Source organism: Synechococcus sp. MIT S9507 (genome assembly GCF_047304715.1).
In the GTDB taxonomy this organism is placed as follows: domain Bacteria; phylum Cyanobacteriota; class Cyanobacteriia; order PCC-6307; family Cyanobiaceae; genus Synechococcus_C.
The window spans coordinates 1,638,718-1,694,121 of the sequence record NZ_CP138970.1 but is presented as its reverse complement, the minus strand read 5'-3'; the positions used below and the strand labels follow the sequence as shown (position 1 = coordinate 1,694,121).

61 protein-coding genes (2 of these 61 cut by a window edge) are annotated in these 55,404 nt (G+C 59.5%); 29 read left to right on the top strand and 32 right to left on the bottom strand.

What is annotated here, in order from left to right:
- Window positions 1–1,289, bottom strand: partial view of a 15-cis-phytoene desaturase gene (pds, locus tag SIB83_RS08865; RefSeq protein ID WP_413745598.1) — the 5' portion only. Its footprint begins 130 nt before the window's first position; 1,289 of the gene's 1,419 nt are visible here — the first part of the coding sequence; the start codon lies at window positions 1,287–1,289; the stop codon falls past the left edge of the window.
- A 107-nt stretch (window positions 1,290–1,396) separates the two neighbouring features.
- On the opposite strand from pds, the gene ndhM reads away from it, so the two are divergent.
- Both ndhM and SIB83_RS08855 read left to right on the top strand, forming a co-directional pair.
- Window positions 1,397–1,744, top strand: a complete 348-nt coding sequence (ndhM, locus tag SIB83_RS08860) for an NAD(P)H-quinone oxidoreductase subunit M (protein WP_413405142.1) — start codon at window positions 1,397–1,399, stop codon at window positions 1,742–1,744.
- Window positions 1,741–2,373, top strand: coding sequence for a DUF3172 domain-containing protein (locus tag SIB83_RS08855; RefSeq protein ID WP_413405140.1), 633 nt, complete (start codon window positions 1,741–1,743; stop codon window positions 2,371–2,373). Before ndhM ends, SIB83_RS08855 begins: the two co-directional genes overlap by 4 nt.
- On the opposite strand, the gene SIB83_RS08850 is transcribed toward SIB83_RS08855, so the two are convergent.
- Window positions 2,364–3,371: a LysR family transcriptional regulator gene (locus tag SIB83_RS08850; protein WP_413405138.1), complete on the bottom strand. Its 1,008-nt coding sequence runs from the start codon at window positions 3,369–3,371 to the stop codon at window positions 2,364–2,366. The genes SIB83_RS08855 and SIB83_RS08850 overlap by 10 nt on opposite strands.
- A 133-nt stretch (window positions 3,372–3,504) precedes the next feature.
- On the opposite strand from SIB83_RS08850, the gene SIB83_RS08845 reads away from it, so the two are divergent.
- The 5 genes from SIB83_RS08845 (at window position 3,505) to SIB83_RS08825 (ending at window position 10,448) form a co-directional block, all read left to right on the top strand.
- The gene (locus tag SIB83_RS08845; RefSeq protein WP_413747340.1) at window positions 3,505–4,206 is read left to right on the top strand and encodes an NnrU family protein; all 702 of its coding nucleotides are present in this window, start codon (window positions 3,505–3,507) and stop codon (window positions 4,204–4,206) included.
- 34 nt (window positions 4,207–4,240) lie between these two features.
- Complete coding sequence (locus tag SIB83_RS08840) at window positions 4,241–6,253, top strand: NAD(P)H-quinone oxidoreductase subunit 5 (RefSeq protein WP_413745597.1); 2,013 nt, start codon at window positions 4,241–4,243, stop codon at window positions 6,251–6,253.
- 328 nt (window positions 6,254–6,581) lie between these two features.
- Complete coding sequence (locus tag SIB83_RS08835) at window positions 6,582–8,252, top strand: NAD(P)H-quinone oxidoreductase subunit 4 (protein ID WP_413745596.1); 1,671 nt, start codon at window positions 6,582–6,584, stop codon at window positions 8,250–8,252.
- A gap of 73 nt (window positions 8,253–8,325) precedes the next feature.
- Window positions 8,326–9,225 (top strand): segregation/condensation protein A, encoded by a 900-nt coding sequence (locus tag SIB83_RS08830; protein WP_413745595.1) that lies wholly within the window; start codon window positions 8,326–8,328, stop codon window positions 9,223–9,225.
- Between the two features lie 44 nt (window positions 9,226–9,269).
- A complete protein-coding gene (locus tag SIB83_RS08825; protein WP_413405131.1) occupies window positions 9,270–10,448 on the top strand; it encodes a sugar phosphate nucleotidyltransferase in 1,179 nt (392 codons plus the stop codon).
- Here SIB83_RS08825 and SIB83_RS08820 read toward each other — a convergent pair.
- Window positions 10,429–11,322 carry a methylenetetrahydrofolate reductase gene (locus SIB83_RS08820; protein WP_413405129.1) on the bottom strand — a complete coding sequence of 298 codons (894 nt, stop codon included), beginning with the start codon at window positions 11,320–11,322 and terminating at the stop codon, window positions 10,429–10,431. The two genes, SIB83_RS08825 and SIB83_RS08820, sit on opposite strands and share 20 nt — an antisense overlap.
- A 91-nt stretch (window positions 11,323–11,413) precedes the next feature.
- On the opposite strand from SIB83_RS08820, the gene SIB83_RS08815 reads away from it, so the two are divergent.
- A complete protein-coding gene (locus SIB83_RS08815; protein WP_413406255.1) occupies window positions 11,414–11,692 on the top strand; it encodes a helix-turn-helix domain-containing protein in 279 nt (92 codons plus the stop codon).
- Window positions 11,693–11,908: 216 nt separating this feature from the next.
- On the opposite strand, the gene SIB83_RS08810 is transcribed toward SIB83_RS08815, so the two are convergent.
- From SIB83_RS08810 to SIB83_RS08770, 9 genes are all read right to left on the bottom strand, one after another.
- Window positions 11,909–12,415, bottom strand: coding sequence for a CYTH domain-containing protein (locus SIB83_RS08810; RefSeq protein WP_413745594.1), 507 nt, complete (start codon window positions 12,413–12,415; stop codon window positions 11,909–11,911).
- A gap of 10 nt (window positions 12,416–12,425) precedes the next feature.
- A complete protein-coding gene (locus tag SIB83_RS08805) occupies window positions 12,426–13,367 on the bottom strand; it encodes an NAD(+) kinase (protein ID WP_413745593.1) in 942 nt (313 codons plus the stop codon).
- Between the two features lie 16 nt (window positions 13,368–13,383).
- Window positions 13,384–13,716, bottom strand: coding sequence for an NADH-quinone oxidoreductase subunit NuoK (gene nuoK, locus SIB83_RS08800; protein WP_413405123.1), 333 nt, complete (start codon window positions 13,714–13,716; stop codon window positions 13,384–13,386).
- 19 nt (window positions 13,717–13,735) lie between these two features.
- Window positions 13,736–14,335, bottom strand: a complete 600-nt coding sequence (locus SIB83_RS08795; RefSeq protein ID WP_413405121.1) for an NADH-quinone oxidoreductase subunit J — start codon at window positions 14,333–14,335, stop codon at window positions 13,736–13,738.
- Window positions 14,332–14,988, bottom strand: a complete 657-nt coding sequence (gene ndhI / locus SIB83_RS08790; protein WP_413405119.1) for an NAD(P)H-quinone oxidoreductase subunit I — start codon at window positions 14,986–14,988, stop codon at window positions 14,332–14,334. The genes SIB83_RS08795 and ndhI overlap by 4 nt, the downstream gene beginning before the upstream one ends.
- Window positions 14,989–15,049: 61 nt before the next feature.
- Entirely contained in the window at window positions 15,050–16,204 is a 1,155-nt protein-coding gene (gene nuoH / locus SIB83_RS08785; protein ID WP_413745592.1) for an NADH-quinone oxidoreductase subunit NuoH, read from the bottom strand.
- Window positions 16,205–16,228: 24 nt separating this feature from the next.
- A complete protein-coding gene (locus tag SIB83_RS08780) occupies window positions 16,229–17,419 on the bottom strand; it encodes a citrate synthase (RefSeq protein WP_413405115.1) in 1,191 nt (396 codons plus the stop codon).
- Between the two features lie 27 nt (window positions 17,420–17,446).
- Window positions 17,447–17,947: a SixA phosphatase family protein gene (locus tag SIB83_RS08775; RefSeq protein ID WP_413405112.1), complete on the bottom strand. Its 501-nt coding sequence runs from the start codon at window positions 17,945–17,947 to the stop codon at window positions 17,447–17,449.
- Window positions 17,925–19,562 carry a DUF3352 domain-containing protein gene (locus SIB83_RS08770; protein WP_413745591.1) on the bottom strand — a complete coding sequence of 546 codons (1,638 nt, stop codon included), beginning with the start codon at window positions 19,560–19,562 and terminating at the stop codon, window positions 17,925–17,927. Before SIB83_RS08770 ends, SIB83_RS08775 begins: the two co-directional genes overlap by 23 nt.
- Before the next feature lie 77 nt (window positions 19,563–19,639).
- On the opposite strand from SIB83_RS08770, the gene SIB83_RS08765 reads away from it, so the two are divergent.
- Together SIB83_RS08765 and hrcA are read left to right on the top strand one after the other, a co-directional pair.
- On the top strand, window positions 19,640–19,990 hold the full coding sequence (locus SIB83_RS08765; protein ID WP_413745590.1) for a rhodanese-like domain-containing protein: 351 nt from the start codon (window positions 19,640–19,642) through the stop codon (window positions 19,988–19,990).
- Window positions 19,991–20,084: 94 nt separating this feature from the next.
- On the top strand, window positions 20,085–21,077 hold the full coding sequence (gene hrcA, locus SIB83_RS08760) for a heat-inducible transcriptional repressor HrcA (RefSeq protein WP_413405107.1): 993 nt from the start codon (window positions 20,085–20,087) through the stop codon (window positions 21,075–21,077).
- A 16-nt stretch (window positions 21,078–21,093) separates the two neighbouring features.
- Here hrcA and trpB read toward each other — a convergent pair whose 3' ends face one another.
- Complete coding sequence (gene trpB, locus SIB83_RS08755; protein WP_413405105.1) at window positions 21,094–22,344, bottom strand: tryptophan synthase subunit beta; 1,251 nt, start codon at window positions 22,342–22,344, stop codon at window positions 21,094–21,096.
- A 39-nt stretch (window positions 22,345–22,383) separates the two neighbouring features.
- The gene (locus SIB83_RS08750; protein ID WP_413745589.1) at window positions 22,384–23,343 is read right to left on the bottom strand and encodes a class I SAM-dependent methyltransferase; all 960 of its coding nucleotides are present in this window, start codon (window positions 23,341–23,343) and stop codon (window positions 22,384–22,386) included.
- Window positions 23,344–23,381: 38 nt separating this feature from the next.
- Here SIB83_RS08750 and SIB83_RS08745 point away from each other — a divergent pair, with 38 nt between their 5' ends.
- Window positions 23,382–23,708 carry a translation initiation factor gene (locus tag SIB83_RS08745; RefSeq protein WP_413745588.1) on the top strand — a complete coding sequence of 109 codons (327 nt, stop codon included), beginning with the start codon at window positions 23,382–23,384 and terminating at the stop codon, window positions 23,706–23,708.
- Between the two features lie 49 nt (window positions 23,709–23,757).
- On the top strand, window positions 23,758–24,405 hold the full coding sequence (cysC, locus tag SIB83_RS08740; RefSeq protein WP_413745587.1) for an adenylyl-sulfate kinase: 648 nt from the start codon (window positions 23,758–23,760) through the stop codon (window positions 24,403–24,405).
- On the opposite strand, the gene SIB83_RS08735 is transcribed toward cysC, so the two are convergent.
- Together SIB83_RS08735 and purE are read right to left on the bottom strand one after the other, a co-directional pair.
- Window positions 24,386–25,480, bottom strand: coding sequence for an AI-2E family transporter (locus SIB83_RS08735; RefSeq protein ID WP_413745586.1), 1,095 nt, complete (start codon window positions 25,478–25,480; stop codon window positions 24,386–24,388). The genes cysC and SIB83_RS08735 overlap by 20 nt on opposite strands.
- A gap of 110 nt (window positions 25,481–25,590) precedes the next feature.
- Entirely contained in the window at window positions 25,591–26,085 is a 495-nt protein-coding gene (gene purE, locus SIB83_RS08730; RefSeq protein WP_413747339.1) for a 5-(carboxyamino)imidazole ribonucleotide mutase, read from the bottom strand.
- Window positions 26,086–26,210: 125 nt separating this feature from the next.
- Here purE and SIB83_RS08725 point away from each other — a divergent pair, with 125 nt between their 5' ends.
- Both SIB83_RS08725 and bchM read left to right on the top strand, forming a co-directional pair.
- Window positions 26,211–27,365 carry an N-acetylglucosamine-6-phosphate deacetylase gene (locus tag SIB83_RS08725; protein ID WP_413405093.1) on the top strand — a complete coding sequence of 385 codons (1,155 nt, stop codon included), beginning with the start codon at window positions 26,211–26,213 and terminating at the stop codon, window positions 27,363–27,365.
- A 24-nt stretch (window positions 27,366–27,389) separates the two neighbouring features.
- Window positions 27,390–28,103 carry a magnesium protoporphyrin IX methyltransferase gene (bchM, locus tag SIB83_RS08720; protein WP_413745585.1) on the top strand — a complete coding sequence of 238 codons (714 nt, stop codon included), beginning with the start codon at window positions 27,390–27,392 and terminating at the stop codon, window positions 28,101–28,103.
- 22 nt (window positions 28,104–28,125) lie between these two features.
- On the opposite strand, the gene SIB83_RS08715 is transcribed toward bchM, so the two are convergent.
- The 3 genes from SIB83_RS08715 to SIB83_RS08705 form a co-directional block, all read right to left on the bottom strand.
- Window positions 28,126–29,115: a pseudouridine synthase family protein gene (locus SIB83_RS08715; protein WP_413745584.1), complete on the bottom strand. Its 990-nt coding sequence runs from the start codon at window positions 29,113–29,115 to the stop codon at window positions 28,126–28,128.
- Complete coding sequence (locus SIB83_RS08710; RefSeq protein ID WP_413406252.1) at window positions 29,112–29,786, bottom strand: response regulator transcription factor; 675 nt, start codon at window positions 29,784–29,786, stop codon at window positions 29,112–29,114. Before SIB83_RS08710 ends, SIB83_RS08715 begins: the two co-directional genes overlap by 4 nt.
- Window positions 29,787–29,912: 126 nt before the next feature.
- Window positions 29,913–30,428 (bottom strand): hypothetical protein, encoded by a 516-nt coding sequence (locus SIB83_RS08705; protein WP_413405086.1) that lies wholly within the window; start codon window positions 30,426–30,428, stop codon window positions 29,913–29,915.
- A 118-nt stretch (window positions 30,429–30,546) separates the two neighbouring features.
- On the opposite strand from SIB83_RS08705, the gene SIB83_RS08700 reads away from it, so the two are divergent.
- Both SIB83_RS08700 and SIB83_RS08695 read left to right on the top strand, forming a co-directional pair.
- The gene (locus tag SIB83_RS08700) at window positions 30,547–31,629 is read left to right on the top strand and encodes a cysteine desulfurase family protein (RefSeq protein WP_413406250.1); all 1,083 of its coding nucleotides are present in this window, start codon (window positions 30,547–30,549) and stop codon (window positions 31,627–31,629) included.
- Between the two features lie 77 nt (window positions 31,630–31,706).
- A complete protein-coding gene (locus tag SIB83_RS08695; protein WP_413745583.1) occupies window positions 31,707–32,477 on the top strand; it encodes a hypothetical protein in 771 nt (256 codons plus the stop codon).
- On the opposite strand, the gene SIB83_RS08690 is transcribed toward SIB83_RS08695, so the two are convergent.
- Together SIB83_RS08690 and rsmH are read right to left on the bottom strand one after the other, a co-directional pair.
- Window positions 32,464–33,012, bottom strand: coding sequence for a DUF456 family protein (locus SIB83_RS08690; protein WP_413405081.1), 549 nt, complete (start codon window positions 33,010–33,012; stop codon window positions 32,464–32,466). The two genes, SIB83_RS08695 and SIB83_RS08690, sit on opposite strands and share 14 nt — an antisense overlap.
- Entirely contained in the window at window positions 33,009–33,941 is a 933-nt protein-coding gene (rsmH, locus tag SIB83_RS08685) for a 16S rRNA (cytosine(1402)-N(4))-methyltransferase RsmH (protein WP_413745582.1), read from the bottom strand. Before rsmH ends, SIB83_RS08690 begins: the two co-directional genes overlap by 4 nt.
- Window positions 33,942–33,985: 44 nt before the next feature.
- On the opposite strand from rsmH, the gene SIB83_RS08680 reads away from it, so the two are divergent.
- The 4 genes from SIB83_RS08680 (at window position 33,986) to SIB83_RS08665 (ending at window position 36,554) form a co-directional block, all read left to right on the top strand.
- Window positions 33,986–35,170 carry an NAD(P)H-quinone oxidoreductase subunit H gene (locus SIB83_RS08680; protein ID WP_413405077.1) on the top strand — a complete coding sequence of 395 codons (1,185 nt, stop codon included), beginning with the start codon at window positions 33,986–33,988 and terminating at the stop codon, window positions 35,168–35,170.
- Window positions 35,171–35,250: 80 nt separating this feature from the next.
- Window positions 35,251–35,706, top strand: a complete 456-nt coding sequence (locus tag SIB83_RS08675; RefSeq protein WP_413405074.1) for an acyl-CoA thioesterase — start codon at window positions 35,251–35,253, stop codon at window positions 35,704–35,706.
- A gap of 195 nt (window positions 35,707–35,901) precedes the next feature.
- A complete protein-coding gene (locus SIB83_RS08670; RefSeq protein WP_413406248.1) occupies window positions 35,902–36,036 on the top strand; it encodes a photosystem II protein Y in 135 nt (44 codons plus the stop codon).
- A gap of 137 nt (window positions 36,037–36,173) precedes the next feature.
- On the top strand, window positions 36,174–36,554 hold the full coding sequence (locus SIB83_RS08665; protein ID WP_413405072.1) for a ferredoxin: 381 nt from the start codon (window positions 36,174–36,176) through the stop codon (window positions 36,552–36,554).
- Window positions 36,555–36,559: 5 nt separating this feature from the next.
- Here SIB83_RS08665 and SIB83_RS08660 read toward each other — a convergent pair whose 3' ends face one another.
- The 4 genes from SIB83_RS08660 to menA all read right to left on the bottom strand — a co-directional run bounded on the left by SIB83_RS08660 (window position 36,560) and on the right by menA (window position 40,930).
- Window positions 36,560–37,294, bottom strand: coding sequence for a phycobilisome rod-core linker polypeptide (locus SIB83_RS08660; protein WP_413405070.1), 735 nt, complete (start codon window positions 37,292–37,294; stop codon window positions 36,560–36,562).
- Between the two features lie 423 nt (window positions 37,295–37,717).
- Window positions 37,718–38,983: an AMP-binding protein gene (locus SIB83_RS08655; RefSeq protein WP_413405068.1), complete on the bottom strand. Its 1,266-nt coding sequence runs from the start codon at window positions 38,981–38,983 to the stop codon at window positions 37,718–37,720.
- The gene (locus SIB83_RS08650) at window positions 38,983–39,960 is read right to left on the bottom strand and encodes an o-succinylbenzoate synthase (RefSeq protein ID WP_413745581.1); all 978 of its coding nucleotides are present in this window, start codon (window positions 39,958–39,960) and stop codon (window positions 38,983–38,985) included. Before SIB83_RS08650 ends, SIB83_RS08655 begins: the two co-directional genes overlap by 1 nt.
- Window positions 39,961–39,964: 4 nt before the next feature.
- A complete protein-coding gene (gene menA / locus SIB83_RS08645; protein WP_413745580.1) occupies window positions 39,965–40,930 on the bottom strand; it encodes a 2-carboxy-1,4-naphthoquinone phytyltransferase in 966 nt (321 codons plus the stop codon).
- A 69-nt stretch (window positions 40,931–40,999) separates the two neighbouring features.
- Between menA and SIB83_RS08640 the strand changes: the two genes are divergently transcribed.
- Entirely contained in the window at window positions 41,000–42,406 is a 1,407-nt protein-coding gene (locus SIB83_RS08640) for an isochorismate synthase (protein ID WP_413745579.1), read from the top strand.
- Here the strand turns inward: SIB83_RS08640 and SIB83_RS08635 are convergent.
- Genes SIB83_RS08635 through grxC form a run of 3 tightly spaced genes read right to left on the bottom strand, consistent with a single transcriptional unit; the run spans window position 42,392 to window position 45,648 of the window.
- Window positions 42,392–44,407 (bottom strand): S9 family peptidase, encoded by a 2,016-nt coding sequence (locus SIB83_RS08635; protein ID WP_413745578.1) that lies wholly within the window; start codon window positions 44,405–44,407, stop codon window positions 42,392–42,394. The two genes, SIB83_RS08640 and SIB83_RS08635, sit on opposite strands and share 15 nt — an antisense overlap.
- A gap of 39 nt (window positions 44,408–44,446) precedes the next feature.
- Window positions 44,447–45,370, bottom strand: a complete 924-nt coding sequence (gene gshB / locus SIB83_RS08630; RefSeq protein ID WP_413745577.1) for a glutathione synthase — start codon at window positions 45,368–45,370, stop codon at window positions 44,447–44,449.
- Between the two features lie 23 nt (window positions 45,371–45,393).
- Window positions 45,394–45,648: a glutaredoxin 3 gene (gene grxC, locus SIB83_RS08625; RefSeq protein WP_413405057.1), complete on the bottom strand. Its 255-nt coding sequence runs from the start codon at window positions 45,646–45,648 to the stop codon at window positions 45,394–45,396.
- A 52-nt stretch (window positions 45,649–45,700) separates the two neighbouring features.
- Between grxC and SIB83_RS08620 the strand changes: the two genes are divergently transcribed.
- From SIB83_RS08620 to SIB83_RS08590, 7 genes are all read left to right on the top strand, one after another.
- The gene (locus SIB83_RS08620; RefSeq protein ID WP_413406588.1) at window positions 45,701–45,892 is read left to right on the top strand and encodes a hypothetical protein; all 192 of its coding nucleotides are present in this window, start codon (window positions 45,701–45,703) and stop codon (window positions 45,890–45,892) included.
- Window positions 45,815–46,943, top strand: a protein-coding gene (gene prfB / locus SIB83_RS08615; RefSeq protein ID WP_413406246.1) for a peptide chain release factor 2 whose coding sequence is annotated in 2 segments (ribosomal slippage) — window positions 45,815–45,889 and window positions 45,891–46,943 — 1,128 coding nt in all. Because the reading frame shifts where the segments join, the coding sequence is not laid out codon by codon here. The genes SIB83_RS08620 and prfB overlap by 78 nt, the downstream gene beginning before the upstream one ends.
- Before the next feature lie 2 nt (window positions 46,944–46,945).
- Window positions 46,946–47,146 carry a DUF3285 domain-containing protein gene (locus tag SIB83_RS08610; RefSeq protein ID WP_413745576.1) on the top strand — a complete coding sequence of 67 codons (201 nt, stop codon included), beginning with the start codon at window positions 46,946–46,948 and terminating at the stop codon, window positions 47,144–47,146.
- The gene (ybeY, locus tag SIB83_RS08605) at window positions 47,143–47,739 is read left to right on the top strand and encodes an rRNA maturation RNase YbeY (RefSeq protein ID WP_413745575.1); all 597 of its coding nucleotides are present in this window, start codon (window positions 47,143–47,145) and stop codon (window positions 47,737–47,739) included. The genes SIB83_RS08610 and ybeY overlap by 4 nt, the downstream gene beginning before the upstream one ends.
- Complete coding sequence (locus SIB83_RS08600) at window positions 47,717–48,190, top strand: diacylglycerol kinase family protein (protein WP_413405053.1); 474 nt, start codon at window positions 47,717–47,719, stop codon at window positions 48,188–48,190. Before ybeY ends, SIB83_RS08600 begins: the two co-directional genes overlap by 23 nt.
- A gap of 3 nt (window positions 48,191–48,193) precedes the next feature.
- Window positions 48,194–48,802, top strand: a complete 609-nt coding sequence (locus SIB83_RS08595; protein ID WP_413745574.1) for an anthranilate synthase component II — start codon at window positions 48,194–48,196, stop codon at window positions 48,800–48,802.
- A gap of 25 nt (window positions 48,803–48,827) precedes the next feature.
- The gene (locus SIB83_RS08590) at window positions 48,828–49,571 is read left to right on the top strand and encodes an MBL fold metallo-hydrolase (protein ID WP_413745573.1); all 744 of its coding nucleotides are present in this window, start codon (window positions 48,828–48,830) and stop codon (window positions 49,569–49,571) included.
- Between the two features lie 8 nt (window positions 49,572–49,579).
- On the opposite strand, the gene SIB83_RS08585 is transcribed toward SIB83_RS08590, so the two are convergent.
- Window positions 49,580–50,689, bottom strand: coding sequence for a pyridoxal phosphate-dependent aminotransferase (locus SIB83_RS08585; RefSeq protein WP_413745572.1), 1,110 nt, complete (start codon window positions 50,687–50,689; stop codon window positions 49,580–49,582).
- Between the two features lie 188 nt (window positions 50,690–50,877).
- Here SIB83_RS08585 and SIB83_RS08580 point away from each other — a divergent pair, with 188 nt between their 5' ends.
- Window positions 50,878–52,581, top strand: coding sequence for a protein adenylyltransferase SelO family protein (locus SIB83_RS08580; protein WP_413745571.1), 1,704 nt, complete (start codon window positions 50,878–50,880; stop codon window positions 52,579–52,581).
- Here the strand turns inward: SIB83_RS08580 and SIB83_RS08575 are convergent.
- The 3 genes in view from SIB83_RS08575 to argS are tightly spaced (at most 7 nt apart) and all read right to left on the bottom strand, a layout consistent with a single transcriptional unit that may run on beyond the window.
- Window positions 52,563–53,570 (bottom strand): asparaginase, encoded by a 1,008-nt coding sequence (locus tag SIB83_RS08575; RefSeq protein ID WP_413747338.1) that lies wholly within the window; start codon window positions 53,568–53,570, stop codon window positions 52,563–52,565. The genes SIB83_RS08580 and SIB83_RS08575 overlap by 19 nt on opposite strands.
- A 7-nt stretch (window positions 53,571–53,577) precedes the next feature.
- Window positions 53,578–55,086 carry a hypothetical protein gene (locus SIB83_RS08570; protein WP_413745570.1) on the bottom strand — a complete coding sequence of 503 codons (1,509 nt, stop codon included), beginning with the start codon at window positions 55,084–55,086 and terminating at the stop codon, window positions 53,578–53,580.
- Window positions 55,086–55,404, bottom strand: partial view of an arginine--tRNA ligase gene (gene argS / locus SIB83_RS08565; RefSeq protein WP_413405040.1) — the 3' end only. It continues 1,454 nt past the right edge of the window; 319 of the gene's 1,773 nt are visible here — the last part of the coding sequence; its start codon lies beyond the right edge, outside the window; its stop codon occupies window positions 55,086–55,088. The genes SIB83_RS08570 and argS overlap by 1 nt, the downstream gene beginning before the upstream one ends.

Sequence of the window (55,404 nt, the reverse complement as noted above, 5' to 3'; positions counted from 1 at the left end):
TAGTCCCCAGCCAGGAAGAAGTTGCGGATTGGAGTGGTCTGATCCGGACGAAGCTGCTGGCAGCCAGGCGTGGTCTTGTAGACGGAAAGCGGTGTCTTCACCACCTTGTATTTGCGCAATGTGGCGGGGTTGTCTCCGCCGAAGTGGTTGGGGAACAACTTGTGCAGTTCGCCCATCGTGGCCTCGATGATCTCTTCATCCGAGCGTCCGATCCAGTCTTTGGCGGGTGCAAAAACAAGCTCCAACATCGACTTGTCGGGATCTTCGTACTCTTTGCAGGTGATGCTCATGTCTGCATAGACGCTGAGCAGCGGTGAGCGGCTGAACAACAGATGATCGATGTCGGTGAGTTTCCGATCGAACCAGAGGTGCAGATTGATCACAGGCACCCCTCGCAGGCCATCGAGCTTTTTGAAGATGTCCATCTGCTTCCAGGGCTGTGGCAGCAGCAGCTTGAAGGGATCAACAGGCAGAGCACTGACATAGGCATCAGCTGTGAGATCAAAGCCCTCCCTGCCCTTGATGCCGCCGATGTGGAAAGCAGCGACTGAGCCATCGTCATTGAGCTTGATCTCACGCAGTGGGCTGTCGAGATGAACCTCACCACCCAATGATTCAATGTGCTCAACCATGGGCTGGCAGAGCCTCTCGGGCGGCGCACCATCCAGAAACGCCATCTTGGAGCCACTCTTTTCCTGCAGGAAGCGGTTGAGAGCAGTGAGCACAACTGTGGCTGAGATTTCGTCGGGGTCGATGAAATTCAGAGCCTTACTCATGGCGATGAACACCTCATCATTGACCCGCTCGGGGATGTTGTGGACCCGCAGCCACTCAGTCCAGGAGTATTTATCGCACTCTTCGACATACCCCTGACCGCGGAGCATGGCGGGCACGAGACCCAGGCCGAAGCTGATCTTCTCCGGCCAGCTGAGCATGTCGTTGTTTCCCAGAATTGCGGCTACACCATTCACTGGGGCCGGCAGGTCGGGAAAATCAAAACGGCTGTAGGTGCCTGGTTCCTCCGGTTGGTTGAAAATCATCGAGTGGCTTTTCCACTGCAACCGGTCTTCGATATTCAGCTCCTTGAAGATCTGCAGCATGTTCGGGTAGGCCCCGAAGAAGATGTGAAGCCCGGTTTCGTACCAGTCACCGTCCTCGTCTTTCCAGGCCGCAACCTTGCCGCCCAGCACGTCGCGAGCCTCGACCACGACCGGCATATGACCAGCATCGGCCAGATACTTGGCGCAGGAAAGACCTGCCAGACCGGCCCCCGCGATGGCGACGCGCATGCTTCTGAACACAAGTTGAAAACAACCTTAAAAGGGGAGGTCTCCTCTCTGCTTCCTAAAGTCATCGACAACACGCCTGCGCGATCCTTCCATCGCTCCGCTGATTCATGGCCGAGACCCTGCTGAAAAGCACAACCCGCCACGTGCGCCTGTTCACGGCTCGGGTCGAAAATGGCGATCTGGTCGCTGACCCGAGCCGGCTCACCCTTGACCTGGATCCCGACAACGAATTCATCTGGTCTGACAGCACCGTCGCAACCGTTCAGGAACGCTTCCGCGAACTGGTCGAAAGCCATGCGGGTCAGGCGCTGAATGACTACAACCTGCGTCGTATCGGCACCGAACTCGAAGGCTGCATTCGCGAACTTCTTCAGGCCGGGAAGCTGAGTTACAACCCTGACTGCCGGGTCCTTAACTATTCGATGGGTCTTCCCAGGTCCCCTGAACTGCTGTGAGTCGTTCCCCCTACGACCGTTCCGGATCCGGCTACGACCGGAGAAACGGTGAACGCCGCCGTGACGAGTCCAGGAGAGATGACCGCCGAGAGATCAGGGGCTATGGAGGTCCACCACCACCGCCGAAGAACGGTGGCAACGGCATGAGCTTGAACACCGCCACCATCGCTGTTCTCGCCGGAGTGCTGATTGTGGGAATCGGCATCGGCAGTGCGGTCACCAGCACCACGCAGGGAGACCAGGGCAACATCGCCAGCTCTCAACAACTGGACATGGCGGTTCCAGACCCGGAATTCTGCAGACAGTGGGGTGCCAGTGCCTTCGTGATGGATATCGAGATGTACACAACGCTGAATCCATCCAGCAGTTTCGTGACACAGCCGACACTGCAGCCTGGATGCGTAATTCGACGAGAGAACTGGGCAGTGCTGCGCAAGGAAGGAGCCATCACCTCAGCGCAGGAACGCGAGTGCAAACAACGCATGAACACGTTTGCTTACATCGGCTCAGTTCGAGACAAACCGGTTGTGCGCTGCGTCTACCAGACCGACATCAGCCAAAACAAGTTCCTGACCAGGGGCGTGGCGGATGACACGGTTGGCATCACACCAGAAGCTGATCAGTTCTGATCGGTTCCCTCAGCTTCTTCGAAGTCATTTTCCTGAGGCGGAACGCCGCCTGTTCTTCCCTGGCGCAGAGGACTGTCGGCACTGGCGAAGACCGGCAGCACATCTCTTCGGAACGCTTCGGCAGCCCTTGAGCAGTAGCGGGATGGATTGGTGATCAGCTTGAGCTGACGACGCACCTGAAGGTCGACGACAGTCGGGCGTAGCAGGGTTCCGGCAGTGAGCTCGCGCTCGATCGAGACCACCGGCAGAAAAGCAGCGCCCAGGCCAGCCTGAACAGCATTTTTAATGGCCTCGAATGAGTTCAGTTCCATCTCGATACGCAGGCGCGGCACATCCAAGCCGGAGCGTCCAAGCAGCTGATCAACCATCTTGCGAGTGGTTGACTGCGCGTCCAGGCTGACAAAGCCAAGCCGATAGAGGTCATCCTTGCTGAGCTCCACCAGACGCGCGAGGGGATGCTTCACAGGCAGCACCAGAGCCAGCTCGTCGCTGGCATAGGGCACGACCTGAAGCAGTTCATTCAGTTCAGAAGGAAGTTCTCCTCCAATGATCGCCAGATCGATCTGTCCGTTGGCGACACTCCAGCCGGTGCGCCGCGTGCTGTGCACGTGCAGCTGCACGGCCACGTCAGGAAATTTCTGGCGAAACAACCCGATCATTCGAGGCATGAGATAGGTCCCTGTTGTCTGGCTGGCGCCGACCAGGAGAGACCCCCCTTTGAGGTCGTGGAGATCATCAAGCGCCCTGCACGCCTCATGGCACTGACTGAGAATTCGATCGCAGTAGCTGAGCAGAAGGTGGCCCGCTTCAGTGAGCTGAGCCTTGCGACCACCACGATCGAACAGGGCGACCTCCAGCTGCTTCTCCAGGTTCTGAATCTGCAGACTGACTGCCGGCTGGGTGACGTAGAGGCTGTCGGCCGCCTTTTTGAAACTGCCCTCACTGACGATGGCCCGCAGGATGCGCAGCTGATCCAGGGTGAAGGGCAGATCGGCCATGAAAAGCTGCCCGGCGAACAGCGGAAGCCAGAAAACTGTAGGGGTGCTCTTTCCTGCAGAACGCCAGAATCACGTCTCCCGCAGCATCTCGTTGGCTGACGCAACAGCAGGCACCCATCACAGCAGCCTGGTGATGCTGGGATTGCTCGTTGTTTTCGCAGTGATCCACAGCGGTGGTGCAGCCTTGCGAACGCGGGCTGAAGCCAGGATCGGCGCGCGCGCCTGGCGGCTGGTGTTTGCAGCCCTGAGCATTCCCTCTGCAGTGGTGGTGATCGGCTACTTCCTGGCTCACCGCTACGACGGCATCAGGATCTGGAACCTGCAGGGAGTCCCGGGGATGGTGCCTTCCATCTGGATCGTGACAGCGATCAGTTTTCTGTTCCTCTACCCAGCCACCTACAACCTGCTGGAAATACCTGCGGTGTTGAAGCCCCAGGTGCGGCTCTACGCCACCGGAATCATCCGGATCAGCCGACATCCCCAGGCCGTTGGCCAGATCCTCTGGTGCATGAGCCACGCTCTCTGGATCGGCAGCAGCTTCATGCTGGTCACCTGTGCTGGCCTGATTGCTCACCATCTGTTTGCCGTCTGGCATGGCGACCGGCGCCTGAAAGCCCGCTTCGGGCAAGCCTTCGACAGTCTGCAGGCCGAAACATCCGTGTTTCCGTTCGCCGCCGTAATCGATGGCCGCCAGCAGCTTGTCTGGAGCGAACTGATCCGACCAGCCCAGCTTGGGATCACCATCGCTGTGGGTGTGTTCTGGTGGGCCCACCGCTACATCCCCCGAGGGGGCATGGCATTCCTGCACTCCCGACTCGGTGAGCTGTTGAACTGAGCTGATTACACTCGCTAAAAGCTTTTTTGTCCGGATGCCCTCGGCTGCCGACTCCGCCTGGTTGATTCCAGTGCTGCCCCTGTTCGGGGCCCTGATCACAGGTCTCGGCCTGATCAGCTTCAACCGCACGATCAACCGATTGCGAAAACCGGTGGCGCTGTTGCTGATCAGCTGCATCGGTGCTGCTGCCGTGATCAGTTACGCGGTGCTGCTGGAACAGCTGTCAGGAGCCCCACCGGTTGAACACCTGTTCGTGTGGGCCAGCGCCGGAGAGTTCATCCTGCCGATGGGCTACGTGATCGATCCTCTGGCATCGGTGATGCTGGCTCTGGTCACCACGGTGGCTCTGCTGGTGATGATCTATTCACACGGCTACATGGCGCACGACAAAAGCTATGTGCGCTTCTTCACCTATCTGGCCATCTTCAGCAGTTCGATGCTCGGGCTTGTGGTGAGCCCCAATCTTCTGGAGATCTATGTGTTCTGGGAGCTGGTGGGCATGTCGTCCTATCTGCTTGTGGGCTTCTGGTACGACCGCGATGGCGCAGCGCATGCCGCCCAGAAAGCTTTTGTCGTCAACCGGGTTGGCGACTTCGGCCTCCTGCTCGGAATTCTCGGTCTGTTCTGGGCAACAGGCAGTTTCGACTTTCAGGGAATCGCTGATGGGCTTGCAGCAGGCGTGAGCAGTGGGATGGTGCCTGGCTGGGCAGCACTGGCTCTTTGCCTGTTTGTGTTCATGGGCCCGATGGCGAAATCAGCCCAGTTCCCACTGCATGTCTGGCTACCTGACGCGATGGAAGGGCCCACACCCATCTCCGCACTGATTCATGCGGCAACGATGGTCGCTGCTGGCGTGTTTCTGGTTGCACGACTTGAGCCGCTCTACAGCCAGTTCCCGAGCGTTGGGGTGTTCATCGCTGTCACCGGCACGATCACTTGCTTTCTGGGTGCCTCGATTGCGCTCACCCAGATGGATCTCAAAAAAGGGCTGGCTTACAGCACCGTCTCACAACTTGGCTACATGATGCTGGCCATGGGTTGTGGAGCACCTGTGGCCGGCATGTTCCATCTCGTGACCCACGCCTTCTTCAAGGCGATGCTCTTCCTGGGATCGGGATCCGTGATCCATGCCATGGAGGATGTGGTGGGACATGAACCCGTGCTCGCTCAGGACATGCGACTCATGGGAGGTCTGCGCAAAAAGATGCCTATCACGGCCATCACCTTCCTGATCGGATGCGTTGCCATCAGTGGCATTCCTCCCCTTGCAGGTTTCTGGAGCAAGGACGAGATTCTCGGCCAAGCCTTTGAAGCCTTTCCAGTCCTCTGGGCGGTGGGCTTTCTGACCGCCGGCATGACTGCTTTTTACATGTTCCGCCTCTACTTCCTCACCTTCGAGGGAGAGTTCAGAGGGAATGATGAAACCATGCAGGCCCAGCTCATGGCCGCTGCCGGCAAGTCCTCTGATGAAGAGCATGCTCACCACGCGGGCAGCCTGCATGAGTCGCCATGGCCGATGACTCTGCCGCTGGTGGTGCTCGCGGTTCCCTCAGTGTTGATAGGCCTGCTCGGGACTCCCTGGAACAGTCGTTTTGCAGGGTTGCTTGACCCTGAAGAGGCACTTGAAATGGCAGAACACTTCAGCTGGGGGGAATTCCTGCCGCTGGCCGGAGCATCAGTGGCCATCTCCCTGACGGGCATCAGCGTGGCCGTACTTGCCTACGCACTGCGAAGGATCGATCTGGGTGAACTCGTGGCAGCACGGTTCCCATCCGTCAATGCCTTCCTCGCCAACAAGTGGTACCTCGATGACATCAACGACAAGCTGTTCGTCCGGGGTAGCCGCAAGATTGCGCGCGAGGTGCTGGAGGTGGATGCCAAGGTGGTTGATGGTGTTGTGAATCTCACCGGTCTGCTCACTCTCGGCAGCGGAGAAGGTCTTAAATACTTTGAAACCGGCCGCGCTCAGTTCTATGCCCTGATCGTTTTTGGCGGTGTGATCGGACTTGTGGTTCTCTTCGGTGTCCTTGGCGGGCCGATTACCTGAATCGTGCACGGCATCAGATTTCCTCTCCAAGAATGCTTCTTCAATCGATGCTTCTTCGAAGCTGGAAAGAAGATTCTGTTCAGACTGAATCATGAAATGTCATCCGGACCCTACCGTTCCGAAACCAGATTGAGCCCGCAGACTATTTTCTTCAAACCCACAAGTTGTGACTGAAGAAATCATGAGCTTTTCTTGAATTTCAAGGTTTTGAAGAAATCTGATCAGCACATCAGCACACCAATCCGGGGCATGTGTGTCAACGCCTATCGACTCAGTGCGAGTTCAGCCAGGATTTCTACACTCCTATGAGTGGTGAAAGGCGTGTCCCTTGCTGGAATTTGCCGTCAGTGCCCCCTTTGATCCTGCAGCGGATATCGCAGCGGGAATCATTCCAGCTCAGTTCCCTTGGCTGAGTCTTTCCATCCTCTTTCCGATTGTCGGAGCGCTCATTGTTCCTTTCATCCCTGATCAGGGGGAGGGGAAACAGGTTCGCTGGTTCGCGTTGGCAATCGCTCTGATCACCTTTCTGATCACGGTGGGGGCCTATCTGAGCGGCTATGACCCCGGTTTCAGCGGTCTGCAGCTGTCCGAACGTGTCAGCTGGCTGCCGAATCTTGGACTCACCTGGGCTGTTGGAGCGGATGGATTGTCCATGCCTCTCATCCTGCTCACCAGCTTCATCACCGCACTGGCTGTCCTGGCAGCTTGGCCTGTCACCTTCAAGCCCAAGCTGTTCTTCTTTCTGATTCTGGCCATGGATGGTGGCCAGATCGCAGTCTTCGCAGTTCAGGACATGCTGCTGTTCTTCCTGGCCTGGGAACTGGAACTTCTGCCTGTTTATCTGTTGCTGGCCATCTGGGGCGGCAAAAGGCGTCAGTACGCCGCCACGAAATTCATCCTCTACACCGCAGGCAGCTCACTGTTCATCCTGCTTGCCGCACTGGCCATGGGCTTCATGGGGGGCGACACTCCCAACTTCGAATACACCGTGCTGGCCCAGAAAGGATTCAGCACAGGATTCCAGCTGCTCTGTTACGCAGGACTGCTGATCGCCTTCGGCGTCAAATTGCCGATTGTTCCGCTGCATACCTGGCTGCCTGATGCTCACGGCGAAGCGACTGCTCCAGTGCACATGCTGCTGGCGGGAATCCTGCTGAAGATGGGGGGGTATGCCCTGATGCGCTTCAACGCCGAGATGTTGCCTGAAGCGCACGCTCAGTTCGCACCATTGCTTGTTGTGCTGGGTGTGGTCAACATCATTTACGCTGCACTCACCTCTTTCGCTCAGCGCAACCTCAAACGCAAAATTGCTTACAGCTCCATCAGCCATATGGGCTTTGTGCTGATAGGCATTGGCAGCTTCAGCGCTCTGGGAACGAGCGGAGCCATGTTGCAGATGATCAGCCATGGCCTGATCGGAGCCAGCCTGTTCTTCCTGGTGGGTGCCACTTACGACCGTACCCACACCCTGCAGCTCGACGAGATGGGAGGAGTGGGGCAGAAGATGAGGGTCATGTTTGCACTCTGGACCGTCTGCTCCCTGGCATCCCTCGCTCTGCCAGGCATGAGCGGATTTGTGAGTGAACTGATGGTGTTCACAGGTTTTGCCACTGACGAGGCCTACACACTCAGCTTCAGGATCGTCATCGACGGACTGGCTGCGATCGGAGTGATCCTGACGCCGATCTATCTGCTCTCGATGCTGAGAGAAATTTTCTTCGGCAAGGAAAATGCTCAGCTCACCACCAACACCAATCTGGTGGATGCCGAGCCCCGTGAGATTTACATCATTGGCTGCCTGTTGGTGCCGATCATCGGAATCGGTCTCTACCCACGTCTGATGACCGACAGCTACCGCACAGCGATCGAAGCGCTTGTTGAACGAGATGTGTCAGCGATGGAGGTGATCAGCCGACCGACAGCTCCGCTGATTCGCAGTGGAAGCCTGACGCCAGCAATGCTCAGGGCACCTCAGGTGATCTCCAGCAACGGATCCTGATCAATCACGCTGGGAGGGGCTGGCCCGGTCCATCCATCACCGGTATTTTTCCTGAAGACGGCCTCAGGCTGAGATGAATGCCCGGCTGAGTCAGAGAGCTGATGCCGGTGCCAGACTCGCCATCCGCCTGCTTCAGGACGCGGCTCAGCAAGGTGACCTTGATCCATGGGATGTGGATGTCATCGCCGTGATCGATGGCTTTCTGGATCAGCTGAAACAACGGATCGAAGTTCCCCGCCAGGTGGAGGAAGCGTTGAAGCGCCGCGGCGGAAGCTACGAACGTGACCTGGCCGACAGCAGTGAGGCCTTCCTGGCAGCGTCGGTGCTTGTTGGCCTGAAGGCGGAAGTCCTCGAAGCCAGCACGTTTCCACCACAGCCGGAGGTCGAGGAGATGTTCGAGGCCGATTTTGCTGATCAGGGATGGCTGGATCCCAGCTTTGACATCCCACGCCACCCCGAACGGCACCTTCAACGCCGACCGGTCGCTCCGCCGCCGCTGCGGCGCCCGGTCACGCTTGGGGAACTGATCGAACAACTGGAATCGATTGCGGAGCAGCTCGAGTCGGACGAACTGGACATGCGCCGTCGTCAGCGTCAGAAGCGCTACTCCAACAAGGAAGCCATCGCTCAGGTAGCAGCTCTCGCCCATCGAGAGAAACTGCCGGAGACCACAGCTGCCATGGGTGTCTTTCTGAATGGCTGGGAAGCCGCCCTGCAATGGGTCAATTTCGAACAGCTGGTGGTTCAGTGGAACGACATTGCCGATGAAGACCTGGATAAAGACCGCGTGGGGGTGTTCTGGGCACTTCTGTTCCTGTCTTCACAAGGCCAGGTTGAACTGGAGCAGATGGACTCTCTGCACGGGCCGATCCGGCTCAAGCGCCTGCTCGCCCCCGGGACCATGGCCCAGATGCCTCTGACCAGCCTGGACGTGCCAGCTGTATTGCCGGCCAAGGGAGCCGTGGCTGCTTAATCACCCCCTTATGTTGGCTGGACCGTTGTAAGCCTGTAACGCCGATGAAGGCGATGATCCTGGCCGCGGGCAAGGGAACAAGGGTTCAGCCGATCACGCATGTGATCCCTAAACCAATGATTCCGATCCTGCAGAAGCCGGTTATGGAGTTTTTGCTGGAACTGCTCAGAGAGCATGGTTTCGCAGAGGTGATGGTCAACGTCTCGCACTTGGCTGAAGAGATCGAAAACTATTTCCGGGACGGCCAGCGCTTTGGTGTTGAAATCGCCTACAGCTTCGAAGGGCGAATCGAGGATGGGGAACTCATCGGTGACGCTCTCGGTTCCGCTGGCGGACTGAAGAAAATCCAGGATTTCCAGACGTTCTTCGACGACACTTTTGTGGTGCTGTGCGGGGATGCACTGATCGACCTCGATCTCAGTGAAGCGGTCAGACGCCACAGAGAGAAAGGCGCTCTCGCCAGCCTGATCACCAAGCGCGTCCCCAAGGATCAGGTGAGCAGCTACGGAGTCGTCGTCAGCGACGACGAGGGTCGGATTCAGGCCTTCCAGGAAAAGCCGAAGGTGGACGAAGCCCTCAGCGACACCATCAATACAGGCATCTATCTGTTCGAGCCGGAGATTTTCGAGCACATTCCATCGGGTGAGTCCTTCGACATCGGCTCGGATCTGTTTCCCAGGCTGGTGGAGGTCGGTGCACCCTTCTATGCCCTTCCCATGGAATTCGAATGGGTCGATATCGGCAAGGTTCCCGATTACTGGAGGGCGATCCGAAGCGTGCTTCAAGGGGATGTTCGCCAGGTGGGCATTCCTGGCAAAGAGGTTCGGCCAGGCGTTTACACCGGTCTGAATGTGGCCGCCAACTGGGACCGCATCGAGGTTCAGGGCCCTGTCTATGTGGGCGGCATGACCAAGATCGAAGACGGTGCAACGCTGATCGGGCCAACGATGATCGGGCCGAGCTGCCACATCTGCGAGGGCGCCACAATTGATAACTCGATCATCTTCGACTACTCCCGCATCGGTGCAGGTGTTCAGCTCGTTGAAAAGCTGGTGTTCGGCCGCTACTGCGTCGGCAAAAATGGCGACCATTTCGACCTTCAGGAAGCTGCTCTCGACTGGTTGATCACCGATGCCAGGCGCCAGGATCTGATCGAGCCCTCCCCTCAGCAGAAAGCAATGGCCGAACTGCTCGGAACCGATCTCACGACCGCTGCGAGCTGAGCCCAGCCCTCTCCAGCACTTCAGGGATCCGCTCTTCCGCTCTCACAGCCATGACATGGACGCCGTTTGCAATTCCGGAGAATTGACGAACCTGCTCAGCGGCGATGGCGACGCCCTCAGCCGCAGGATCTGAAGCGGCCTCAAGTCGGGCGATCAGGTTGTCGGGAATGCTGGCTCCTGGAACCTTCTTATTGATGAAACTGGCATTCCTGGCTGATTTGAGCAGGAACACCCCTGCAAGCACAGGCAACTCCATGGGAGTTGCCATGTCCTGACAGAAACGCTCCAGCACCTGGGGATCCATCACCATCTGGGTCTGAACGAAACGGGCACCTGCGTCACGTTTACGTTCGAGCCTGCGCCTGAGACCCGACCAGCTGGCACAGTGCGGATCAGCGGCAGCCCCAGCAAACAAGGCTGTAGGCCCATCGGGCAGGCTCTCCTTGACAGGGTCCTCGCCACGGTTGAAGGCGCTCACCTGCTGAAGCAGCCGCACCGACTCCAGTTCATGCACCGGGCGAACGTCAGGTTGATCTCCGGCCTTCACTGAATCCCCTGTGAGACAGAGAAGATTACGGATCCCAAGCGCATGGGCCCCGAGCAGATCGGCCTGAATCCCGATCCGATTACGGTCACGCCCGGCCATCTGCAGCACAGGCTCAAGGCCGGCGTCCAAAAGCAGGCGACAGACCGCGAGGCTGCTCATGCGCATCACTGCGCGGCTGCCGTCAGTGACATTGATGGCCTGCACCCAGTCTCGCAGAAGGCTGGCCATCGCCAGGGTATGACTGGGATCTCCCCCTCTGGGCGGCATCACCTCAGCTGTGACTGTGACCGCACCAGCCTCAAGACTGCGCTGCAGCGCTGAACCCAAACCCTTCAAATGCTTCTGATGGCCACTATGGAAGATCGCCGGTCAGGAATGAATGCCTAGGATGGGCCTGGAAGAATCGTCGGTGTCCAGCATGGTGAATGGCGATGGATCCGGGTCCTCGAACATCTCACTCTCGACACGAGAGGTTGAAATCATCGAGCTTGTAGCAGAAGGGTTGACCAACCAGGAGATCGCCGAACGGCTCACCATCAGCAAACGGACGGTTGACAATCACGTCAGCAACGTCTTCACCAAAACTGGTTCCAAGAACAGAGTCGCCCTGCTCAACTGGGCGATGGATCACGGAAAAATCTGCCGCGATGGCTTCAACTGCTGCCTGCTCCCGGATTCATCCGCCGACGCGTCCTGACCGCAAGCGGCAGTGGTAAAGGCAGATCCATCAGGGAACATCTGGCCAGAGAAAGATCGAACAGCTCGGCATACGCGACACAGGCTTCTCGATCCAGTCCGATGAACCTCAGGATTCCATCGTGGTCGTAGAGGCCGTGCACGAATCACTTCACAATTCCCATACCAAATCTAAAGGAAAACCAAAGACTCTTTCAAGGGGCATGGCTTGGTTGCCTCAGGTGAGCGCCAGACCATGGCGCTGTCGCATCTCCACAGACCAGCTTGAAATCGGCTGATGAGCCAGTGCCGCATTGCTCCAGCACCCTTCGCCCGTGACCTCTCGACCACACCAATCCGGTCGGTCAAAGGCATCTGCAGCGTCACTGAGCTCAACCTCCACCAGCACAAGGGGTGCATTGTCTCCTTCGAAGCAATCCACAACCCAATCACCACCTGGAAGTGACAAGGCATAACGGGTCTTGATCAGTCGATGGGGCGCGAGAGTCCAGAGGGCTTCGGAATCGGCGGTCGGCAGTTCATATTCGAATTCATGACGCGCGATCCCCTCAGCAGGCGCCTTGAGCGTGAGCCAGGCTTTCCCATCCGCCCGAAGCCGCACCCGCACCGTGAAACCGTCTTCAGTGGATGCCAGATAGCCCTGCCTGAGGTGCTGTGGCTCTTCTGCATGAGCACGCCAGCCGGGCCCGGTCACCAGGAAACGGCGTTCGATCTCAAGTGGCATCGCTGAGCTGTCAGTTGGGCGAGGGCATCGTGTCCACCAGGCTGCCGGCCCAGTGCAATTTGCGGGAAAGGGTTCGGTAGTAAGAAGGCGACTGCTCCAGCTGAACCATCAGCGCATGGTGAGGAGCCCGTTGAATCACGCAGCATTCACCTGGACACAGCACCGGCCCACCGGCACCATCCTTCCAGAGCTTCACCGGCCGGTACCCGTCTCCAAGAGGCCAGATCACCAATCTTGATCTGGGTGGAAGCACCACCGGACGACTGGAGAGACTCATCGGACAGATGGGGCTCACAATGATGGCGTCAATGCCTGGATGCAGGATGGGTCCGCCCGCTGCCATGGCGTAGCCGGTTGAACCGGTTGGGGTCGCCAGGATCAGACCATCACCGCGGACCTGATCGACGACTTCCCCATCGATCTCCAGCTCAAGGGTGCAGGTGGGCGCAAGATCCTCCTGATAGGGACGCAGATAGAGATCATTCAGAGCCCAGTGACGCTCGGTGTCATCAGCTGCTCGCCGCTCGTCTCCAGACACGGAACAGTTGAGATCATCCGCCCTGTTGATGACAGCCTCGAGCATCATGCGGCGTTCCATCGCGAAATGATCATCCTGCAGGCGCTGCCACAGACCATCACGCCGAATCAGACCAGGTTCATGGGTGAGAAAACCGAGATGACCGCCGACGTTGAAACAGAGAATCGGTACGTCATACACAGCCAGATGCCTTGCGGCACCAAGAACCGTGCCATCTCCTCCAAGCACCACTGCCAGGTCAGGGAGCTCCGGTTCAGATGCGAGGAGGCCAGGGAAGGGATCCGCACTGAGACCGCTCATCGCGACGGACACCGTTACACCCAGTGACTTCAGCGTCTTGGCGCAGGCCTTGGCCTCTTTCAAGGCCAGTGGGCTTTCAGCCCTGTAGATCAACCAGACCCGATTCAGGCGCATGACGAGGGCGCCGGCCCTACCAGCGCAGAAGGTTGAAGCGTTCCATGTCCACTGTGACGCGATTGCGATAGAGAGACAAAAGAATGGCCAGACCAACGGCAGCTTCAGCCGCAGCAACAGTGATCACGAACACTGAGAAAATCTGACCGCGGATCAACTGGCCATCCACATAGGACGAAAAAGCCATGAGGTTGATGTTCACAGCATTCAGCATCAGCTCGATACTCATGAGCACCCTCACGGCATTGCGACTGTTGATCAGACCCCAGACACCCGTGCAGAACAGCACTGCTGCGACAAGCAGATAAGCCTCGAGAGGAACGGAACCGGACAGCAGCTCGGAGAGCATGACAAGAAGCAGGGGAAGGTCAGGAAGGGGGTTGATCAACCAGCAGTGGAGTCCGGGCCTTTTCAATCAGGCCTTGATCGGCGACTTCACCTGTCCCTGGATCGACAGCCTGAACATCGCGTCGAGCCAGCACAATGGCTCCGATCATGGCCATGAGCAGAAGCACTGAAGCCAACTCAAAAGGAAGCAGATAATCAGTGAACAGGTGCTCACCGATTCGGATCGTGGCATCTTCGCCGATCGGCTCCGGTCCATCAGCCCAAGGGGTTGTGAGAACAACCCTTGTCAGAAGAGCAAAGAGGCCTGCACAGACGCCACCGGAAAGCAGGCGACGCAACGTCAACCCTGGAATCGGTGCAAGATCTTCCTTTTTGTTGACGAGCATGATCGCGAACAGGATCAGAACGTTCACAGCTCCGACATAAACCAGAACCTGCGCTGCCGCCACAAAACTGGCATTGAGCAGCAAATACAAACCTGCCACTGCAAGGAAGACACCCCCAAGCAGGAACGCGGAATAAACAATGTTGCTGAGCAGCACCACTCCGAGCGCTCCCAGCACAATCACAGAGCTGAGCACCAGAAAGCAGATCAGTTGTGTTGATGCTGCGATCGTCATTCAGAACTCTCCTTGCGATCCGTGGACGCCGTGGTCGATTCTCCCGCATCTACTGCTGAAACAGCCGCGGCTGACTTCATGGCAGCCAGCACCTGATCGGGACGCTGACCGGCACGTGGACGATCGGGATCCACGACGTGGGGATCCATTTCGCCGGCAGGAAGGTAAGCAAGTTCCCGCAGAGGCAGAACTGACGGGTCGGTGGTCACGCTGGTGGGAAGACGCCCCAGGGCAACGTTGTCGTAGTTGAGGCTGTGACGGTCAAATGCCGCCAGCTCGTACTCCTCCGTCATCGATAGGCAATTGGTGGGGCAATACTCCACGCAGTTTCCGCAGAAGATGCACACTCCGAAATCAATCGAGTAATTCCTCAGCTCTTTTTTCTTGGTGGCTTTGTTCATCACCCAATCCACCACGGGCAGATTGATCGGGCAGACACGCACGCACACCTCACAGGCAATGCACTTGTCGAACTCGTAATGAATCCGCCCCCGGTATCTCTCAGAGGGGATCAGCTTCTCGTAGGGGTACTGCACCGTCACAGGACGGCGCTTCATGTGGTCAAAGGTGACAGCAAGACCCTGCGTGAGGTTGCGCGCCGCGTCAACGGCATCTCTGGTGTAGTCACCAACCTGTTTGAGAAAACCGAACATGGCCTGAGGAAGGGGGGGGGGGACGGAGAGACCGATGGAACAAGAGCCTAGGTAATTAAACCTAACCCCCGAAGGCGACCGGGAAGGCGAGTTTCAGGGCTGCGGTCACAAGCAGATTGACCAGAGCCAGTGGCAACAGGAATTTCCAGCCGAGATCGAGCAACTGATCAATCCGAACCCGTGGAGTGGACCAGCGCAGAAGGATCGCGATGAACACAAGCAGATAGGCCTTGAGAACGGTCATCACAATGCCTGTTGTGCCTGTGATCACCTGAACCAGAGGGGCGTCGACCGATTGCCCCAGCCAACCGGCCAGCCATTCCACGGGCAAGGGGAAACCCCAACCCCCGAGGTAGAGCACTGAAACCAGCAGGGCTGACAGCACCAGATTGATGTAGCTGCCGAGATAGAAGAGAGCGAACTTCATTCCGGCGTATTCGGTCTGATACCCGGCAACCAGCTCCTCTTCCGCTTCAGGGAGGTCAAACGGAAGACGTTCGCACTCCGCCAGGGCACAGATCCAGAAAATCAGAAAACCGACGGGCTGACGCCAGATGTTCCAGCTGAGGATTCCCGCTCCGGTCTGCTGATCGACAATGTCGACGGTGCTGAGAGAGTTGCTCATCATCACCACCGCCAGCACAGCAAGAGCGAGAGGAATCTCATAGCTGATGGACTGAGCAGCAGCCCTGAGACCTCCGAGAAGGGAATATTTGTTGTTGGAGGCGTATCCACTCATCAGCAGGCCGATCGGCTGAACGCTGCTGAGTGAAATCCAGAGAAAAATGCCCACGCCCACATTGCTGATCAGCAGGTTCTGACCGAAAGGAACGATCAGCCAGGACAAAATCACAGGAACGACGACCAGCACGGGGCCGAGCGTGAACAGCAGACTGTCGGCCCTCGCGGGAATGATGTCTTCCTTCACGAGAAGCTTGAGCCCGTCAGCCAGGGGCTGAAGAACACCGAGTGCACCCGCATACTCAGGTCCGATGCGCTGTTGGACCGCCGCTGAAATCTTGCGTTCAAGCCAAACGGTGACAAGAACCCCTACTACTGCCGCAACCAGCACCAGGAGCATTGGCAGTGGCAACCAGATCAGCCGAGCCGCCTGCTCGGACAGACCGAAGCTCTCGAGAGCCTGACTGAAACTTCGTTCAAGATCAAGGCCTGGACTGACCAGAGCCGGTGCGCTGGTGGCGAAGAGAGTCACCATGAGCAAAGGTGTGATGAATGTAACTTAAGTGGTGATGGTTGGAACACGGGCCTCCAGTGGCGTCCATTGGCGCAGATCACTGCCTGTGTAGATCTGAGATGGTCTGAAGATCCGATTGGCACCAAGCTGTTCACGCCAGTGCGCAAGCCATCCGGCCACTCTTGCGATGGCAAAGACCGGAGTGAACAGATCTCGGGGAATCCCCAGCTTGCGGTACACAAGTCCGGAATAGAAATCCACATTGGGATAGATCCCCTTCGGACCGAGACGGGTTTCCGCAGCCATCTCCAGAGCTCTGGCCACGTCATACATCTCATCGTGACCAAAGCGGTCGAACATCTTTTCCGCAAGAGCTTGAAGGATCACAGCACGGGGATCCTTGACGCGGTATTCACGATGACCGAATCCCATGATCTTGCGCTTGCTGGCCATGGCTTCATCGAGGTAACCCGCAGCACGATCTGGCGTGCCGATCTCCTCGAGCATCGCCAGAACGTCTTCATTGGCCCCGCCATGCAGGGGGCCAGCCAGCGTGCCGACTGCGGAGGCGACAACCGCGTACGGGTCGGTGAGAGTGCTGGCGGTGACACGGGCGCTGAAGGTGCTGGCATTGAGACTGTGTTCCGCATGCAGGATCAGGCACTGATCGAAGATCCGTGAAGCCATGGGATCCGGCTCACGCTCCATCAGCATGTAGAGAAAGTTGGCGGAATACGCCAGATCGTCCCGGGGCTGAATGGGGTCCTGGCCTTTGCGGATCAGCTGAAAGGCGGCAACCATGGTCGGGATCTTGGCGATCAACCGAACAACCGCGTCATAGATGTACTGAGGGTCGTCGATGGCACGACGGGAATAAAACAGACCTAGGGACGCTGCACTGGACTGCAGAGCATCCATCGGATGCCCATCGGAGGGGAAGCACTTCATCATGTCTCTGACGCGGAAACTCACGCGTCGGTGCATCTGCACTTCGTCCTCAAAATCGCGTAACTGCTGAGGGGTGGGCAATTGCCCCCAGATCAGCAGGTAGGTGGTCTCGAGAAAGCTGCAATGGGTGGCCAGATCGTCGACGGGATAGCCGCGATAGGACAGGCAGCCTGCATAACCATCGATGTCACAGATGGATGACTGCGTAGCAGGCACCCCTTCAAGTCCGGGGCGGAACACCAGACCGGTTCGCTCATGACGGATCTCGGCACCATCGTTCTGACTCACCAACCTCCGCTTCAGCGCAAGGGCAACTTAAACGGAGCACGGGAGCAAAAGACGAGGCCCGAGCAATGCCTGCAGTTCAGCCTTGCCGCGAGGGTCGTTCAGGCCAGCAGGCCAGCGGAGATGGCAGTAACCGGCCTTGCGCAGGCGAAGGCTTCCAGTGGGGGCTCCGATCAGGGTCGCCGCAATGGAACTCAGATCCGGCTCATGGCCAACCAAGAGGCAGGAGCCGGACACGCTGGAGACCAGCGGCCAAGGGTCACCGCCTGGCTCCAGGGCTGAGTCCAGGCGGATCGACGGCGCCAGACCAGCCTGGATCGCCAGCTCTGCGGTTTGCCTGGATCGCCTGTAGGGACTGCTGATCAGCATGTCCGCCTCGACATCAAGCCTCCGCAGTTGTCGGACGACCCCAAGAGTTCGTCGCACGCCGCGATCGGTCAGGGGACGATCGGGATGATCACGGCCCGACAACCGTTTTACGGCGAGGCCATGACGCAGAAGAAAGAGATCAACCGAGCTGGAGTCGCGCACGCAGACGCAGGCTGCTCACACGTTCATCCTGCACAGAGGCCGCGTTCTGGTCACCCCCGGCGGCAATGGCAAGCCCCTGCACAGCTGGCAGCAGTGATCGACCAGCCACGCCCTGCACCAGCTCCCAGGGTCGCCACTGACCCAGGCGTGAGCGACTAGGAGCCGCGGCGAGAGCCAGTTGCTGAGCCAGCGCAGACTGACTCGAGGACTGCAGCGCCTGCAGCTGCTGCTGACGCTGCATCAGGTCACCGTTCTCACCGCGACGGCGTAAACCATCGAGGGTCTCCGCCCACCAGTTCACATCGGTATGCCGCTCCAGGGCGACAGCCAGCTCAGCCTGCAGCGACTCTTCACCTCGACGTCGCTGACGAGCAAGACGGGTCCAGACCTGAACAGCCTCGCCTTCGCTGTCGAGAGTCGAGCCGGTCAACCCAAGCTCCTGAAGCCGACCATCGACCATCTCCGGGTTGGGGCGATTGGGCCGGGTGCCCAGCACCCAGCCCTGAGGACCCTGCTGCCAAAGGACAGGCCCCTCATCCAGTCCGACCACCTCAGCCGCAGCTTCAGTGGAGATGGATTCCATCGACTGCCGCAGAAGGGGGGCGATCCACTGGGCCAGGGGCTCTTCGGACTCGGCAGCCAACAGGGACGCAGGGTTCGAGAGCAGAGCGACTGTCTGCGCATCACCGCCGGCCTCTCTCAGCAGCGCATCGCTGTCCGTGACCTGAGACGCAAGCGGGACACTCGAATCGCGGAAGTGGACCACGGCATCAAGAGCCAGATCAGAACCCTGAGGAGTCAGCGATGCCACCAGGCCCTGCAGGTCTTCGCGGGCCGCGATCGCTGAAGGGACCCCCAGCCAGCGGTCCATCGCTCCAGGATTGGCAGTCAGAACAGCGGCACCACGATCAAAGCTCTGAAGATCAGAAGCGAGGACAGGATCTCCAAGCTGGTGCTGACTCTCCAGCTGGGAAACATCAAGCGCCTGTTCAAGCACCCCCCGTCCCGAAGCCAGCAAAAGCAGATCGTCATCGATCAAGGCGGTGGCAATCGGCTGTGGATCCCTGCCAAGCAGTGCACCACGACCGCTGATCAGTCCCATGCCCCTGTAACGGGAGATCTGCAGATCGGTGCCTGCCAGGCTGCGGGTCTGCCAGAAGCGCTGCAGAAATCGCTTGGCCCCGTCTTGATCGCGGCTCGACAGTGCCAGGACCCAGCCCTCCCTTGGCTGTTCACTGGACTGCTGAGCAGGAGCGTCAAGCACTGCAAAACTGATCTCAGGCCCGATCCAGCCGGCCAGCTCGGTATTGAAGTCAAGTCCGGCCAGGGCAAAGGCACCATCTCTGAGCTGACGGGTGCTTTCATGCACCAATTGGCGCTGACGAACCGGCGCAACAGCCTGGGCATAGGCAGGCAGCTGACGGGGGTCGACCAGCCAGTGCAGCGTCAGGGCCGCATCAGTGGGCATGAAACGTGCCGCCCGGGGCAGCTCAAGTGACCGGTCCATGATCCGGAGCGGACTCTGACGGGCCATGGCCCACCAAAAACCGAGTGCAAGGGTGAGCAGCACCATCGCCACAACGACCAGAGCCAGCAGGAACGAGCGCCCTTTCATGTACAGGCGGTGAAGCACATGGTGCTCATCTTCTATCCATCCACTGTGCTGTGCCAGTCCGAAGCCAGACTGAAGCCATGAACGGACCCACCCCCAAACCCCTCAAAGCCGGCGAATTGAACGACTGGCTCAATCAGAATGCCGATCTGACCGTTGTGGATGTGCGGGAGCAGCAGGAACTGACGATCGCTCCGTTTCCACATCCGGTCAGGCATCTGCCGCTGAGTGATGCTGAACAGTGGATGGGGAGCATCGATGAGGTTCTGCCGCAGGGTGGCTCAATCGTGGTGCTGTGCCATGCCGGAGTGCGCAGCTGGAATTTCGGTTGCTGGCTGCTCGACAATCGACCGTCACTGGATGTCTGGAACCTTGAGGGCGGCATTGACGCCTGGAGCGTCGAGGTGGATTCCTCAGTACCGCGCTACTGAACGCCGCATCGCTTGAACGAACGGCGTGGATTCATGACAGGAACCTTCCCCTTTACTGATTCTCCGTAGGATCCACACCCGCGAGTTGAGCTCCGTGAAGCCGCTGCCCCGCCGTCAGCAGGAGGTCCTACAGGCCACGGTCCACCACTACGTCGACACCATCGAACCGGTTGGCAGCCGGGCTCTAGTTCAGCGATTCGGGATCAAAGCGAGCTCGGCAACGGTGCGCTCGGCCATGGGAGCCCTTGAACAGCGTGGACTCCTGACCCAGCCACACACCTCGGCGGGGCGGGTGCCCAGCCCCCAGGGCTACCGCCACTATGTGGACTGCCTTCTGCCTGAGCCTGGTGCGGGTGCCCATCACCTCGAGCGGGAATTGACCCAGCTGAGCCTGCGCTGGGCGGCACTGGATGACCTGTTACTGCAGCTGGCACGCCGGCTGACGGATTTCACGGGGCTGATGAGCCTGATCAGTCCGCCTCAACGATCCCAGAGCCAGCTCAGAACCATTCGCCTGGTGCGCAGTGAGGACCGGCTGCTGGTGATGCTCGTGGGCGATTCCAGCCAGGCCCATCACCTCAACCTGCGCTTGCCCCACGGCAGTTCCGGTCAGGTGGAAGCCCTGGAACGCTGGACCTCCGACCAGCTGGTGCAGAGAGGAAAACTGGAGTGGAGCTGTCTGCCCCAGCAGCTGCAGTCCTGCGGAAGGGCGCTACAGGATGCACTTGAGAACGGGAATCCCTTCCAACGCCCGATCGAGCAGGCACCGTTGGTGCATGGGGTGTCGCGCCTCGTGGCCGAACCTGAATTCAGTGACAGCGCGAGGGTGAGACCTCTTCTCGATTTGATGGACAGTGATCCGGCAGCCTTTGTTCCTGCTCCTGCCCGGTCGGACGGGCGAGTGTGGATCGGCCGAGAGCATCCCGAAACAGCCCTCAGCCGCTGCTCGGTCGTCCAGGCCAGCTATCGCAGCGGAGACGGGGGCATGGGCCAGGTTGCCCTGATCGGTCCGATGCGAATGGCCTACGCGACAGCCCGTGCTGCCGTGAACTCAGTCGCAGTCACCCTGGAGCGATTGCTCAGCTGAAACACACCCTGAACCCTCAGAGTGCATCCCCGAGCTGATCGGCGACCGTGTTCACATCCTTGTCGCCACGCCCTGAGCAGTTCAACACAACTTCAGTGCCATCCGGCAGGGTTGGACAGAGGGTCTCCAGCCAGGCGAATGCATGCGCTGTCTCGAGGGCGGGAATGATTCCCTCCAGTCGGCTCACAAGCTGCAGCGCCTGGAGCGCTTCAGCATCGGTGACGGCGCCGTACTCGGCCCTGCCGATCTCACGCAGATAGCTGTGTTCAGGACCGACACCGGGATAGTCGAGCCCGGCGCTGATCGAATGAGCTTCCTGAACCTGTCCGTCCTGGTCCTGTAGCAACAGGCTCATGGCACCGTGAAGCACGCCGACCCTGCCTTCGGTCATCGTGGCGGCATGACGACCTGTGGCGACGCCATCACCGGCGGCCTCAACTCCGATCAGACGCACATCGCTGCACTCCACAAAGGGGTGAAACAGACCCATGGCGTTGGACCCCCCACCAACGCAGGCCATGAGCACGTCCGGCAAACGACCAAAGGCCTGCTGGCACTGTTCCCTGGCCTCCTCTCCGATCACTGCGTGGAAATCTCGAACCAGCATCGGATAGGGGTGGGGACCTGCCACGGACCCGAGGATGTAGTGGGTGGTCTCCACATTCGTGACCCAGTCACGGATGGCCTCACTGGTGGCGTCCTTGAGCGTGGCAGTGCCGGCGGTCACAGGCTGAACGCTGGCACCAAGAAGACGCATGCGGAACACATTCAGAGCCTGACGGCGCATGTCTTCAGCACCCATGTACACCACACATTCCAGGCCGAAGCGGGCGCAGACCGTGGCGGTCGCAACTCCGTGCTGACCAGCTCCTGTTTCGGCAATGATCCGCTTTTTGCCCATTCGCAGGGCCAGCAGCGCCTGCCCGAGCGCGTTGTTGATTTTGTGGGCGCCGGTGTGGTTGAGGTCCTCACGCTTCAACCAGATCCTGGGTCCGCCGTCACTGCGGCGATAGTGCGCGGTGAGGCGCTCAGCCTCGTAAAGAGGCGTGGCCCTGCCCACATAGTTGCGCAGCAGGCGGTTGAGCTCTGAGGTGAAAGCAGGGTCGTTCCAGGCCTCAGCCGCGGCAGTCTCGAGCTCAGCCAGGGCAGGCATCAGAGTCTCGGGCACGTACTGACCACCGAAACGGCCGAAACGCCCCGAGGAGGCAGGCCTGGAGCTGACGGCCAGATCCTGAGCGGTGGGCTTGGGTGGCAGGGTGCTGGTCAAGGTGCAACTGACCGCGCGCGCGGCCTTTGAAGCGTTGGCTCAGCGTAAGCAGGCAATCACGCGATGCCGTGGATCACAGGCACTGATTTGAAGATTCCGGAACCCTGCCTCCCGCAGGGCCGCAGCCATGTCGAGGCTGAAGTACTGCTCGATGTAGGGCTCGGTGCTTTTGAGCAATGTGGCCACGGCCGCCGGAAGCCGCTGAAGCACGGAGGAGGCTGGATCCTGATCCACCATCACCAGAGCGCCTCCTGGCCGTAACAATCGAGCAGCCTCCCCCAGCACGGCATGGGTGGCGTCCTGCGGCAGCTCATGGCAGACGAACTGGAGACTGATCAGATCAAAGGAGGCATCCGCCAGACCCGTGTTCTCCGCCGCTGCATGCAACCAGCCATCCACGAGTCCCTCCCGATCACGCACACGGGCCACCGCAAGCATGTCGGGAGAAAGATCCAGGCCCTGAATCCTTGGTGGCGGCTCCCGGCGCTGCTTCGCCCGCTCAGATAACCAGCGGGCGAGATGCAGCGTGCTCACTCCCACGGAACAGCCAAGATCGAGCACCTGAGCAATGGATCCGTTCAGCACGGGCGCAACAGCGCGGTGGATCTCATCCCTCAGACGGGACTGGGCCACAGACGGTGCGAGCGCCTCCTCCGGCCAGATGCGAAGGGCCATTGCATCGGTGGCCTGCTCCGCTTCAGCAGCGGCCTGCCAGCAGAGATTGCCCTGTTCGTAGGCGTGGAAACGAGCCACGTAGTAGTCGGGCGGCACAAGGCCGGGAGTGATGGTGCTCGATAACAACGGTGCTGGAGCCTTCTGCAGTTCCCGGCGACGGAGTCTCCAGGGAATGCCTTTGCGTTCCGCGGTTCGGATAATCAGCTGACGTGCCTGAAAGAACAGCGGGCGCCTCAGCAGAGCGACACCGATCAAACGCTCGATCCAGCGACCAAGGCCCTGGCTTGAGTCAGCCCATCGAGGCGTGGACGCGGAGTCGGTCATCACGGGAACGGCAGGATGGGGTCGGATGCGCGGAAGCGATGCCGAAAGGCGGTTGGCAGGAATTCAGCAACACAGACAGTCTGCAGCGGCCGAGCGGTCCCGCAAAGCAACCGACCGCAAAATCCCAGCAGATCGTTCGCGTGCAGCCGACCCGAGGAGGGAAGGGCGGCAAGACAGTGACGGTGATCCGGGGTCTGGAGCTCGACCCAAACGAACTCAAAGCACTTCTGAAGAAACTCAAGACAAGGATCGGCAGCGGTGGCACAGCAAAAGACGGTCTGATCGAACTTCAGGGCGATCAGGTGGAGCTCGCACTGGAACTGCTCACGAAGGAGGGATACCGACCCAGGCGCGCTGGTGGCTGAGGACGATTGAAGCTGAGGGAGAATGGCGGCCCAAGAAAGCTGAATCCTCATGTCCGCTTCGTCCAGCTACAGCAAGCTCACCGACAAGGGTGCCTCCACCAACATCGCCTGGCACCAGGCATCGGTTGACCGAGCCGCCCGGGCTGAACGACGGGGACATCGCAGTGCCATTCTCTGGTTCACAGGCCTGAGCGGCGCCGGCAAGAGCACTCTTGCCAATGCGGTCAATCAGGCCCTCTTCAAGAGAGGAGTTGCCACCTACGTGCTCGACGGCGACAACGTTCGCCATGGTCTCTGCAAAGACCTGGGATTTTCCGATGCCGACCGGGAGGAAAACATCCGCCGAATCGGTGAGGTCTCCAAGCTTTTTCTTGATTCCGGCACGATCGTGTTGACGGCATTCGTGTCACCGTTCCGTGCTGATCGCGACAAAGCGCGCTCGCTGGTGAGCGAGGGTGACTTCATCGAGATTTTCTGTGCCGCGGATCTGAACGTTTGCGAACAGCGCGACACCAAGGGGCTGTACGCGAAGGCACGCGCAGGAGAAATCAATGAATTCACAGGAATCTCGAGCCCTTATGAAGCACCAGACACTCCGGAACTCTCCGTGGACACCGGCTCGGCAGACCTGGAGAACTGCGTGGATCAGGTGGTGAACGAACTGGTTTCCCGGAACATCATTCCTGCCCAGCACTGACCTCGCTGACGACCTCACTAAAAACCGCGTGGATGCCCTGACGCTCAGCCCAGGCATCCACGAACGTCTTGAGGCAGCTGGCGACAGGTACCGCCAGCAGCAGACCCAGCAGATCTCCCAGTCCATAGAGGTCTCCGGCCTTCGCTCCCAGTGGCAGGGCAATCAGCAGCCAGGCCGGCTGAAGCCCAACGATGCTTCCCATCAGACGCGGCTGAATGACCTGATCGACGATCTGACCGACCACGATCGCAGCCAACAGAGTCTCGAGCCCTGTACTGGGATCCTGAAAAGCGAGCAACCCGCTCACGGCCACGATTGTCAAAGCACTGGCATAGGGGATCAGCGTTGTGAAACCGATCAGCACGGCAAACAGCACGCCGTAGGGGATTTTCAGAAGGGTGAAGACCACGATCTGACCCAGCGCCAGGATCAGAGCCAGCAGCACTTGCCCGCCGAAGTAACCACGGAAGGTACGAACCAGGGTGCTGGTTACCAACTGCCGCCACTCATCCGGCAGCCAGCGAGCCAGACCCATCGTGATCGACTCGCCTCCGATCAGGAAGAACACCGCCAGCACCAGCACAATCACCGTGTTGATCGTGGTGCCGAGGGTGGCCCCGAGAATGCTGAGCAAGCTCTGGCTGAGCTGACTGGCCACGGTGCTTGCGCGCGACAGCAGATCACTGCTGAGGTCTCCGAATTCAGTGGGCAGACCACGGATTGAGGCCCATTCCTGAACACGATTGATCCATTCCTGTGCTGTCAACAGCAGTCCTGGCAGTGCGTTGATCAGCTGGCCTAGCTGCTCGATCAGCAGCGGCACAAGGGTCAACGCAGCAAAAAACAGGACCCCGATCGTGGCGAGAGTGACCAGGACAATCGCCACCCAGCGGCGGAGGCCTCGAGCAGTGAGCCAGCGGCAGGGAATGTCCAGCAGGAACGCGATCAATGCCGCAGTGAGAAACAAGCCCGGAAAGGGAGCCAGCGGGAGAAGCAGCTGACGGATCACAAAAAGATTGAGGGTCAGCAACGGCAGCACCAATCCCCAGCGAAGCCAGGCTGGCGATTGGATCATGGATTGAAGAAGATGCGGATCAAAGGGAGCTCAGCTTGCACACGGCACTCACCTCATGGCACCAAAAATGCCGGCTGGCCGCAACAGCGAACGCCGTCAATGGCTGTAGATCAAGGCATTCGCTCAAGGTAGTCACGACTGCCCAGAGCCTTCAGGCGGGCGTCCTTATCAATGACCGCGTCATGCAGCTGCTGGCGGTAGGCCTCCAGTCGTTCCGCCAGCTCACCACCCTCCACAGCGAGAATCTGTGCAGCCAGCAAACCTGCATTCAGACCTCCACCGATCGCCACCGTGGCCACGGGAATACCACCGGGCATCTGCACGATCGAATGCAATGAGTCGACACCTGAGAGTGCTTTGCTCTGCACCGGCACCCCAATCACTGGCAAGGTGGTGAGCGCCGCCACCATTCCGGGCAAATGGGCTGCACCGCCGGCACCGGCCACAATCACTGCCAGCCCACGCTGGCGGGCCTGCTGCGCGAAGCTGACCATCTCCAAGGGGGTGCGGTGAGCTGAGAGCACCCGTACCTCCACCGCCACCCCCAGCTGTTCCAGCACCGCCACAGCGGGATGGAGACTGGGAAGGTCGGAATCGCTGCCCATGATGACGGCAACCCTGGGCGCGGAACCTGGATCAACGGGGGGGGATGGCAACTCGGCCACAGGCAAGAACCGGAAGGACAGCGAGACTGCCATCGTCCCGCACCGGCCTGAGCCGGCCCAACCGCATGCGTCGGATCACCGATGTGCGTCTGCCCCGGCGCCCCGGAAGCCGCGACCCCGAGGGTCTGTCCTGGCTCAGCGTGGATGATCACGATCTGATCAAAGCCGCTGGCCCCATGCCGATCGGCGGAGCGATGGCCGGGGAAAGCTGGCATGGAGACAGACTCAGTCGTCGGGGGGTCGATCTGCAGATCAACGGTGGGCTTGGCCTGGCCTTCACGGAACTGTCGGAACAGGATCTGCCAAGGCTGCTTCAGTTGCTGGAACTGCTTTGGCGAGATGGAGTCGAGGCGATCGCTCCGACCCTGGTCACCTGTGCAGTGGGGCCTTTACGCCAATCCCTGGCCGTGCTCCGGCAGGCCCGCGACCTGCATCAAGTCGGCCGTTGTCAGCTGCTGGGAGCTCACCTGGAGGGGCCGTTCCTGGCAGAAGAACGGCGTGGGGCACACCCGCTGGAGCACATCGCTGCTCCCAGCGTCGCAGCCCTCAATCAAAGGATCACTGGATTTGAAACCGATATCAGCCTGATCACCCTGGCGCCGGAGCAACCTGGGGCTCAGGAGTTGATCAGCCAGCTGAAGGGGCTCGGCATCCATGTGGCACTGGGTCACAGCACCGCAAACGCCGATCAGGCAGCCCTCGCTTTCAGCCAGGGGGTCGACATGATCACACACGCCTTCAATGCCATGCCTGGACTGCACCACCGCGCTCCCGGGCCATTGGGTGAAGCATGCCGACGCGGCGACATCGCCCTTGGGCTGATTGCCGACGGAGTGCATGTGCATCCCACCACCGCTGTGTTGCTTCAGAGAATGGCGGGGGATCAACTGGTGCTTGTCAGTGATGCCCTGGCGCCTTACGGGCTGGCTGACGGGGAACATCGCTGGGACGAGCGAGTGCTTCTGGTGAACAACGGCACCTGTCGACTGGAGGACGGCACCCTGGCCGGGGTGACCCTCCCACTGCTTGAAGGCTCCTGCCGTCTGGCTCGCTGGAGCGGTGATGCAGATGGTGCGATCTGGGCCGCGACCATGGCGCCCAGAGACATGCTGGGAGAGAACCTTCACCATCAGGTTCTGATCGGAGAAGTGCTGAGCGACCTGCTGCGCTGGCAATGGAGTGAATCAGAACATCAGCTGACCTGGCGGGAGGCTGCTTAAGATTCCGCCGCTGCAAGTGAATTGATGGCCCCCGAGCAACTGCTGAATGACAAGCAGGCCGAGAAACTGGAGGTGAAGGGCTATTTCGAAACCACGGGCTTCGATCGCTGGAACCGCATTTACAGCGAGAGCAATGACGTCAACAAGGTGCAGCGCAATATCAGGGTCGGGCACCAGAAAACCGTTGATGAGGTGCTGGCCTGGATCGAGGAAAGCGGCGAGTGCAACACCGTGAGTTTCTGCGATGCCGGTTGCGGCGTTGGCAGCCTCAGCATCCCTCTGGCAGCCATGGGAGCCGGTTCCATCAATGCCAGCGACATCTCTGAAGCGATGGCCGAGGAAGCTGAGCGTCGGGCGCGTGATGCGGGCCTCGACATGTCCAAGCTGCATTTCGCAGCAAGCGATCTGGAGAGTCTCAGCGGCTCGTTCCACACCGTTTGCTGCCTGGATGTGTTCATTCATTACCCCCAGGAGGCAGCGGAAGAGATGGTTCGACACCTCTGTTCACTCACCGAACAGCGCTTGATCGTGAGCTTCGCGCCCTACACGCCACTCCTGGCAGCACTCAAGAGCATCGGACAGTTGTTCCCGGGGCCAAGCAAAACCACCCGCGCTTACACCCTCAAAGAGAAAGGAATTGTGGAGGCTGCGGAAGCCAGCGGCTTCAAAACCGTGCGACGCAGCCTGAACAAAGCGCCTTTCTACTTCTCCAGGCTGATCGAATTTCACAAGGTCTGAACAGCAACAGGACGAACCCCCATCAGAGCGAAGCAAAGCGGTCATCACAGGAGCAGAAAGCTGCTGGGGGCTCACAACTGAGATGCAGGTCATCAAGCTGCAGGCGCCAGGCATGCAGGCGATAGCCCCCCTCTCCTGGAGTGGCCTGGTCACTGATGCGCTGATCATTCAGATAGAGCGGATCACCCAGCAGGGGAGACCCCAGTTGCGCCAGATGAATACGGATCTGATGAGGTCGTCCCGTTGTGATGGCCACCTGAAGGCGATCACCCTGGGGGCAGCGCTCCAGCAAAGTCAGCTCACTATGGGCTTTCAGTCGTCGCCGGACCAACCCGTTCGATGGGGGCGCCGGTCCCCATACCCAACCCAGCAAGGGATGGGGCCTCTCGACCACATCCGTTGTCACGTCAATAGACATCCCGAAATCAAGGCCGGCGACACGCTGAGACCAGGCCTGATAAAGCTTGCGGGTTCCTGAAGCTGGCTGAAACTTTCGCGAGAGTGCAGCCCTGGTTTGGGATTGACGTGCACAGACCTGCAAACCAAAAGTGAAGCGACCCAGCCGATGAACAGGTTTGGGAACCAGCGGCTCACCGAGCTCGCGACAGCGCTGATCCAGAAGTGCCGAGAGCGTGTGCTGAAGGAAACCACCACCAGGCATCACCGGCAGACCGGATGGTTTGTTGATCACCAGCAGATCCCCATCGTCATGCACCACCGACCATTGATCGGGGATGGCTGGCTCGATCCATGGAGGACGAAACCAGAGCAGTTCTGAACGCCCAGGGAGGGGCAGATCCTCGAGCTGTGGCTTTCCGTTGAGTCTGATTTCACCGGCTTCGATACGACTGAGCCAAACGTCCTTGGAGGAGTGGCTGTAACGGTCAGCCATCAGTTCACTGATCAGCGTGCCGTGGTGATCGGGACGGGTGATGTCCCTGTAGATCCATCCCTGGTTGAGTGCGGCTGGACGCCAGCCCCCGGGCAGCGGTGAAGCCTGTCGGGAGCTCACTCCACCAGGCGATGCTGCAAGGCGTAACGCACCAGCTCCGTTCGACTGGAGGTGCCGGTTTTGATGAACAGCCTGCTCACGTATTTCTCCACGTTGCGGATTGATGTCTCCAGCTGGCGGGCGATTTCCTTGTTCATCAACCCTTCCGCCACCAATTGCAGCACGCTGGATTCCCTGGGTGTGAAATTGTGCCGGACAGGGTCGCTGGAGGGCAGCGCCTCAGCCTGGGCAAGGAGCGAGCGAATCTCAGTGATCTGTTTCGCCATCTGTCCCATGTCGGCATCCGCGAAACGTGCTGCTTCCTGCAACAGCCTCTGCTGACGCTGGGCCACGTTGCTCACCCGAGCCACCAGCTCATCGGGGTCAAATGGTTTGGGGATGTAATCGTCCACACCCGCCAGATAACCCTGGGTACGGTCCGCCGTCATGCCCTTGGCGGTGAGAAAAATCACCGGAGTACCGCCCAGGCGCTCGTCAGCTCTGAGTTTGTTGAGAAGGCCGTAGCCATCAAGCCTGGGCATCATGACATCGCTGATCACCACATCCGGCAGCATCTGCTGAGCCTTGGCGAAACCATCTTCACCGTCCACGGCCGTGGTGACATCGAACCCCTCATCCTCGAGATAGGCCTGCACGGCTGAACGAAGACCCGGTTCATCGTCCACCAGCAAGAGGCGAGTCGTTGGCTGTTCCGACTGGGTTGGCTGCTCAGGCTGAGAAGCCTGTTCGGGCTGGGAGGGCTGTTCCGGCTGGGAGGTTGTCAAGGCCTGACCTCATCTGGCCGGAATCTAGGGGCGTCAGGGCGTTGGTAACCGCAGCACTTCCTGGGATTCGATCAACTCGGTGGAATAACCAAGCTCTCTGGCCTCCTCCGAGAGACCTGCTGGATCCTGACCCGCGAAATCGGGATGACAGGCCGCCCACCACACCAGATGGTCTTCACGCGTGGAGGCGCGCATGGCTCCCCCTGGATTGAGCTTGCGCACATAGATGGATTCGGTGTCCCGAGTGACACGCAGAGGCTCCTCGCGACTGCAGTTCACCGATTCGCTGGGAATCACAAGATTGTCGGCGTATTCCTGCCAGAGCTTGAACCTGCGCGTCTCAGGGTCGGAAGGGTCTCCCGAGACAGCAAAAATCCCAAGCGTGTACTCCTCTGCACCCTCGCTCTGATCCAGCACCACCAGGTCAACCGGACGCATGGCCTTCATCTGCTCTAGCAGCTGCTCACGGTTGATGGCCTCAGCGAGAGCGGGCTGAAAAGCTGCTGACGCCATCAGACCAACACTGAAGATCCAACGGATGGAATACATCGCGACAATCTGAGAATCACACCATGCTGCCCCCACTCACCCATTTGGACTCAGTGAAGTTGTGATCTACCTCGATCACCAGGCCACCACACCCTGTCATCCCTCGGTGATCGAGGCGATGGAGCCCTGGTGGCGGAAACAGTGGGGCAATCCGTCGAGCCGGCAACATCGGCTTGGGCTGACGGCAGCAGCGGCAATCAGCTCAGCCAGGGAGCGCCTTGCAGGGAGCCTGGGGATCAGGGCCGAAGAACTGATCTTCACCAGTGGTGCCACCGAAGCCAACAACCTGGCGCTTCTGGGCCACGCCAGAGCTCGGGCACTCACCGACGGTGCACCAGGCCATCTGATCAGTGTTGCCAGCGAGCATCATGCGGTGCTTGACCCTCTGCTGCAGCTGAAGGAGGAAGGGTTTCGGATCACGCTGTTGCCCCCGCAAGGGAACGGACTGATCGAGGTGGAGCAGCTTGAAGAAGCCATTCAGCCCGACACACAGCTGCTGAGCGTGATGGTGGCCAACAACGAAATCGGCGTGATCCAGCCGATTCCGGAACTGAGTGCCGTCTGCGACAGCCGAGGTATCACCATGCACACTGATGCCGCTCAGGCTTACGGGCACCTTCCCCTGCATGCCGAAGAGCTGGGCTGTGCACTGATCAGCCTCAGCGCTCACAAATTCAATGGTCCGAAAGGCATCGGTGCACTGGTTGTCAGAGCTGGAACGCAGCTGCAACCTCTCCAATGGGGCGGCGGACAGGAACAGGGACTGCGTGCGGGCACCTTGCCGGTGCCGCTGATCATGGGCATGGCTGCTGCAGCCGAGCTGTCGATGAACGACCTGGAGGAACGTCAGGTTCGCCTCCAGACCTTGAGAGATCAACTGTGGCAAGGGCTCAAAGACCGTAATCCGACGATCACACTCAATGGCGCGCTGCAACCCCGACTGGCCCATAACCTCAACATCACTGTTCCAGCCATCTCAGGCAGTCGCCTGCAGCGGGCATTACGACCACAACTCGCCTGCAGCAGCGGTTCTGCCTGCAGTCGTGGCGAACCATCCCACGTTCTTCAATCCATTGGCCGAAACCGTTTTGAAGCCGAAAGTTCATTGCGACTGAGCCTTGGACGCGACACGACAACCACGGACATTGACGGTGCCATCGAAGTGATCACAAACGCAATTCAGACATCGACCAAGCGCTGAAAACGAAAACGAAGTAACACAACCACTGGGAAAAAGAGTGCGAGAAGCTACTTTCCGCGCAAGCACCAGAGTGATTCATGACTGATACACCGGCCAAGCAGCGGCTGCACGTGCTTCAAGCCATTGAAGACGGATGGAATGCCTTCGCAAAGGCTCCCTGGAGTTTCCTTCTGTTTCAAGCACTTGTTGCTGTGATCGCTCTGCCTTTCGCAGCACTTGCAGCGGCGTGCTCGGCCCGAATCGCATCTGTTCCCGGCATCCCCGAAATCCATCCAGTCGGGGCAGGGATGCTCCTTGTCGTGGGCCTCGTTGGCTACATCATTGTCATGCTCTGGGGTGTCGTGGGAATCATCCGAGGTGCCTGGCAGTGCCTGGAAGGAGTCAAACCCGATTTCAAGACTTTCATTCGCTGGGATGGCGAAGCAACAGGTCGCTTGTTCATCAGAGGAATTGAATTCCTTGTGCTCTTGGCTGTTATCAGCCTGATCTGCTCCCTTGTTGGATTTGGGCTTGTACAGATCAACCAGGCCCTGGCCATTATCCCGGTGGTTGTTGCTCTTGTTTTCTTCATTTATCTCTCCATCAATCAGAAGTTTCTTCCCTTCATTGCACTGCTTCAAACCAATGGCTCCTTCGAAGCCATTCAGAAAGGGCGCACCATTGTTGATCCTTCATGGTGGACAGTGCTCTGGTTTTTCATCGTTGAAGCGATCATCAATGCGATCGCCGCAGCCTTCCAGTACGGAGGATTGTTTGTCGTGGTGCCCGTCCTGATCTGTATCTCGACAGCGGCCTATCGCCAGCTGTTCGGGAGCGAAGACCAGACAGGTCTGATCAGCGAACACTGAGGAACAGGAAACCGGCAATACCGAGCAGAGCCATCAAAAACTGTGCAAGCCTGCTGATCAGCAGACCTGCCACAACCGCCAATCCCACCACCGCCCCCTGGCGCAACGCAGCAGGCCATCCCAGATTCCGGGGTGGCCTTGTTGCAAACCAAACTTCAACCAGCGTCGCCCCCAGCCAAGGTCCGAACAAAGCGCCAAGCAGCGGCCCACCAAAGGGAAGTGCCGGCAGCAGGCCCAGCACTCCAACAAGCAAACCCAAGCCGGCGCCCGCCGCAGACCAGCGACTGGCCTCCAGACGAGCCGACGCCAGGCCCAGAGCCAGCAGATCAGCAAGCAGACCCAGCCCGAACAAGACCAGGGCCAACACAAGCTCAGGCCATGCCTGATCCCATCCAACAGCTCCAAGCCAGATGACAGCACCCACGGGCAACCAGATCAGACCTGGAAGAAGCGGCAACAGAGTGCCTGGAACCGCCAGGAGCTGAACCAGCAGAGCAATCCACCAGAACCCATCGGAAATCCCGGCCCAGCTCATGATTCAGGCCTCGCTCCAGCAGAGCGACGTCGGGCGATTCTCATCCTGGCGCTGCGACTGCGCGGATTGTTCTGCTGTTCAGCATCGTCAGCTTTGAAGGGCTTTCGCGTAACGCGCTGGAGGCGCTCGTCGCTGAGGAAGGCGGTTTTCACACGCCGGTCCTCCAGCGAATGAAAACTGATGATCACCAGCAGGCCATCGGGCTGGAGCCAGTCAGGAGCTTGTTGCAACAGGCGATCCAGAACCGAAAGCTCATCATTGACCGCAATCCGAAGCGCCTGAAAAGTGCGCGTGGCGGGATGAATGCGACCACGACGGGCTTTGGGTGGGTAACAACCTGCCACTGCATAGGCCAGCTCCGCTGTGCCGGCATAGGCGCCGTTGGCGGCCAGATCAGTTTTGATCCTTCGCGCAATACGCCGTGACAAGCGCTCCTCCCCATAGGCATAGATGAGATCCGCCAGTGCCGACTCTTCGAGCCGCGCGATCAGTTCCGCTGCCGTTTCCCCTCCCCCGGTTCGATTCATGCGCATGTCGAGAGGTCCATCCAACCGGAAGCTGAATCCCCGCTGCGCCACATCCAGCTGAGGGCTGCTCACCCCAAGATCGGCCACGACCAGAGCGACCGGATGGGGAGGGGCGTAATCGGCGAAGTTGGTCGCCACGATTGTGACGCGATTCCCCTGATGCCTGAGCCGCTCGGCTGCTGCCAGACGAGCGGTTTCATCATGGTCGAGACCCGTCAGACTCAGTTGCGGATAGCGATCGAGCAGCAGAGAGCTGTGTCCACCGCCACCCAGAGTGGCATCAATGAAGTGGCCACATTTGAGCTGATCACAGAGCTCCGAATCCAGAGTTCGCAACAACGGTTCGGCCAGAACCGGCACATGCAAGAAGTTCTGGGGGTGGCTGAATGGCAGATCGGGCATGGGTCCTTCCTAAGATCCCGAAATCAATGCTCTGCCACGGCCCCATGACGCAGATGGAAACGCGCACGGAGCCGATGGTGGTGAACTTCGGCCCCCATCACCCATCCATGCATGGGGTGCTGCGCTTGGTGGTGACTCTCGATGGAGAGGATGTGGTCGATTGCGAACCTGTGATTGGTTACCTCCATCGCGGCATGGAGAAAATCGCCGAAAACCGAACGAACGTCATGTTCGTGCCCTACGTGAGCCGCATGGATTACGCCGCGGGCATGTTCTACGAAGCGATTGTTGTCAATGCTCCTGAAAGGCTGGCGAATATTCCTGTTCCCAAGCGCGCCAGTTACATCCGCGTGTTGATGCTTGAGCTCAACCGCATCGCCAATCATCTGCTCTGGCTGGGCCCCTTCCTTGCTGATGTCGGTGCCCAGACTCCGTTTTTCTACATCTTCCGTGAAAGGGAGATGATTTATGACCTGTGGGAGGCAGCCACCGGCCAGCGCCTGATCAACAACAATTATTTCCGAATAGGAGGTGTGGCAGCCGATCTACCCTGGGGGTGGCTTGAAAAATGTCGCGACTTCTGTGACTGGTTTGGTCCCAAGATTGATGAATACGAAAAGCTGATCACCAATAATCCAATTTTCCGCAAGCGTATTGAAGGTCTTGGAGTGATCGGCAAGGAAGAAGCCATCAACTGGAGTCTTTCCGGCCCAATGTTGAGAGCATCCGGGGTGCCGTGGGACCTTCGCAAAGTCGATCATTACGAGTGCTATGACGATTTCGACTGGGATGTGATCTGGGAGAAAGAGGGCGACTGCTTCGCTCGCTACAGAGTTCGTGTCGAGGAAATGCGCCAGTCTCTGAAGATTCTCCGCCAGGCCTGCGACATGATTCCTGGTGGACCTACTGAAAACCTGGAGGCCAAACGCATGGCCGAGGGCAAAGACAGCGACTTCGCCGGCTTTGATTATCAGTACGTGGCCAAGAAGGTGGCACCCACATTCAAGATCCCCAACGGAGAGCTTTACACCCGACTGGAATCTGGAAAAGGCGAGATCGGAGTGTTCATTCAGGGGAACAACGATGTGACGCCCTGGCGCTTCAAGATTCGTGCTGCAGACAGCAACAATCTTCAGATCCTTCCTCACATCCTCAAGGGACACAAGGTTGCAGACATCATGGCGATCCTCGGCTCGATCGACGTGATCATGGGATCCGTTGATCGCTGATCAGAGCAGCTGGCAAGCGACGAGCGTGACTCTTTGGCTGAACCTATCCCCGGTTTCGCTGTCGGCACGATGATCGCCTGATGACGAAGCTTCCATGGCTCAACCTCACCAGAACCGTGCGTTTCGGAGACACGGATGCTGCGGGAGTCATGCATTTCCACCAGCTGTTGCGCTGGTGCCATGAAGCTTGGGAAGAGAGCCTGGAGCTTTACGGCATTGAAGCCAAAGCGGTGTTTCCTGGCTGTCGCGGTCAGGAGCGCTGGCCGGACACATCTCTCCCGGTGGTGCATTGCAGCGCAAGCTTCAAAAAAGCGGTCCACGGGGGAGACCGACTGGTCGTGACTCTGACTCCACAACAAATTGACCAGGGATGTTTTGAGGTTCGCAGTCAATTTCTGCTGAAGAACCAGAACGTTGCCGCTGGCGTGATCAGACATGTGGCGATTCATACAGAAACGCATCAACGCTGCCCATTACCGGACGCAATCTCACTCTGGATTGAAGCCGCACAGATCGGACAGGTCAGAGAACTCTGAACCGGCAACTAACTCAACCCGCTTTGCGCAGCGAGGCGACAGCCGCGCAATCCGACAAAAGATCATTACGCACAATTGTGACGCCAGCAAGTTCAAGAATCCTCACCACATCAACCATCTGCCACGCAGCCAGCCATCAAAGAACACAAAAAAAATATGCTGCAAAGCTAATTTATGGGTCATTTTCTTACGCCGATGGATTTAAGGGTTCTGATCGTTGCATTACCCATTCTTCTTGCTCTCGGCTGGGCTGCTTTCAATATCGGCAGAGCCGCGATTGGACAACTTGAGGTTGCGATCAGACAGTACAAAACCAATCAAACATCCTGAACAGGTCCTGTCCTTCTTGTTTGATCAAACCATTCATCACCTCATTGAAAGCTGAAGTACTCCGACAGCACTTGAAAGTCTCATTTTTAACAGAAACACTGAGCTTTTTGATTCGGAAGTGATACAAGCCAACCACGATGTTCGACACCTCTGCGGCATTTTCAGCACCTTCAGACGCTGAAACAACCTTTGACACTTCGGCAGCATTCACTGCGCCCTCTCATAGCGTCACGTCACCTTCCGGCCTGGAACCCTGCCTGGGTGGTGAACTGAGAATGCAGGCCATTTGGGTCGACGAAGAGGTCTGTGTCGGATGTCGATATTGTGCCCATGTGGCAACAAACACCTTCCTGATGGACCAGAACACAGGAAAGTGCAGAGCAATACGCCAAGACGGCGATTCGACAATGGTGATCAATGAAGCCATCGACACCTGCCCAGTGGACTGCATTCACTGGATAAGCTTTGAGGAATTGATTGAAAAAAAGAAGGAAGAAATGGAGAAAACCGCTTATTGAGCGATTCAGCCAACTACAAAAATACTGGTAAAAACTTTCACGATTCCAACAACAATCAAACCTGAAAGAATGACGAACGATGGGATGATGTAGCGGAATGCCTTGTCAGAAGGCCGTTCATACAAAACCTTCTCGGCAAACGACTTCGTCGGACCGAAATTCAAGTGATCATCAATCGACATCATCATGTCGTTTGACGTCAGTTTTTCCTGCCAATCGTAGGAGTAACGGGGGAACTCTTGATAAACAGGCGCCTCGCCAACAGCTCGACCAGGCAAAACCCTGGACATCTCAAGTGGCACAGAGTCATATCCGAATCTCTGCATGTACTCCTCGCTGTTGAGGACAAGGTCAACGAAGGCCTCAAATCCCTTCTCAGCGATAACGATGGAATAAGTTAATTTTTCAGTGTTGTCTCTGACTTTACGTCCTAAAGCTCTACCGATGACCTGCTCAACAAGGCGATAATTGCTGTTGCAGGCAACATAACCCCGCAAAAAGCGATCTGAAAGTAAAAGTCCTCGGATAAAATCTCTAACAGTGATCGAACCATTTCTAAGTTGCGACTCGAGATAGCGATCTCTATCGCTACTCATTGCATGAAAATAAATCTGACGATAACACCGATTAATAACATCTCCAGCATTATCAACGACATCCCCTTCAATGGAGGGGGAAGCAATCGTGCTTACACGAATATTTTGAGAGGTCGGTCGAAAGGGCCGAAGGGGAACTGGCAACGAAACAACCCAGCAAAACTCAGGAAATTACCCTAAGAGTTTGTCGTTATATCAGGGAGACAAACCGCAAACTAATTCACAATTCAGGCGTCGATCCAGAGCACTGGAATTAATTTGATACGCGCATTCGTGGCAAAGAGAACGTGCCGCTTTTGCGATTTTTGTGCTGGTCCCATACGCAGAGAGAGGGACCAAGGCATCAGCGCATTTTGAAGACCGGGGTCTCAGTCCAGATCTGGGTCATTGCCACCACAGACTCAAATCACTTGACAGCCCAACCTGCAAATCACGCGAATGGCAAGCCACGTCAAACCAGATCAGGAATGTGGCCGTTTCCAGTGGATGAGATGAAACAGATCTGACTCAAGAGTGATATTCACAACGCATTGATTGAACATACAAATGCATCACTGAGCCATGCATTCAGCAGTATTGAGTAGATGACTGAGCTGATTGTTGAGCTGCCAACCACTTCTGCCAACGCAACCGGTCCCACTTCCCTGCAGAGGTGCATTCCAGTTCCTGACAATGAATCCAAGACAGAGGGCGTTCCGGTGCTGGCCAGTCGGACACCAACCGGCGCAAGCGGTCGAGACCGTCCGACGGCAATTCAACGGACGTCCAACGAACAAGTGCAACCAGTCGTTCTCCCCATTCACGATTTTGCAAACCAAGCAACAGCACCGCATCTAGCGGTAGCCCTTGCCTGCGGGCCTCTGTGAGCAGCCTCTGCTCCAACTGCGAAGGAAACACCGTGACCCCACCTGAATGGATGGCGTCATCGATGCGTCCCAGAAGATGCAGCTGGGGATCAGCCGGCGAACCCTCAAGTTCCGCCAGATCAGCTGAATGCCACCATCCATTGACATCCGACAGCGCACAGAGGCCTCCAGTGCCATCAAGCCTGGCCACAGCCAGCCGGTCGCAGTGCACCGCCAGAGCTCCCTGATGATTCAGTCGCAGACGCACACCATCAAGAGGTCGACCACAACCACCCGTCCCCGCCAGAAAATCAAGCGGAGCCTGGGCTGTCACCATCGCGGCTGTCTCGGTCGCGCCGTAACAGGGGGCAAGCCTGATGCCCAGGTCACGGGATTGATCGGCCAGATCGGTTGGCAAGGCTGCACCACCAACCCAGATCACGGCCATCTCACCCAACCAGGAGCGACCACAGGGATCAGCCAGCAGTCGCCGCAGCTGGGTGGGCACCAGCGACAGCACCATCTGACGCTGGTGCCAGTGTGGGTGGCGACGGCTGTGTTGAAGGAGCAGCGCAGGCTGTTTGATCAGAGCGGGCTGGATCCAGGCATGGTCTGCACCCCACTGACGGGCACGCCACCAGGGCATCAGGCCACTCACATGCTGAAAAGGCAGCGGGTTCCAGACCAGTGTTGAGGCGGGCTTCAGGCCGATCGCCTCAAGCCATGAAGCAGAGGCCTCGGCAGAACGGTCCAGATTCGACAAGGGATGCAGACAGAGCTGGCGAGCGCCGCTGCTGCCACCTGTTGACAGCACCAGCCCGGATCCAGGAGGCCAGTGCTGGCCATCTGGATCCATGTCTTGCCGCTCCGGCTGAACGCCGGAAGGGAGCAGACGCACCCAACTGCCATCGGCAAGATTCGCCTCGAGAGCCGCAGCTGCCTGATCAGGCTGAGCAGGATCGCAGTGGAGAACCCTCAAGCTGCCCATCAACCCCCAAGCTCAGCGGCAACCCACACCTGCTCAGGATCAGAGCTGAACAAGCGACCTTGAGGGCACCAACCGGGAGCGAGGCCAGGAGCCGCCGGAGTGGGGCCTCGTTGCTGAAGCCCTGCCATCAACGCCAACCAGCGAAAACCGATACCGGTTTCGAAAACGGTGCTGAACATCAGCCGCGGCCGACCTTCCTGCAATTGATGCAAAAGGAGTCTCGGATCTCCCTCCAGCAGCGGTCGCCGCACCTGCCATCCCCTCCACTGCTCCCGCAGAGCCGGTTGCTTGAGCAGCGACTCATCCAAGGCGACAGGCACACGCTGCCCCAGATCCTCAAGACCTTGCAGATCGTCGACTGCCAGCGGCTGCTCCAGCCAGTCCAAACGGGGATCACCCGCAAGGACTCCAGCCCATCGATCCGCCTCAGTCCGATCCCAGCCGGCATTGGCATCCAGACGCAGACGAGCCTCGGGCGGCAGCCGGTCCAGAAGACAGGACAACAATGACCATTCCTGATCGAAGTCCGCCGCTGCCACCTTCCACTTCACTGTGATGGGCTCACCCACCGGATGAGTCGCCAGCAGTTGGTCCAACATCGGCAGCATGGAAGGACCAGCTGGCAGCAAGCATGCCGAGCTCGGGGCAGGAAGCCAGGCCTGAACATCACCATCCAGCTCCGCCAGCGAAGCACCGAGCCCAAAGCCGACTTCAGCAGGCAGCGTCGGCAGCAGAGCTTCAAGCTGATCTCGATGGAACTCCACTTCTCCAGGGTTCTCCCATCGCGTTATGACCCGTGCACAGGCTGGTCGGTGTTGTGGATCAAGCGGAGCCACCTCCCCCCAGCCCACCCGACCGGAGATTGAACAGCTCAGACGCAACAGCCAGCCCTCACGCCTTTGCCAGACACCTGAAGCAGTCTGCAGCGGACGTGTCAGGGAAAAGGCATAGGAGCGGATCGCCAGTTGCAGCGTCATCGACTCAACCAGGCAGCAGAACAGGTGAGCCGAACCACGGACCCAGGCCCAGACCGATACTCAGTCCGAGGCCATTCAGCGCCTGGAATCGCAGAGCGAGAAATTTGCTGCCGGTGATGCGTTCAGGCTCGTGATGATGCGCGCGAAGCAAGCGGATCAAAGAGGAGGCCGCAGGCAGCCCCAAGGCTCCCAGAAGAGCGCTGAGTGGCCAGTCGCCATGCAGCACAGGCGCCCATTCCAGAGCGAGGGTGCCTGCAACGAACCACGGCACCAGGGACGCTGCCCGCGCACTGCCCAGGCGCACAACGGGAGATCGCTTGCCGTGCTCCGCATCCTGTTCGACCTGATGAAAATGCGAACAGAACAACACCAGCGTTGTCGCAAGAGCGGGACCGGAGCCGAGCAAAAGAGCCGCTTGCCAGGGCACGACATCCGTTGGAGGGGCGATGACCAACAACGCAGCTGCAGTGGCGAAAGGACCAAATGCGAGCCAACACAAGGGTTCACCCAACCCCTGGTATCCCAGACGAAAGGGAGGTCCCTGGTAGAGATACCCCAGACCACAGCTCACCAGCACCAGCAGCAGCACAGCAAGACTGCTTCTGAGCGCAATCCACAGGATCAGCATCAGGCCCATCAGCAAGGCAAGCGTGGCCAGCTGCTGAACAGGGCGTGGCCGACCGACCAACGTCACGACCGAATGGGGCTTGCCCTGATCATCGACGCCGGTCTCGGCATCAAAGAGGTCGTTGCTGAGGTTCTCCCAGATCAGCAGCAGCACCGCTGCCAGCAGAAAAACGAAGCCCTGGAGCCAGCGCACGGGGGAGCCTGAACCCAGGCGCCATCCAGCCGCAAGCAGGACTGGCATGACCGCAACGGAATACATCGGCCATTTGATCGCTGCCTTCCAGAGACGCCGGCGATCATCGCCGCGGGAGTGAAGGGTTGCAACAGCCTGTTGATCTGGCATGGACTGGACTCGTGGAGACCTCTTCAGGACTCATACATTTGAGCAGTAACTCTCCGTCCTGCCGTCAAGATGTCGGCCGCGCCCCCAAACAGTTCAACTGAACCGCGCTTCAGTGACCTGCTGGAACGTGCCATGCGCGTGTGGGATCAGCGCAAGGCGGACGACGGTGTTTTTGGCCTGGCAGTACCACTGCGGGGCCTTGATCCACTGCTGCAGCTCGCTGATCTCGAGGATGCCGACCCGTTCCGTTTCCTCTGGGATGGAGCACCAGGTCTTTGCCTTGCCGCCGCCGGCCGCTGCCATCACCTGGAGCTGTCAGGTCCCCGTCGATTCGAACTGGCTCAGCGTTTCAGTGACATCACGCTCGGACGCATCCTGGAGGGCACGCCTGAAGCACCGGCCCAGGCACGCTCACGCATCCTGCTGGCTTTCTCCTTCTTCGAGCAGAGCGGAGAACTCCAGCCCCAGGGCAGCATGCCCTCGGTTCAGGCCGTCCTGCCTCGCTGGCAACTCAGTCGTCATGGACGGCACGGCTGGCTGCGTCTGCACGGCATCGCCCAGGAGGCGAGTGATGTGCGCTCACTCGTTGAGTCGCTCTGGCTGATGGCCGAGAAACTGCAGTCCTGGAGGAGCTGGCCAGGCCAGACCTCAGGCAATCTGAGCGGCAGGATCACACCCGGCGACTGGGAACGGCGCTACACCTCGGCGCTTCAGCGCGGCCTGGAACTGGTGAATGGTGGTGAGCTGCACAAGCTGGTTCTGGCAGTGCGCCACTCGGTGAGCCTCACCTCACCTCTGGACCCTTTGTTGCTGTTGAAACGTCTGCGCCACCAGCAGGCAGGCAGCTGCCGGTTCCTCTGGCAGCGCAACCGGCAGGACAGCTTCTTCGGCGCCTCGCCCGAGCGCCTGCTCAGCTTGCGCAACGGCCAGCTGCGTTGCGATGCGCTCGCCGGGACAGCCGGTCGCAACGACCACGCCACCTCGCTGCTCAACTCCGACAAAGACCGGCGTGAGCATGAACTGGTGGTGCAGGCAATCACCGAACATCTCAGCGCGCAGGGGCTCAAGCCACGACGGCCGCGCAGTCCTCAGCTTGCCAGACACGGCCAACTGATCCATCTTCATACCCCTATCACCACGCCGGCTCCTGGCCAGTCGCCTCTTGCTCTGGCTGGCGTGCTTCATCCCACTCCTGCGGTGGCAGGCCTGCCCAGACGTGAAGCGATGAGCTGGTTGCGCAGCCTGGAGCCATTCGATCGCGATGGCTATGCCGCACCCATCGGCTGGATCGACAGTGCAGGAGATGCGGAACTGCGTGTCGCCATCCGCTGCGGGCATGCCCGAGGCGCGCAGCTCGATCTGACTGCAGGCGCCGGGCTGGTGCGCGGTTCGGTGGCCGAACGTGAGCTCCAGGAAGTGGGGCTCAAGCTCACCGTCCTCGCCGATCAGCTGGATCTGGTGTCAGGGGGTCGCTGAGGAGCGCATTCGCCACTCCAGGGAAGACTGCTCGAGAGATGACCCGAAGGGCTCAGCTCGACCACCGACATGCTGACTGAGGAATGCTTCGACCAGCGCATACATCGCCAGAGCATTGCTGGGATTCGCCAGACCGTGACCTTCATCGGGAAAAACAACGAAGTCAATCGGCAGCTGTCGCTCCGCCATCGCCGCTGCAATGGTTTCGCTTTCCGTCAGCTTGACGCGAGGATCGTTGGCACCGTGGCCCAGCAGCAGCGGACGCTCAATCCGATCAACGTGCTGGATCGGGGAAATGGCATCAAGATCAACTTTGCCCACACCGATCATGCGCTCAAGAATCGTTCTGCCCGACTCCCAGTAAGGCGGGATTGACTCCAGGAGCGTGCGCAGATTGGAAGGGCCAACCTCAGCGATGGCCGCAGCGAAGAGATCAGGATCGCGGGTGAGGCCGGCGAGCGCCGCATAGCCGCCATAGGACGCGCCCATGATCACCAGACGATCAGGATCGGCAATGCGCTCATCCACTGCCCAGCGCACGGCATCGACCAGGTCGTCCTGCATGCGTGCGTACCACTCGCCCTCCCCGGCGAGAAGATGGTCCTTGCCGAGCCCGGTCGATCCCCTGTAATTGACACTCAGGACGTGATAACCGCGATTCGCCAGCAGCTGATGAATCGGATTGAATCCCCAGTAATCCCTGGCCTGTGGACCTCCGTGAACCAGTAACACCAGTGGTTGCGGTCCTGTGCGGGCGCTGATCGGGGTTCTGGTCAGATAGGCGGGCAGTCGACGTCCATCCCTGGCCTTGAGATCAAGGCTTTCCATGGGCACAAGGTCGTAGGCATCCAGCCGCGGCTGCACTGAAAACAGCTTGCGAATCTCATCCAGCTCGCGGTCCCAGAGCCAGTACTGGGGTCCCTGTTGATCGGAGCCGATGGCGATCAACCAACGACGGTTGTCGAGATCACGATCGACAACACTGAACTCGTTGGAGCCGGCCAGTTGCTCAAGCCTGTCGATGTCCGCTTGAACGGACGCGTCCAGCACCACTCTGCGGGAACGGAGATCAACCTCCTTGAGCACCAGCGGAACACCGGTGTCGAGATCACTGAGATCCACAGCGAAAGCACCGGCTGACGACCGATGCAACACCTCTGGAGTGCAGTCGGTGCCGCAGGACTCGAGCTGCTCACGACTCCAGCGCACCAGCCTGGGGAGGTCTTCACCTGTACTGAGCTGTCCGTAGAGCCAGCGACCGTCACGCGTGAACCCACTGGGCCCGGAATCGCTGATGGTGTCCTCAAAGCCAAGCTGAAGGAACTGCCGCCAGCTGGTGTCACCCGGCAGCCGCAGCTCGAAGCTGCTGCCACCATCGGGAAGGATGTTGGAACGCAGAACAGGGTGCCAAGCACCATCTAGCCAATCGACATTGACCTGACTGCCGTCATCGGTGGAGCGGTAGAGCAAGCTTCTGTCTCCGCTGTCCACGTTGATCACATAGAGATCGTGATAACGAGGATCACGGTCGTTGAGTCCCACCACGAGCTCGGAAGGTGCCTCTCGATCCACCCCGACCAGGAATGCCTTCACCTTGTTCTCAGGCGTCAAATCCCGCTTCTCGCCTGTGGCGGGGTCAATTCTGACCAAAACAGTGTTCTCATCACCATCGCCATCCCTGGACGAGATCAGATAGCGACCGTCGGCCGTCCAGAAGGCTGATCTCTGGGGACGGTCTCGCTGATCGGTGATCACGCGAGCTGGAGCATCTCCATCCAGATCCTGAACCCAGAGATTGAGTACGCCCTGATCAGGAGCCAGATAGGAGATCCGACGGCCATCGGGACTGAGTGAAACGCCGATGATTTCCGGATTGCCGAACAGCACCTGTCGTGGAATGAGCGGAGGTGAAGCACCGACCTCGGCCGAACGGCCCTCGCCGGTCAAACCTCCCATCAGACCAACCAGAACAGCGGCCCCCCAGCGCAAACCCCTTCTCAACAAAATCCGGATCGCTATTCAGACCGCAATTGTGATCGATCAGAGCAGGTCATGGAGACGCGCGATCACCCGATCTGCCAGGGGCTGATTCATCAGTCGTTCCACTTCGCGGATGCCTGTTGGACTTGTGACGTTGATCTCGCTGAGCATGCCGCCGATCACATCAATGCCGACAAAAAACAAACCTTCGGCCCTCAGTGCAGGAGCAAGGGCCGCGCAGATCTGGCGTTCCCGCTCACTGAGATCAGTTGCTTCAGCCTGACCGCCAACCGCCAGATTGCTGCGAAATTCTCCAGCGGCCGGCCGTCGATTGATAGCCCCCAGCGGCTCTCCATCCACCAACAGGATGCGCTTGTCACCCTCGCTCACGGAAGGAAGAAAGCACTGAGCCATCACAGGCAGTCGTTCCTGCTCTGTGACCAGCTCCAGCAGAGCCTTGAGGCCGGGTGCCTGGGAAGACACACGAATCACTCCTAGCCCTGCACGTCCTCCCAGAGGTTTGAGCACAATGTCGCAGTGCGCTTGAGCGAAGGACTTGAGCTCACTGACTCTCCCGGAGACAAGAGTGGGTGCCATCCAACGACTGAAACGCAGAGCACCGAGCTTCTCGTTCCAGGTGCGCAGAGAATCCGGACGGTTCAGGACACGAACACCCGCTCGCTCTGCCACATCAAGCAGATGTGTGGCGTATAGATAGGCCTCGTCAACCGGAGGGTCCTTGCGCATCCAGATCACCTGGAAGGTGTTCAGCGGCAGCCGTTCTCGCTCGCCGGCGGTGATCCAGGGGTCAGGCTGAACCGGCATGGCCATCGCCAGAGGTTCGTCACCGAGCGCGATGAGATCAGCAGGTGTGCAAGCCCAGACCTCCAGCGCAGAGCGCGAGGCGGCCTGCATCAGTGCAGCGGTGGAATCCTTGGCGGGATTGATCCGATCCAGCGGATCCAGCACGAACAGGTGACGCATGATCAGCGATCGGGGCAGGGAACTCAGGAGAGCAGCGCGTCAAGCTCGCCGGCCCGCTCAAGAGCGTGCAGATCGTCGCATCCACCGATGTGTCGATCGTCGATGAAGATCTGAGGAACGCTGCGACGGCCATCGCCTCGGGCTGCCATGGCGTCGCGGGCAGGTTCATCACCATCAACGGCAAACTCGGAGTAGGAGACGCCCTTGCGATCCAGGAGCTGCTTGGCTCTGATGCAGAAGGGGCAGGTGCGCCAGGTGTAGATCTCGACGCTCGGCATGGAGCCCTCATCACGGGACGTTGATCCTATGCATGCACTCAGTCTCCACTTGTTGAGCGTTCCCCTCAGTCGATCGGGGGGAGCGCCTCGGCACATGGGAGTTGGTTGTCGGGCAGGGAAGAGATTCCGCACTGATAAGGTCGCCAAATCCGTTCAACGCACTCCGTTGCTCGACCTCACCGACTTCAAGCGCGACCTCTCCGAGCTCACTGATCGCCTGGGCAATGCTCAGGACTGTCTTTGACGTTCCTGCACTGAACGCCAGACAACAGGATCTCGAACAGCTCGCCGCCCAGCCTGACTTCTGGGATGACCAGAAGAATGCTCAGAAGCAGATGCGTCGTCTCGATGAGGTGAAGGCTCAGCTGCAGCAGTTGGCGACCTGGCAGGGAGCTGTCTCCGATGCCCAGGCCACACTTGAGCTGTATGACCTGGAGCCCGACGACGACCTGCTCGCCGAGGCGCAGGGAGGGCTTGACCAACTGCGCAGGGACCTCGACCGTTGGGAGCTGGAGCGCCTGCTCAGCGGTGAGTACGACAAGGAAGGAGCCGTGCTCTCCATCAATGCCGGAGCCGGTGGCACGGATGCCCAGGACTGGGCTCAGATGCTGCTGCGCATGTACACCCGCTGGGCCGAGGACCATGACATGAAGGTCAGCGTCGATGAGCTCAGCGAAGGGGAAGAGGCAGGAATCAAGAGCGCCACGATCGAAATCGAAGGTCGCTACGCCTATGGATACCTTCGCAACGAGAAAGGCACCCATCGCCTTGTGCGGATTTCTCCCTTCAACGCCAACGACAAGCGCCAGACAAGTTTCGCCGGTATCGAGGTGATGCCGAAACTCGAGGAGGAAGTCGACATCGACATTCCCGAGAAGGACCTGGAGGTGACCACCAGCCGCTCCGGTGGAGCCGGCGGACAGAACGTCAACAAGGTGGAGACCGCCGTTCGCATCCTGCACATTCCCACCGGGCTGGCTGTGCGCTGCACCCAGGAGCGCTCCCAGCTCCAGAACAAGGAGAAGGCCATGGCCCTGCTCAAGGCCAAGCTGCTGGTGATCGCTCAGGAACAACGGGCTGCCGAGATCGCCGACATCCGAGGCGACATTGTGGAGGCGGCCTGGGGCAATCAGATTCGCAACTACGTGTTCCACCCCTATCAGATGGTCAAGGACCTGCGCACCCAGGAGGAAACCAACGATGTGCAGGGTGTGATGAACGGAGATCTCGATCCCTTCATTCAGGCGCTGCTGCGCCAGGGTGTGGACAGCCCCGGACAGGACGAGGACAGCTGACCATGAGTTCAAAGCCCGACGGCATCGAGACGCCGAAGGACAGTGCGGCGACCGTGCCTCCGCCGAGTTTCGTTAAACAGGCCATGCGCAACATGGTTCGCAAGGGCAGCAAGAGCCTGTTCCATCTCGGCCTGACGGCCGCAGGATTCATCGGCTTCATCCTTGTGGTCGCGTGGCTGGGGAGACCGACACTGCCCCAGTGAGCCACACAACGACATTCACCATTGACCTGGCCTTCACCCCTGCCGCGCAGGAGCTGATCCAGTGCGCGGAAGGAACGGATGCTCATCAGCGCCTCAGCCAGGGGGAGCCCTGGGAAGCAACCCTGCATCTCTGGCTGCATCACCTGATCAGCGCTTGTGGCGACTCCACTCCAAACCAGCTGATGGACTGCGAAGAAATTTCTCTCGGCCTGCAGTTTGTTGATGATGCCCAGATCACTGCTTTGAACGGACGCTGGAGAGACAAGCCGAGGGCCACCGATGTGTTGTCCTTTTCAGCACTGGAAGCGGAGATGCCCCCTGACAGCAGCACCAGCATTGAGCTTGGGGACATCGTCGTCTCGGTACCGACGGCTGAACGTCAGGCTCTGGAGCAGGAGCACAGTCTGGAACGGGAGCTCTGCTGGCTGGTGAGCCATGGCCTGCTGCACCTGCTGGGATGGGACCATCCCGATGATTCGAAGCTGGAAGCCATGTTGCAATGCCAGGAGCAACTGGTTGCCATGGCCGGTATCGTTCAATCCCACGGTGAGATCAACTGTGAATCAGCAGATGAAATCACTCCGGAATCCTGACGATGGAGCTCCGTTGAGCGAGGAGATCAGCCAGCGCAGCACCCGCCGTGCCCACCGTGCTGCCCACAGAGGAGCCTGGAAAATCGCCGGCGACCTGCCATCCAGCTTCCGCTACGCAGCTCAGGGACTGGGGTATGGCTTCATCAGCCAACGCAACTTCCGCATCCAGCTGGGGGGAGGCAGCTTGGCATTCTTCCTGGGCCTTTGGCTGGGGTTGCCTGCGATCCAGTTGGCCGTTCTGGTGTTGACCGTGGCAGCCGTGCTGGTGCTTGAACTGCTCAATACCGCCATTGAATCAGTGGTCGATCTGGCCGTCGGGCGACGCTTCCACCCTCTGGCCAAGATCGCCAAGGACTGCGCAGCGGCCGCTGTGCTGGTGGCTTCCATCAGCTCGCTTGTGATCGCTCTGCTGCTGGTGCTCCCGCCCCTGCTTGTTCGTCTCGGCCTTTAGACGATGCTGCTTGTCATCGACAACTACGACAGCTTCACCTTCAACCTGGTGCAGTATTTCGGGGAGTTGGCCGCCCAGCACCCCCTTGCTCAGGACCTGCGCGTGGAACGCAACGACGCGCTCAGTCTTGCCGAGATCAGTGACCTGAGCCCAGACGCCATCCTGCTGTCTCCGGGCCCGGGAGATCCTGATCAGGCGGGGGTCTGCCTGGAAGTGCTGAAGAAGTTATCGCCGAACATTCCCACACTGGGGGTCTGCCTGGGCCATCAGGCGCTTGCACAGGCCTACGGAGGCAAGGTCGTGCGGGCTGCGCAACTGATGCATGGCAAAACCTCACCGGTGCTCCATCGAGGCGAAGGGGTCTTCGCTGGCCTGCCTCAGCCCCTCACCGCCACTCGCTATCACAGCCTGATCGCTGAACGCAGCAGCCTTCCCGCCTGCCTTGAAGTCACTGCTTGGCTTGAGGACGACACCGTGATGGGACTGCGTCACCGCGAACATCCCCATCTCCAGGGCGTGCAGTTCCATCCCGAGAGCGTGCTCACGGAAGCCGGTCACAACCTGCTGGCCAACTTCCTCAGGATTGCGGAAGGACACATTCAGCACTGCTAGCTTCCTGTGCCAGCAGGCATCCCCGATGACAGTCTTCCTGAAACACCAGGGTCCTGGCCGGGCCATCACCTCCCTGGCCGCATCCACCCTGCTGGCCGGAATCAGCAGCACATCTGTGCAGGCGGCAGGCGTTTCAATCACCAGTTACGGACACAGTGCCCTGCTGATTCGCGGCGGCGGCCAGTCGGTTCTGGTGAACCCTTTCCGGGCCGTGGGCTGCGCCACGGGTCTCGCGGAACCCCGCGTCGGCGCCAGCGTGACTCTGGCCAGCTCCGAGCTGCCGGATGAGGGGGCACGAATCGGTGGTGGCACCTACCTGTCCAAGCCGGGGTCCTATCGCGTTGGCGGCATGGACCTGGAGGGTTTTTCCGCTCCTCATGACCGAGTGGGCGGACGCCGCTTCGGTAACGCCACCATCTGGCGCTGGCAGCAGGGAGGGCTGAATTTCGCCCATCTCGGGGGTACGGCAGCGCCTCTGAGCGGCGATGACAGGGTGCTGCTGGGTCGCCCTGATGTCCTGATCATCGGCGTCGGGGGCGGAGGCAAGGTCTACAACGGTGAGGAAGCCGCTGAGGTGGTGAAACAACTGAATCCACGCCGGGTGATCCCCGTTCAATACGTCAATGGAGAGGCTCCAAGCGGCTGCGACCAGGGTGGCGTGCAGCCGTTTCTTGACGCCATGAGTGGCTCCCAGGTTCGGCAGGTCGGACCGACACTCTCCCTGCCGGGCAACCTCGGAGACAGCACAGTGATCGAGGTGATGCGCTGACGTCCGACTCAGCCGTCTAGCTGGCGGTAGCTCTCCCAGAACGTCTGCATCTGGGCGAGGGTGCCGATGCTGACACGCAGGGAGCCGTCGATCTGGGGCTTGCCGGCCATCGAACGCACCAGGATGCCGGCATCCCTCAGTTGCTGCTCCACCTGCTGGGCGGGGGAACGGGGCCATAGCAGGAGATAGTTGCCTCCATCGCAGTGGAAAACGGCACCGGATCGCGTCAGCACCGTAACCAGATAGTCACGGGCACGTAACACCTCGGCCACATAGTCGTCGGTGTACGGCTGATCGGACAATGCAGCGAAGGCAGCAGTGACAGCCAGGCTGTTCACGTCGTAGGGACCGGTGACGCGGCTGACCCGATCGACCACTCCAGCCGAACCGATGGCAAATCCCATGCGCAGGCCGGCCAAACCGGCGGTCTTGGCGAGGGAGCGCAGCACCAGCAGGTTGGTGTGCACGGCAAAGTCCACATGCGGCAGCACACTGTCACCGGTGAAGGCTTCATAGAGCTCATCAACCACCACCAGCGTGTCGGGAGCGGAAGTTGCCAGCTGCAGCACGTTTTCAGCAGAAAGCCGAGTGCCGGTGGGGTTGTTGGGATTGCAGAGCATCAGGATCTTCGGCCCGCGCTGCAGAGACGTGCGCATCGCTTCCAGCGGAAAGCGAAAACCCGGCATGTCATGGGGCACCGCCTCGATGGCCATTCCCTGCATGCCCGCACACGGCGCGTAGTAGCCAAAGGTGGGGCTGGTGGTGAGCAGGGTGTCGCCCGATGCTCCGTAGGCATGGATCACGGCATGGATCGCGGCATCCACACCGTTGAAGAGTCCCACCTGTTCGACCGACAGAGGCTGGGCCAGCCCGGCCGGCGAAGACTGCAGGTTGGCGATCACGGCCTCACGCAACCCGTCGTATTCCGGATAGACCGCGATCTGGTCAGCAGGGAAGGAGCGAATCGCCTCTGTGACCGCTGGGCTGGGGCCAATGGTGTTCTCGTTGAAATCCAGCCGCAGCAGACCCCGGCGACCCTCCAGAGGCGCGCTGTAACCGCGGAGGCGTTCCACATCCGGACGAGCTTCTGGCGAGGGAATCGGTTCAGACATGGCCATCAGCGATGAATCGAATCTCCTGGAGAGTGGTGCCGAGGCAGATCAGGTCCAGCTTGCCGTGCTCAGCGACTCGCTTCAGCCAATGGAGAGGCGAGGAACGTAACGGACATAGTGATTCGCAGCCTCCCGGAGAAGCGCAGTGTCGGCATCTCCCCACCGATGATGCAATCACTGCAGCAATCGGACTGATGACCGCCAGCTCCAGCGCAACGACTCCAGCCATCACCTCCACGTTTGCCGCCTTCGCCCAGCAGGTCGATTACTCGCTGATGCAGCAACTGCGGCCCGATCCCCAGGCCACACCGGATGGACAGGATCACCGCCCGCGGGAGGTGCGTTCCGGCCACTACGTGCCGGTGACACCCACGCCGCTTCCCAATCCCGACTACGTCGCCCACAGCCCCGAGCTGTTTGATGCGCTGGGCCTGGATGGAACCCTGGTCCACGACGGCGAGTTCCGCAGTGTCTTCTCCGGCGACCTCAGCAACATGAGCGAGCCGATGCGCCCCTATGGCTGGGCCACAGGCTATGCCCTGTCGATCTACGGCACTGAATACAACCAGCAATGTCCATTCGGCAATGGCAACGGCTACGGCGACGGGCGCGCCATTTCCGTGGTTGAAGGCATGTTCAAGGGTCAGCGCTGGGAGATGCAGTTGAAGGGCGGTGGTCCGACGCCCTATTGCCGCGGAGCAGATGGTCGTGCCGTGTTGCGGTCGAGCGTGCGTGAATTTCTGGCCCAGGAGTTCATGCATGCCCTGGGCATTCCCACGTCTCGATCCTTGACGCTCTACGTCTCCCACGACGAGAACGTTCGTCGCCCCTGGTATTCGGGCACCTCACCATCGATGGACCCCGACATCCTGGTCGACAATCCAGCTGCGATCACCACGCGCGTGGCGCCGTCATTTCTGCGGGTGGGTCAGCTGGAACTGTTCGCACGGCGCGCCCGCAGCGAAGCTCATCCCGAAGCTCATCAGGAGCTGCAGATGATCGTGCAGCATCTGATCGAACGGAACTACCGCGAGGAGATTGACGACTCCCTGCCGTTCCCGACGCAGGTGGTGCAGCTGGCGCAGTTGTTCCGGGAACGCCTGATCAGGCTCGTTGGCGACTGGATGCGGGTGGGCTACTGCCAGGGCAACTTCAACAGCGACAACTGTGCCGCCGGCGGCTTCACCCTCGACTACGGACCCTTCGGCTTCTGCGAACTGTTCGACCCCCGCTTCCAGCCCTGGACCGGCGGCGGGATTCATTTCTCCTTTTTCAATCAACCGAAAGCGGCTGAAACCAACTACCGGATGTTCTGGTCAGCGCTCAGTACGCTGATGAAGGATCATCCAGCCGAAAAGGCCGATCTTGACTTGCTGCACGAGACATTCAGCGAGGCCATGAAGGGCGAACTGGAGGCCATGTGGGCAGGCAAGCTCGGTCTGAGCAGCGTGGCCCCGGAGCTGATCGGCGATCTGCTGCAGCTGATGGTCGCGTCGAAAGCGGATTACACCATCGTTTTCCGTGAACTGACATCACTGCCGAAAGAAGTCACACCTTTGAAGCGGGGCTTTTACATGCCGAGCGATACACAGCTCGACGCGCAATGGAACGCCTGGCTAACGCGTTGGCAACAGCAGCTCAGCGGCGGTGGAGAGCCCAAACAGATCACCGCTTCGATGCAGCGCGCCAATGCCGCCATCACCTGGCGCGAATGGCTGATCGCTCCTGCCTACGAACAGGCGGCTCGCGGTGACTACAGCCTGGTGCACGAACTGCAGACGGTGTTCCGCAACCCCTACGAACCGCTCTCGCCCGAACTCGCCGCTCGCTACGACCAACTGAAACCACAGGAGTTCTTCGGTGCAGGAGGCATCTCCCACTACAGCTGCTCGTCTTGAACAAGGGTGATGGGGAGAAGCTGCGCCAGCTGGTCCTGTTCAAACCCAGCCATCACAGCGAGCAACAACAGCACTCGCGCCTTCTGCGGACTCAGCACACCAGCCGGGAGCAAGCCAAGTTCAGCATCCTGCTCACCACCATGAACCACTCCTGACCCACAACGATTGGCTCGCAGCATCAGCGGCCGCGGACCAGTCCAGGCCTCAAGAACATGACGTTCCCCGACCGACAGCTGACCGGCACCGGTGCCGGTCAACACCAGACCCGCAACACCGGCCTTGAGACATGCGGTGATCATCCACGACTCGGGCTGCACGGCTCCGTAAAGGATGGGCACCTGGGGCCATTGCTCCGGTAAAACGAGCGCAGCGAAGGGCACCTGCCGAGTACCGCTCGCCGTTGGCAGATGCACGCCTGCGTCATCCACCCAGCCCAGTGCTCCAGTGCTGGGACTGGCGAAGGCCCCCACCCCCTGGGTGGCCACCTTGGTGACATCGCGGGCGCCATGGATCTGGCCATCCATCACCACCAGCACGCCCTGCCCGCGTGCCTCGGAGCTGACTGCCACCTGCACCGCCTGGTACAGATTCAACGGGCCATCGGCACTGAGGGCCGTGGCCGGGCGCATCGCTCCCACCAGCACCACAGGCCGCGGGTCATCGATCAGCAGCTGCAGCAACCAGGCGGTTTCCTCAAGGGTATTGGTGCCATGGGTGATCACCACCCCCGCCAGGTCGGGATCAACGGCCAACGCCTCGCGGATGCGCGCCACCAATCGGCGCCAGTGATCGAACTGCAGATCAGCGCTGTCGACGTTGGCGATCTGTTCCGCCTCAATCTCAGCAAGCTGCTGCAGCTGGGGAACGGTCTGCAACAACTCCCCAGCGCCAATGGCACCCGCTGAGTAGTGACTCAACTGAGTGGACTCAGGCGCAGTCCCAGCGATGGTGCCACCGGTACCAATCAGAAGGATCCGAGGACGATGCATGCCCTGATCAATCAGGTCGAGATGGGAACACAGGAGGGCGGCTGAGCGGGGTATCTGGGGAAGGCTCACCGTAGAGGAGTGGAGCATCCAGCAACGCGCATTGGGCGTAGGGGGATTGCGGGAACCACTGATCGTCGCTCTGCACCGGCACACGGTCCTCGGCACCGCTGCGATAGGCGGCAAGATCTGAAAAAAAAGACTCCAGCAGCAGCCGTCTGGCGATCACGGGTCTGAATTGCGCCGAAGGACCCAGCAGCAACACCATCGCCAATGCCGATCCGGCCATCAACACGGTGCACTGGGTGACGCGCCGCTCGCTGAGCGTGAGAGCTGCCGAGACCTCTGGGATGAGGCGTTCGAGAGTCTGCGCCATGCAGAGCAACAGGAACGGCAGCATCATCATGCCGGCGTACACATGGAACACAAACAGATTTTTCATCACCACCACCCATAGGGCGGTGGTCCCGCCGGTACTCCAGAGCATCTGGCGCCGGCATTTCAGAGCCTGATCGGGCACGGCAGCGAGGATCAAGCCATCCGTTGAGGAGGAACGTCTTCGTTGGATGAATAGGCGCGTCAGCACAAGCACCGCCACGACCAGCAGCAGCGGCAGCATGAACTCCGTGATGTAAGTGATCAATTTGGGCAGCGCCCCCCCCAACCAACGGGTGCGCTCCAGATGCCGCTCACTAAAACCATCTCCGCTGAGGCCAAGTCGGCGCATGGCTGACTGCACCACCGAGGTGCTGGTCCAGGTGACGGCATTGAGGTGGGCTTCCCAGGCGATGTTGTAGCTGGTTGCGAGCCCTACGGTTCCGAAAGCGATCGGCACACCCAGCCACAAGCGCCCGCGAGGAACATCAAGATCCCGTTTCAGCGGCAAGACCAAGGAAAACATCAGCACCACTGCGGAACGACCACTCAGAGCAGCCAGGCACAAGGCCCACCAGTACCAGCGCAGGTCAGGCTGCGCTGAGAGAACCTTGCGAACGACAACGAGCAGCAACAGCACGTAGGCCAGCAACGCAGGCTGATCGAAGTGAAACATGTTGCGGTACTGCAGCACCACCGGCGCTGAGAGCGTGAACAGTACGGAGGCCATCGCCACCGGCCGAGAGAAATGCAGCGCGCGAAGCCACCACCAGAGCGCCAGAGCTGTGGCGACAAAAATCAGATTCATCCATTGCCGAGCGGCATAAAGCCAGGCCACCCCATCACCGGCCCAGGGTGAAAGCAGCCAACGACTCACAACCGCGAAGACGATCGGGTAGCGATTGAAATAATCAAGGTGAATGGCTCCATTCGGATGGAGCCATTCACAGGAATAACCGACGCCTCCGTTGGCAATGCTGCTGTGACGAGCGATGGCCAAGGAGTGAAGCGACACCCAGTTGAAATGGCCTTTCTGAAAAAAATCGACGATCGCCGGCTCTGAGACAAAGAGCATCACCACCAGCAGAACGGCAATGGCGGTCGGCCAGTACCGGGTTTGGAGGCTATACAGCCGTTGATCCATTACATCCGCTCCAGGGTGGCGATTCCGAGCAGACCGAGGCCGGCCTTGAGTGTGTCGGCGGTGAGACGACACAGGGACAGGCGCGATGGCAATGCGGCTGCATCAGCCTTGAGCACCGGCACCTGGTCATAGAAGCGGTTGAACACCTGGCTGAGCTCGAACAGATAACTGCAGAGCCTGTTGGGCAGAAGCTCCTCCTCCACCTCAGCGATCACCGCATCGAACTTGAGCAGCTCACGCACCAGGGCCCACTCCTGCGGCTCGCTGAACTGCAGCTGATCAGCCGCCACATCCAGATCACCACCCTTGCGGGCGATC

Bases quoted from the DNA above. Each gene is read 5' to 3' on its own strand.
- ndhM (WP_413405142.1), top strand. From the start codon at position 1,397: ATGGCCGAGACCCTGCTGAAAAGCACAACCCGCCACGTGCGCCTGTTC.
- SIB83_RS08850 (WP_413405138.1), bottom strand. From the start codon at position 3,371: ATGGCCGATCTGCCCTTCACCCTGGATCAGCTGCGCATCCTGCGGGCC.
- SIB83_RS08845 (WP_413747340.1), top strand. From the start codon at position 3,505: ATGCTGGGATTGCTCGTTGTTTTCGCAGTGATCCACAGCGGTGGTGCA.
- SIB83_RS08840 (WP_413745597.1), top strand. From the start codon at position 4,241: ATGCCCTCGGCTGCCGACTCCGCCTGGTTGATTCCAGTGCTGCCCCTG.
- SIB83_RS08830 (WP_413745595.1), top strand. From the start codon at position 8,326: ATGAATGCCCGGCTGAGTCAGAGAGCTGATGCCGGTGCCAGACTCGCC.
- SIB83_RS08825 (WP_413405131.1), top strand. From the start codon at position 9,270: ATGAAGGCGATGATCCTGGCCGCGGGCAAGGGAACAAGGGTTCAGCCG.
- SIB83_RS08815 (WP_413406255.1), top strand. From the start codon at position 11,414: ATGGTGAATGGCGATGGATCCGGGTCCTCGAACATCTCACTCTCGACA.
- SIB83_RS08810 (WP_413745594.1), bottom strand. From the start codon at position 12,415: ATGCCACTTGAGATCGAACGCCGTTTCCTGGTGACCGGGCCCGGCTGG.
- SIB83_RS08805 (WP_413745593.1), bottom strand. From the start codon at position 13,367: ATGCGCCTGAATCGGGTCTGGTTGATCTACAGGGCTGAAAGCCCACTG.
- nuoK (WP_413405123.1), bottom strand. From the start codon at position 13,716: ATGCTCTCCGAGCTGCTGTCCGGTTCCGTTCCTCTCGAGGCTTATCTG.
- SIB83_RS08795 (WP_413405121.1), bottom strand. From the start codon at position 14,335: ATGACGATCGCAGCATCAACACAACTGATCTGCTTTCTGGTGCTCAGC.
- ndhI (WP_413405119.1), bottom strand. From the start codon at position 14,988: ATGTTCGGTTTTCTCAAACAGGTTGGTGACTACACCAGAGATGCCGTT.
- nuoH (WP_413745592.1), bottom strand. From the start codon at position 16,204: ATGGTGACTCTCTTCGCCACCAGCGCACCGGCTCTGGTCAGTCCAGGC.
- SIB83_RS08770 (WP_413745591.1), bottom strand. From the start codon at position 19,562: ATGAAAGGGCGCTCGTTCCTGCTGGCTCTGGTCGTTGTGGCGATGGTG.
- SIB83_RS08765 (WP_413745590.1), top strand. From the start codon at position 19,640: ATGAACGGACCCACCCCCAAACCCCTCAAAGCCGGCGAATTGAACGAC.
- SIB83_RS08750 (WP_413745589.1), bottom strand. From the start codon at position 23,343: ATGACCGACTCCGCGTCCACGCCTCGATGGGCTGACTCAAGCCAGGGC.
- SIB83_RS08745 (WP_413745588.1), top strand. From the start codon at position 23,382: ATGCCGAAAGGCGGTTGGCAGGAATTCAGCAACACAGACAGTCTGCAG.
- cysC (WP_413745587.1), top strand. From the start codon at position 23,758: ATGTCCGCTTCGTCCAGCTACAGCAAGCTCACCGACAAGGGTGCCTCC.
- SIB83_RS08735 (WP_413745586.1), bottom strand. From the start codon at position 25,480: ATGATCCAATCGCCAGCCTGGCTTCGCTGGGGATTGGTGCTGCCGTTG.
- purE (WP_413747339.1), bottom strand. From the start codon at position 26,085: ATGGGCAGCGATTCCGACCTTCCCAGTCTCCATCCCGCTGTGGCGGTG.
- SIB83_RS08725 (WP_413405093.1), top strand. From the start codon at position 26,211: ATGCGTCGGATCACCGATGTGCGTCTGCCCCGGCGCCCCGGAAGCCGC.
- bchM (WP_413745585.1), top strand. From the start codon at position 27,390: ATGGCCCCCGAGCAACTGCTGAATGACAAGCAGGCCGAGAAACTGGAG.
- SIB83_RS08705 (WP_413405086.1), bottom strand. From the start codon at position 30,428: ATGTATTCCATCCGTTGGATCTTCAGTGTTGGTCTGATGGCGTCAGCA.
- SIB83_RS08700 (WP_413406250.1), top strand. From the start codon at position 30,547: ATGGAGCCCTGGTGGCGGAAACAGTGGGGCAATCCGTCGAGCCGGCAA.
- SIB83_RS08695 (WP_413745583.1), top strand. From the start codon at position 31,707: ATGACTGATACACCGGCCAAGCAGCGGCTGCACGTGCTTCAAGCCATT.
- SIB83_RS08690 (WP_413405081.1), bottom strand. From the start codon at position 33,012: ATGAGCTGGGCCGGGATTTCCGATGGGTTCTGGTGGATTGCTCTGCTG.
- rsmH (WP_413745582.1), bottom strand. From the start codon at position 33,941: ATGCCCGATCTGCCATTCAGCCACCCCCAGAACTTCTTGCATGTGCCG.
- SIB83_RS08680 (WP_413405077.1), top strand. From the start codon at position 33,986: ATGACGCAGATGGAAACGCGCACGGAGCCGATGGTGGTGAACTTCGGC.
- SIB83_RS08675 (WP_413405074.1), top strand. From the start codon at position 35,251: ATGACGAAGCTTCCATGGCTCAACCTCACCAGAACCGTGCGTTTCGGA.
- SIB83_RS08670 (WP_413406248.1), top strand. From the start codon at position 35,902: ATGGATTTAAGGGTTCTGATCGTTGCATTACCCATTCTTCTTGCTCTC.
- SIB83_RS08665 (WP_413405072.1), top strand. From the start codon at position 36,174: ATGTTCGACACCTCTGCGGCATTTTCAGCACCTTCAGACGCTGAAACA.
- SIB83_RS08655 (WP_413405068.1), bottom strand. From the start codon at position 38,983: ATGGGCAGCTTGAGGGTTCTCCACTGCGATCCTGCTCAGCCTGATCAG.
- SIB83_RS08650 (WP_413745581.1), bottom strand. From the start codon at position 39,960: ATGACGCTGCAACTGGCGATCCGCTCCTATGCCTTTTCCCTGACACGT.
- menA (WP_413745580.1), bottom strand. From the start codon at position 40,930: ATGCCAGATCAACAGGCTGTTGCAACCCTTCACTCCCGCGGCGATGAT.
- SIB83_RS08640 (WP_413745579.1), top strand. From the start codon at position 41,000: ATGTCGGCCGCGCCCCCAAACAGTTCAACTGAACCGCGCTTCAGTGAC.
- gshB (WP_413745577.1), bottom strand. From the start codon at position 45,370: ATGCGTCACCTGTTCGTGCTGGATCCGCTGGATCGGATCAATCCCGCC.
- grxC (WP_413405057.1), bottom strand. From the start codon at position 45,648: ATGCCGAGCGTCGAGATCTACACCTGGCGCACCTGCCCCTTCTGCATC.
- SIB83_RS08610 (WP_413745576.1), top strand. From the start codon at position 46,946: ATGAGTTCAAAGCCCGACGGCATCGAGACGCCGAAGGACAGTGCGGCG.
- SIB83_RS08600 (WP_413405053.1), top strand. From the start codon at position 47,717: ATGAAATCACTCCGGAATCCTGACGATGGAGCTCCGTTGAGCGAGGAG.
- SIB83_RS08595 (WP_413745574.1), top strand. From the start codon at position 48,194: ATGCTGCTTGTCATCGACAACTACGACAGCTTCACCTTCAACCTGGTG.
- SIB83_RS08590 (WP_413745573.1), top strand. From the start codon at position 48,828: ATGACAGTCTTCCTGAAACACCAGGGTCCTGGCCGGGCCATCACCTCC.
- SIB83_RS08585 (WP_413745572.1), bottom strand. From the start codon at position 50,689: ATGGCCATGTCTGAACCGATTCCCTCGCCAGAAGCTCGTCCGGATGTG.
- SIB83_RS08580 (WP_413745571.1), top strand. From the start codon at position 50,878: ATGACCGCCAGCTCCAGCGCAACGACTCCAGCCATCACCTCCACGTTT.
- SIB83_RS08575 (WP_413747338.1), bottom strand. From the start codon at position 53,570: ATGCATCGTCCTCGGATCCTTCTGATTGGTACCGGTGGCACCATCGCT.
- SIB83_RS08570 (WP_413745570.1), bottom strand. From the start codon at position 55,086: ATGGATCAACGGCTGTATAGCCTCCAAACCCGGTACTGGCCGACCGCC.